The organism is Paraflavitalea pollutisoli (genome assembly GCF_029360705.1).
GTDB classification, from domain to species: domain Bacteria; phylum Bacteroidota; class Bacteroidia; order Chitinophagales; family Chitinophagaceae; genus Paraflavitalea; species Paraflavitalea pollutisoli.
Genome location: NZ_JARKMX010000002.1, coordinates 576,715 through 634,385, shown reverse-complemented (window position 1 = coordinate 634,385; position 57,671 = coordinate 576,715). Strand labels below are relative to the sequence as shown.

General features: G+C 49.7%; 50 protein-coding genes (2 of these 50 only partly in view). 34 read left to right on the top strand and 16 right to left on the bottom strand.

Annotated elements, in window-relative coordinates; genetic code table 11:
- The 10 genes from paaC to P2W70_RS07310 all read left to right on the top strand — a co-directional run.
- Window positions 1-189, top strand: the final stretch of a protein-coding gene (gene paaC / locus P2W70_RS07355) for a 1,2-phenylacetyl-CoA epoxidase subunit PaaC (protein ID WP_276480792.1). It extends 591 nt beyond the left edge of the window; only the last 189 of its 780 coding nucleotides appear in the window; the start codon falls outside the window, past its left edge; its stop codon occupies window positions 187-189.
- 14 nt (window positions 190-203) lie between these two features.
- A complete protein-coding gene (paaD, locus tag P2W70_RS07350; protein WP_276480791.1) occupies window positions 204-710 on the top strand; it encodes a 1,2-phenylacetyl-CoA epoxidase subunit PaaD in 507 nt (168 codons plus the stop codon).
- A gap of 9 nt (window positions 711-719) precedes the next feature.
- The gene (locus P2W70_RS07345) at window positions 720-1,496 is read left to right on the top strand and encodes an enoyl-CoA hydratase-related protein (protein ID WP_276480790.1); all 777 of its coding nucleotides are present in this window, start codon (window positions 720-722) and stop codon (window positions 1,494-1,496) included.
- Between the two features lie 89 nt (window positions 1,497-1,585).
- Window positions 1,586-2,044, top strand: coding sequence for a hydroxyphenylacetyl-CoA thioesterase PaaI (paaI, locus tag P2W70_RS07340; RefSeq protein ID WP_276480789.1), 459 nt, complete (start codon window positions 1,586-1,588; stop codon window positions 2,042-2,044).
- Window positions 2,045-2,054: 10 nt separating this feature from the next.
- Window positions 2,055-2,669, top strand: coding sequence for an acyltransferase (locus P2W70_RS07335; RefSeq protein ID WP_276480788.1), 615 nt, complete (start codon window positions 2,055-2,057; stop codon window positions 2,667-2,669).
- A 215-nt stretch (window positions 2,670-2,884) separates the two neighbouring features.
- Window positions 2,885-3,892, top strand: a complete 1,008-nt coding sequence (gene obgE / locus P2W70_RS07330) for a GTPase ObgE (protein WP_276480787.1) — start codon at window positions 2,885-2,887, stop codon at window positions 3,890-3,892.
- A gap of 193 nt (window positions 3,893-4,085) precedes the next feature.
- Window positions 4,086-6,494, top strand: a complete 2,409-nt coding sequence (locus P2W70_RS07325) for a hypothetical protein (RefSeq protein WP_276480786.1) — start codon at window positions 4,086-4,088, stop codon at window positions 6,492-6,494.
- A 201-nt stretch (window positions 6,495-6,695) separates the two neighbouring features.
- A complete protein-coding gene (locus P2W70_RS07320; protein WP_276480785.1) occupies window positions 6,696-7,115 on the top strand; it encodes a hypothetical protein in 420 nt (139 codons plus the stop codon).
- Between the two features lie 199 nt (window positions 7,116-7,314).
- Complete coding sequence (locus P2W70_RS07315; protein WP_276480784.1) at window positions 7,315-9,480, top strand: S46 family peptidase; 2,166 nt, start codon at window positions 7,315-7,317, stop codon at window positions 9,478-9,480.
- Window positions 9,481-9,659: 179 nt separating this feature from the next.
- A complete protein-coding gene (locus P2W70_RS07310; protein ID WP_276480783.1) occupies window positions 9,660-10,127 on the top strand; it encodes an RDD family protein in 468 nt (155 codons plus the stop codon).
- A gap of 98 nt (window positions 10,128-10,225) precedes the next feature.
- Here the strand turns inward: P2W70_RS07310 and P2W70_RS07305 are convergent, their stop codons facing one another.
- Window positions 10,226-10,834 carry a DNA-3-methyladenine glycosylase family protein gene (locus tag P2W70_RS07305; RefSeq protein ID WP_276480782.1) on the bottom strand — a complete coding sequence of 203 codons (609 nt, stop codon included), beginning with the start codon at window positions 10,832-10,834 and terminating at the stop codon, window positions 10,226-10,228.
- Between the two features lie 3 nt (window positions 10,835-10,837).
- The gene (locus P2W70_RS07300; protein ID WP_276480781.1) at window positions 10,838-11,800 is read right to left on the bottom strand and encodes a WD40/YVTN/BNR-like repeat-containing protein; all 963 of its coding nucleotides are present in this window, start codon (window positions 11,798-11,800) and stop codon (window positions 10,838-10,840) included.
- A gap of 77 nt (window positions 11,801-11,877) precedes the next feature.
- Between P2W70_RS07300 and mnmC2 the strand changes: the two genes are divergently transcribed.
- Window positions 11,878-12,558: a tRNA (5-methylaminomethyl-2-thiouridine)(34)-methyltransferase MnmC2 gene (gene mnmC2, locus P2W70_RS07295; protein ID WP_276480780.1), complete on the top strand. Its 681-nt coding sequence runs from the start codon at window positions 11,878-11,880 to the stop codon at window positions 12,556-12,558.
- A 45-nt stretch (window positions 12,559-12,603) separates the two neighbouring features.
- On the opposite strand, the gene cysS is transcribed toward mnmC2, so the two are convergent.
- From cysS to rlmD, 5 genes are all read right to left on the bottom strand, one after another.
- Window positions 12,604-14,112, bottom strand: a complete 1,509-nt coding sequence (cysS, locus tag P2W70_RS07290) for a cysteine--tRNA ligase (RefSeq protein WP_276480779.1) — start codon at window positions 14,110-14,112, stop codon at window positions 12,604-12,606.
- A 149-nt stretch (window positions 14,113-14,261) separates the two neighbouring features.
- Window positions 14,262-15,386, bottom strand: a complete 1,125-nt coding sequence (locus P2W70_RS07285; protein ID WP_276480778.1) for an endonuclease/exonuclease/phosphatase family protein — start codon at window positions 15,384-15,386, stop codon at window positions 14,262-14,264.
- A gap of 8 nt (window positions 15,387-15,394) precedes the next feature.
- Window positions 15,395-16,318 carry a rhomboid family protein gene (locus tag P2W70_RS07280; RefSeq protein ID WP_276480777.1) on the bottom strand — a complete coding sequence of 308 codons (924 nt, stop codon included), beginning with the start codon at window positions 16,316-16,318 and terminating at the stop codon, window positions 15,395-15,397.
- A gap of 104 nt (window positions 16,319-16,422) precedes the next feature.
- Entirely contained in the window at window positions 16,423-17,217 is a 795-nt protein-coding gene (locus P2W70_RS07275; RefSeq protein WP_276480776.1) for a rhomboid family intramembrane serine protease, read from the bottom strand.
- 53 nt (window positions 17,218-17,270) lie between these two features.
- Window positions 17,271-18,674 (bottom strand): 23S rRNA (uracil(1939)-C(5))-methyltransferase RlmD, encoded by a 1,404-nt coding sequence (rlmD, locus tag P2W70_RS07270; RefSeq protein WP_276480775.1) that lies wholly within the window; start codon window positions 18,672-18,674, stop codon window positions 17,271-17,273.
- A 175-nt stretch (window positions 18,675-18,849) separates the two neighbouring features.
- Between rlmD and ligA the strand changes: the two genes are divergently transcribed.
- The 3 genes from ligA to P2W70_RS07255 all read left to right on the top strand — a co-directional run bounded on the left by ligA (window position 18,850) and on the right by P2W70_RS07255 (window position 22,365).
- On the top strand, window positions 18,850-20,952 hold the full coding sequence (gene ligA, locus P2W70_RS07265; RefSeq protein ID WP_276480774.1) for an NAD-dependent DNA ligase LigA: 2,103 nt from the start codon (window positions 18,850-18,852) through the stop codon (window positions 20,950-20,952).
- Window positions 20,953-21,023: 71 nt separating this feature from the next.
- Entirely contained in the window at window positions 21,024-21,584 is a 561-nt protein-coding gene (locus P2W70_RS07260) for a helix-turn-helix domain-containing protein (RefSeq protein WP_275824491.1), read from the top strand.
- A 112-nt stretch (window positions 21,585-21,696) separates the two neighbouring features.
- On the top strand, window positions 21,697-22,365 hold the full coding sequence (locus P2W70_RS07255; RefSeq protein ID WP_276480773.1) for a DUF2461 domain-containing protein: 669 nt from the start codon (window positions 21,697-21,699) through the stop codon (window positions 22,363-22,365).
- A gap of 253 nt (window positions 22,366-22,618) precedes the next feature.
- Here P2W70_RS07255 and P2W70_RS07250 read toward each other — a convergent pair whose 3' ends face one another.
- On the bottom strand, window positions 22,619-23,626 hold the full coding sequence (locus P2W70_RS07250; protein ID WP_276480772.1) for an aspartate-semialdehyde dehydrogenase: 1,008 nt from the start codon (window positions 23,624-23,626) through the stop codon (window positions 22,619-22,621).
- A 431-nt stretch (window positions 23,627-24,057) separates the two neighbouring features.
- Here P2W70_RS07250 and P2W70_RS07245 point away from each other — a divergent pair, with 431 nt between their 5' ends.
- A complete protein-coding gene (locus P2W70_RS07245) occupies window positions 24,058-25,767 on the top strand; it encodes a lamin tail domain-containing protein (protein WP_276480771.1) in 1,710 nt (569 codons plus the stop codon).
- Window positions 25,768-25,797: 30 nt separating this feature from the next.
- The gene (locus P2W70_RS07240; RefSeq protein ID WP_276480770.1) at window positions 25,798-26,334 is read left to right on the top strand and encodes a hypothetical protein; all 537 of its coding nucleotides are present in this window, start codon (window positions 25,798-25,800) and stop codon (window positions 26,332-26,334) included.
- Window positions 26,335-26,445: 111 nt separating this feature from the next.
- Here P2W70_RS07240 and P2W70_RS07235 read toward each other — a convergent pair whose 3' ends face one another.
- Complete coding sequence (locus P2W70_RS07235) at window positions 26,446-27,375, bottom strand: PfkB family carbohydrate kinase (protein ID WP_276480769.1); 930 nt, start codon at window positions 27,373-27,375, stop codon at window positions 26,446-26,448.
- Window positions 27,376-27,704: 329 nt separating this feature from the next.
- Between P2W70_RS07235 and P2W70_RS07230 the strand changes: the two genes are divergently transcribed.
- The 3 genes from P2W70_RS07230 to P2W70_RS07220 all read left to right on the top strand — a co-directional run bounded on the left by P2W70_RS07230 (window position 27,705) and on the right by P2W70_RS07220 (window position 30,143).
- Window positions 27,705-28,295 (top strand): TetR/AcrR family transcriptional regulator, encoded by a 591-nt coding sequence (locus tag P2W70_RS07230; protein WP_276480768.1) that lies wholly within the window; start codon window positions 27,705-27,707, stop codon window positions 28,293-28,295.
- Between the two features lie 29 nt (window positions 28,296-28,324).
- Window positions 28,325-29,410 carry a 1,2-phenylacetyl-CoA epoxidase subunit PaaE gene (gene paaE / locus P2W70_RS07225; protein ID WP_276480767.1) on the top strand — a complete coding sequence of 362 codons (1,086 nt, stop codon included), beginning with the start codon at window positions 28,325-28,327 and terminating at the stop codon, window positions 29,408-29,410.
- Window positions 29,411-29,522: 112 nt separating this feature from the next.
- Window positions 29,523-30,143: an HAD family hydrolase gene (locus tag P2W70_RS07220; RefSeq protein ID WP_276480766.1), complete on the top strand. Its 621-nt coding sequence runs from the start codon at window positions 29,523-29,525 to the stop codon at window positions 30,141-30,143.
- A 685-nt stretch (window positions 30,144-30,828) separates the two neighbouring features.
- On the opposite strand, the gene P2W70_RS07215 is transcribed toward P2W70_RS07220, so the two are convergent.
- Window positions 30,829-31,077, bottom strand: a complete 249-nt coding sequence (locus P2W70_RS07215) for a DUF4834 family protein (RefSeq protein WP_276480765.1) — start codon at window positions 31,075-31,077, stop codon at window positions 30,829-30,831.
- A gap of 211 nt (window positions 31,078-31,288) precedes the next feature.
- Here P2W70_RS07215 and P2W70_RS07210 point away from each other — a divergent pair, with 211 nt between their 5' ends.
- From P2W70_RS07210 to P2W70_RS07165, 10 genes are all read left to right on the top strand, one after another.
- Window positions 31,289-31,759 (top strand): LSm family protein, encoded by a 471-nt coding sequence (locus P2W70_RS07210; RefSeq protein ID WP_276480764.1) that lies wholly within the window; start codon window positions 31,289-31,291, stop codon window positions 31,757-31,759.
- Between the two features lie 81 nt (window positions 31,760-31,840).
- Window positions 31,841-33,088, top strand: a complete 1,248-nt coding sequence (gene nusA / locus P2W70_RS07205; protein ID WP_276480763.1) for a transcription termination factor NusA — start codon at window positions 31,841-31,843, stop codon at window positions 33,086-33,088.
- Window positions 33,089-33,287: 199 nt separating this feature from the next.
- Window positions 33,288-36,362 carry a translation initiation factor IF-2 gene (gene infB / locus P2W70_RS07200; RefSeq protein WP_276480762.1) on the top strand — a complete coding sequence of 1,025 codons (3,075 nt, stop codon included), beginning with the start codon at window positions 33,288-33,290 and terminating at the stop codon, window positions 36,360-36,362.
- Window positions 36,363-36,509: 147 nt separating this feature from the next.
- Window positions 36,510-37,865 (top strand): peptidylprolyl isomerase, encoded by a 1,356-nt coding sequence (locus P2W70_RS07195; protein WP_276480761.1) that lies wholly within the window; start codon window positions 36,510-36,512, stop codon window positions 37,863-37,865.
- Between the two features lie 181 nt (window positions 37,866-38,046).
- Complete coding sequence (locus P2W70_RS07190; protein ID WP_276480760.1) at window positions 38,047-40,308, top strand: sensor histidine kinase; 2,262 nt, start codon at window positions 38,047-38,049, stop codon at window positions 40,306-40,308.
- 18 nt (window positions 40,309-40,326) lie between these two features.
- Window positions 40,327-40,968, top strand: a complete 642-nt coding sequence (locus tag P2W70_RS07185) for a response regulator (protein WP_276480759.1) — start codon at window positions 40,327-40,329, stop codon at window positions 40,966-40,968.
- A 561-nt stretch (window positions 40,969-41,529) separates the two neighbouring features.
- Window positions 41,530-43,377 carry an amidophosphoribosyltransferase gene (locus P2W70_RS07180; protein ID WP_276480758.1) on the top strand — a complete coding sequence of 616 codons (1,848 nt, stop codon included), beginning with the start codon at window positions 41,530-41,532 and terminating at the stop codon, window positions 43,375-43,377.
- Between the two features lie 290 nt (window positions 43,378-43,667).
- Window positions 43,668-44,303: a response regulator gene (locus tag P2W70_RS07175; RefSeq protein WP_276480757.1), complete on the top strand. Its 636-nt coding sequence runs from the start codon at window positions 43,668-43,670 to the stop codon at window positions 44,301-44,303.
- A gap of 285 nt (window positions 44,304-44,588) precedes the next feature.
- Window positions 44,589-45,086, top strand: a complete 498-nt coding sequence (locus tag P2W70_RS07170) for a SixA phosphatase family protein (RefSeq protein ID WP_276480756.1) — start codon at window positions 44,589-44,591, stop codon at window positions 45,084-45,086.
- Between the two features lie 167 nt (window positions 45,087-45,253).
- Window positions 45,254-46,729, top strand: a complete 1,476-nt coding sequence (locus P2W70_RS07165; protein WP_276480755.1) for a T9SS type A sorting domain-containing protein — start codon at window positions 45,254-45,256, stop codon at window positions 46,727-46,729.
- A 175-nt stretch (window positions 46,730-46,904) separates the two neighbouring features.
- Here P2W70_RS07165 and P2W70_RS07160 read toward each other — a convergent pair whose 3' ends face one another.
- Window positions 46,905-47,768 (bottom strand): glycosyltransferase, encoded by an 864-nt coding sequence (locus P2W70_RS07160; RefSeq protein ID WP_276480754.1) that lies wholly within the window; start codon window positions 47,766-47,768, stop codon window positions 46,905-46,907.
- Window positions 47,769-48,083: 315 nt separating this feature from the next.
- Here P2W70_RS07160 and P2W70_RS07155 point away from each other — a divergent pair, with 315 nt between their 5' ends.
- Together P2W70_RS07155 and P2W70_RS07150 are read left to right on the top strand one after the other, a co-directional pair.
- Window positions 48,084-48,224, top strand: a complete 141-nt coding sequence (locus P2W70_RS07155) for a hypothetical protein (RefSeq protein ID WP_276480753.1) — start codon at window positions 48,084-48,086, stop codon at window positions 48,222-48,224.
- Window positions 48,225-48,259: 35 nt separating this feature from the next.
- Window positions 48,260-48,487 (top strand): hypothetical protein, encoded by a 228-nt coding sequence (locus tag P2W70_RS07150; protein WP_276480752.1) that lies wholly within the window; start codon window positions 48,260-48,262, stop codon window positions 48,485-48,487.
- 134 nt (window positions 48,488-48,621) lie between these two features.
- Here the strand turns inward: P2W70_RS07150 and P2W70_RS07145 are convergent, their stop codons facing one another.
- From P2W70_RS07145 to P2W70_RS07130, 4 genes are all read right to left on the bottom strand, one after another.
- Complete coding sequence (locus P2W70_RS07145; RefSeq protein ID WP_276480751.1) at window positions 48,622-49,878, bottom strand: pyridoxal phosphate-dependent aminotransferase; 1,257 nt, start codon at window positions 49,876-49,878, stop codon at window positions 48,622-48,624.
- A 176-nt stretch (window positions 49,879-50,054) separates the two neighbouring features.
- Window positions 50,055-51,341: a hypothetical protein gene (locus P2W70_RS07140; RefSeq protein ID WP_276480750.1), complete on the bottom strand. Its 1,287-nt coding sequence runs from the start codon at window positions 51,339-51,341 to the stop codon at window positions 50,055-50,057.
- A 12-nt stretch (window positions 51,342-51,353) separates the two neighbouring features.
- Entirely contained in the window at window positions 51,354-52,097 is a 744-nt protein-coding gene (locus tag P2W70_RS07135) for a class I SAM-dependent methyltransferase (protein ID WP_276480749.1), read from the bottom strand.
- Window positions 52,094-52,837, bottom strand: coding sequence for a glycosyltransferase family 2 protein (locus tag P2W70_RS07130; RefSeq protein WP_276480748.1), 744 nt, complete (start codon window positions 52,835-52,837; stop codon window positions 52,094-52,096). The genes P2W70_RS07135 and P2W70_RS07130 overlap by 4 nt, the downstream gene beginning before the upstream one ends.
- Window positions 52,838-53,233: 396 nt before the next feature.
- Here P2W70_RS07130 and P2W70_RS07125 point away from each other — a divergent pair, with 396 nt between their 5' ends.
- The 3 genes from P2W70_RS07125 to P2W70_RS07115 all read left to right on the top strand — a co-directional run bounded on the left by P2W70_RS07125 (window position 53,234) and on the right by P2W70_RS07115 (window position 57,478).
- Window positions 53,234-53,878 (top strand): YceI family protein, encoded by a 645-nt coding sequence (locus tag P2W70_RS07125; RefSeq protein WP_276480747.1) that lies wholly within the window; start codon window positions 53,234-53,236, stop codon window positions 53,876-53,878.
- 206 nt (window positions 53,879-54,084) lie between these two features.
- On the top strand, window positions 54,085-55,524 hold the full coding sequence (locus P2W70_RS07120; RefSeq protein ID WP_276480746.1) for a DUF5106 domain-containing protein: 1,440 nt from the start codon (window positions 54,085-54,087) through the stop codon (window positions 55,522-55,524).
- Window positions 55,525-55,531: 7 nt separating this feature from the next.
- Window positions 55,532-57,478: a peptidylprolyl isomerase gene (locus tag P2W70_RS07115; RefSeq protein WP_276480745.1), complete on the top strand. Its 1,947-nt coding sequence runs from the start codon at window positions 55,532-55,534 to the stop codon at window positions 57,476-57,478.
- Window positions 57,479-57,535: 57 nt separating this feature from the next.
- Here the strand turns inward: P2W70_RS07115 and metF are convergent, their stop codons facing one another.
- On the bottom strand, window positions 57,536-57,671 hold the 3' end of the coding sequence (gene metF / locus P2W70_RS07110) for a methylenetetrahydrofolate reductase [NAD(P)H] (protein ID WP_276480744.1). 818 nt of this gene lie beyond the right edge of the window; only the last 136 of its 954 coding nucleotides appear in the window; its start codon lies off the right edge, out of view — the gene reads right to left on this strand; its stop codon occupies window positions 57,536-57,538.

Genomic DNA, 57,671 nt, shown 5'->3' with positions numbered 1-57,671 from the left:
GCCGCTCTGCAACCCGGCTGGTGGCAACAAGTGCAGGAAGTGCTTGCGGAAGCCACCTTGCAGGCACCCGAACAAGGCAAAACCTGGATGCAGACTGGTGGTAAAACAGGCCGGCATACTGAACACATGGGCTACCTGCTGGCAGAAATGCAATACCTGCAGCGCGCGTACCCGGGAGCAACCTGGTAAAGTAGAAAATGATCATGGCAATCCTTGCAAACATATCTGCTGCGGAAATAAAGACCTTGCTGGAACAGGTCAGTGATCCGGAAGTGCCCGTGTTGTCGGTCATCGATCTGGGCATTGTACGCGATGTATGGGTGAAAGACGAAAAGGAAGTACAGGTCACCATTACACCTACCTACAGTGGGTGCCCCGCGATGGATGTCATCAGCATGCAGATTCGTATGCTGCTGCTCGAAAAGGGGTTTGAACGAGTGGTGATCAACACCGTGCTCTCGCCCGCCTGGACTACCGACTGGATGAGCGACGCCGGCCGGCAGAAGTTGCAAGCCTATGGCATTGCCCCACCCAACCCGGTACCGCAGGTTTGTCACCAGGAGTTGTTTGCGCCACACGAAGCCGTGGCTTGCCCTCAGTGCGGTTCGTGGAATACACGGCTGGTGAGCGAGTTTGGCTCTACCGCCTGCAAGTCATTATACCAATGCAATGATTGCAAAGAACCCTTCGACTATTTCAAATGTCATTAATTAATAGCCATGTCATCTGTTCTTTTTCAACTCGACCATAATGTCGCCATCATCACCCTCAACCGGCCCGACAAGCTCAATGCCTTTAACCGCGAAATGGCCCTGCTGCTGCAACAGCAGCTCGACGAATGTGCCAACCTGCAGGAAGTACGGTGTGTACTTATAACCGGGGCGGGAAAAGGATTCAGTGCCGGGCAAGACCTGGCCGAGATCGTTGCCCCGGATGGACCCACGATGGCGCAGATACTCAGTGAGCATTACAATCCTATCATCGATAAGATACGCCGTATGCCCAAACCGGTCGTAGCCGCCGTCAATGGCGTTGCTGCCGGTGCGGGAGCCAATATCGCTTTGTGTTGCGATATTGTGGTGGCAGCTGAGACCGCTTCATTTATCCAGGCATTCTCCCGGCTGGGACTCATCCCCGATAGTGGCGGTACCTATTTCCTGCCAAGGCTTATTGGTTGGCAAAAAGCATCTGCACTAGCCATGCTGGGTGATAAGATCGGTGCCCCGGAGGCAGAGCGCATGGGGATGATCTACAAAGTGATCAGCGGCGATGGATTTGCTTCAGCGACCTTGCAGTTGGCGCAGCAATTGGCGCAAATGCCCACCCACGGCCTCGCGCTCATCAAACAGGCATTGAACCAGTCATTAACCAATACCTACGAGCAACAATTGGCACTTGAAGATAAACTGCAGCAGGAAGCTTCCGGCACCGACGACTTCAAGGAAGGAGTGAATGCTTTTCTCGAAAAGCGCGCGCCTGTGTTCTCCGGCCGCTAAGCCAGACCTGGTCAGGCAGATGTGCTATCCATGACGGGAAGCCAGTCGACGAGCAATTGTACAATATTCTCTTACTTTAAACAGGAACCATGGAGGCAGATCAATTAGCTGTACAGGTAGTCGACAAGATGATGGCCCATGATGCCTTCAGCCAATGGCTGGGCATCAAAATAGAAGAAGTGCGCGAAGGGTATAGCCGTATCCGCATGGAGCTACGTGCAGACATGCTCAACGGTTTTGGGGTAATCCATGGTGGCGTTACTTTTTCCCTGGCCGATAGTGCCTTTGCTTTTGCCTGCAACAACCGGAATAACCTGTCGCTGGCATTGGATGTATCCATCACCTTTACAAAGGCAGGGCAACCGGGTGATATCCTGACCGCCGAAGCCAAAGAGATCCACAACGGCCGCAGTACGGGGTTGTACCTGATCTCGGTGACCAACCAGCGGCAGCAACCGGTGGCTGTCTTCAAAGGCTCCTGTTTCAGAACGGGCAAGCACCTGGTCGATCCACCTCCTGATACCTTCCCACCTACAGCAGAAATATAATAACCGTATCATGATCTATTCCTTCAAAGGATTTATTCCCGTTGTACACGAGTCGTCATTCGTACATCCGCAGGCGTCGGTAACTGGTAACGTTATCATTGGTAAGCAGGTGTATGTTGGTCCAGGCGCTGCTATCCGTGGTGATTGGGGCGGCATTGTGATCGAAGACGGCTGCAACATACAGGAGAATTGCACGATACACATGTTTCCCGGCGTTACCGTGCTGCTGAAAGAAGGGGCGCATATCGGACATGGAGCCATCATACATGGCGCCAACATCGGTCGAAACTGTCTCATCGGTATGAACAGTGTGATCATGGACAATGTCGACCTCGGCGATGAATGTATTGTAGGCGCTTTGTCCTTCATCAAGGCCAATGAGCAGGTACCACCGCGTAGCTTGCTGATGGGTAACCCGGCCAGGATCGTCAAGGAAGTCAGCGATGACATGATAGCCTGGAAATCTTCCGGCACACGGCTGTACCAGGCTTTGCCGGGCGAAATGAAGGAGCATTGGGAACCCTGCGAACCGCTGCGCGAACTGCCGTCCAGTCGGCCCACACAGGAAACCCTCTACAAAACCTGGCAGGAGATAAAAGAGCAGGGGCTTGCGGGACACGAGTAAGTTGAACGGGTGCTGATGCTCTCCTTATTACCTGTCGGCATTTACTAACTGGCGCTCCACCGCCCTGTGCCGCAATCGATTATATCCTTTGCTGACTGTCGTGTTGATTATACTGATCGTATAAGGGTATTTTAACGAGCCAAATGCCCTCGTAGCGGCACCGCCTTCCGTCTCCGTTCCCTTAAAGGCGGAATAGTGTATCTTTGCACCTCGCAATGGAAAAGTCAAACTTTGTAGATCAGATCAGGATATTTTGCCGCAGTGGACATGGAGGTGCTGGTAGTAAGCACTTTATGCGTACTAAATTCAATGCTCAGGCCGGTCCCGATGGGGGCAATGGCGGGCGCGGCGGCCACATCATCCTGCGTGGTAATAAGAACCTCTGGACGTTATTACACCTTCGTTATTTTAAGAATGTACATGCCGAGAATGGTGAAAGCGGTAGCGGTAACAACTGTACCGGTCGTTACGGCAAAGACGTGATCATTGAAGTGCCACTGGGTACCGTCGCCAGGGACGAAGAGACGGAAGAGCAGGAGGTCGAGATCCTGGAAGACGGACAGGAAGTCGTTTGGATCAAAGGCGGTCGTGGTGGTTTGGGCAATGCAGAATTTGCCACCCCTACCAATCAGGCGCCGGAATATGCCCAACCCGGTGAGCCCGGCTCCGAAGGCTGGAAGGTGCTCGAGTTGAAGGTACTGGCTGATGTAGGATTGGTTGGGTTTCCCAATGCGGGCAAATCGACCCTGCTGTCGGTTATGACCGCTGCCAAACCCAAGATCGCCGATTATGCGTTTACCACCCTAACGCCTCAGTTGGGTATGGTCGAATATCGGGAAGGGCGTAGTTTCTGTATCGCGGATCTTCCTGGTATCATCGAAGGGGCCGCAGAGGGCCGTGGCCTTGGCCATCGATTCCTCCGGCATATCGAACGAAACTCCGTATTGCTTTTCCTGATTCCCGCCGATAGTAAAGATCACCGCAAGGAGTTCGAGATACTCGTGAATGAGCTCGAGCAATACAATCCCGAACTGTTGCACAAGCAGTTTATCATAGCGGTCAGCAAAAGCGATATGCTCGATGACGAGCTGAAAGAAGCCATCGCCAAAGAGCTGCCGGAAGGTATTCCGCATTTGTTTGTCGCTTCCGTGATACAAAAGAATATCCTGCAGCTGAAAGACTTGCTGTGGAAAGTACTGAACGAAGAAAACAGCCGCGCATAACAGCCGGGCTATTGCTCCGGCATCGGCCGTTTTGCCAGGTGCCCATCTGACTGCACTACACCACGCTCAAGCCGCAACCCCCGGCTCAACAGTCTCTACAACAGGCTCACGAGCCCCTACACCCCGCTCAACGGGCGTTCCGTCTATCGTTGATTTAGATTAGCTTTGGTAACAACTAACCAATGCCTGTCTTATGTCGATCTTTAGCCCGAAGGTGCGCAATACCATCTATTATCTGCTATACCAGTTGGTGCTGTTTATTGCTCGGTTACTCAAATCGATCTGGTTATTCTTTCCCGGAATATTGTTCCTCCTGCTGACCATGTGGTGCTTCTGGAGCCTCAACCAGGGCAAAGACATTGTGGTAGCCTTCACCGAAAACCACCGGGCAAAAGCTTACTTCTTTATCGCTATCGCCTTCTGGGTCTATGTAACCTGGTATTCGGCCAGGATCGTAGCCTACCTGAAAGAAGGCAAGCAAAAAGACAGGATCGTGGAAGTGTTGGGAGAATGCTCCCCTGAGGAGCTCGATGAAAAAGCACGTAACGCCAGGTATTTTGAATTGCCGCCGACGTGGCTGCGCCTGTTCCCCCATTTACTGGGTTTTGCCTGCCTGCTCTCTATTGAAATGGCCGTGTTACAATCGCCAGCGTTGGGTGAAGATGCCATACCGGCTGGCAAAGCGGCCTGGTTCTTTTTACTGGGCATGATCATTTCCTGGGGGCTCGACGGGATCGTTCAGGGTTTTGCAAACAGGCAGCTTAAATTGTCACGCATACTCTTTTATGTGTTTCTGGGCATCTTCCTGTTGGCTGCGATCCTTGTGGTGAGTAATCCTGGCGGCTCGATCCTTTCGCTCCTGTGGGTACTTTGCTTGCTGCATATTGTATTCCTCCTCTACATCAATCTTCGCAAGAAAAAGATAGACGGCGAACAAACGACCCGGCCTTACCTGGCGGCCCACCTGGTATTCGGTGTTATGCGTTTTCTGCGCATCCCTCCCTCGGAAACCGGTTACCTGCTTTGGTTCAATATCGTGAGCCTGGCCGGGTTGATCATTTACATTATGGCCATCCGCTCAATCGAGGTATCCTGGCAACTGGGACCATTCCCATTGGTGCTGCTGGCATTTGCCGTATTGCTCGGATTTGGCAATATACTGACTGCCTTATCGGTAAAGACCAATATCAACCTGCATTTCATTTTCGTGATCGCCGCCCTGATGCTGGGTTCGGTGGAAACGCATTACATACGTACCAAGCCGGTGGAGACAGCGGCGCACCGGGGGATCTTTGCCCAGCGGCAAGACATACAGACCTATGTTCGAAATTGGGTGACCGACCGCGGACCATCCATCGATAGCGCCGCCAATGCTTATCCTGTCTATTTCGTGCTGGCCAATGGCGGCGCATCCCGTTCCGGATATTGGACAGCCTCGGTGCTGGGCAAACTGGAAGATACCACGGCACACCAGGGAGATCCGTTCTCGCGTCACGTGTTCTGTTTGTCGGGCACTTCCGGTGGCGGTGTTGGGGTGGCTACTTTCTTTTCCCTATTGTATGAGAAGAGCAAGCAGCCGCAGGCAGCCAATGTGTCTTACCTCGATGCGGCACGAAAATTTCTCAAGCAGGATTATCTTACCCATACCCTCGCACACATGTTGGGGCCGGATTATTTCAAATACATCCTGCACATCAACAATGATGACCTGTCTGATAGAGCCGGGGCGTTGGAGGAGACATTCGAGAAAGGAGCACAGGTGGCTGGTAGCACGTTGAAAGCACCTATGGATGAAACCTTGTCGAAGATGGTGGCCCTGAACGGTAAGCCTTACGCACTGCCGGTGCTTTGTATCAACACGACCAGGATGCAGGATGGCAATCCAGGGGTCGTCACCAATATCCGCCTCAACAAAGAGATCTTCAACAACCGGGTGGATGTATTGGGCATCCTGAACGACTCACTCGATATGCGGCTGAGTACCGCCTCGATCATGGGCGCACGTTTCCCGTATATTAGTCCGGCAGGGCGCATCGACCAATGGCTGCAGCCAAAGAACAGGGTGCGGGAGAGCGATAGCATGTTGATCCACTATTTTGTAGATGGCGGCTATTTCGACAACTCTGGCGCAGGGGTAGTGCAGGAAATGATGCGTGCCATGCTGATCCAGGCCGATACTTCTACAGACCAGGTATTCAGGCAGCGGGTCGCGAAACTTCACCTGGTGGTATTGCACATCACCAATAGCCCGGTAGGTGTGGCGCCGTTGGTTCCGGTGGCGCCCATCAAGAACGACCTTTCGTCACCCATACTGACCGTACTGGGGGCTTACGATATGCAGACTACGGTAAATGATAAGCGCCTGCAGAATTACCTGCGTGACCTGAACAATGATCCTCACTACCATGGTGCAGAATATTTTCCCATACACCTCTACAAAGATCCCCAGGAAAAAGAAGCTATGCGGCAACGCGGCGAACCAACGAAGGAAACACCCTATGCCATGAACTGGTTTATTTCCGATACCACGCTTAAGCGAATGGACAATAGGTTGATGCTCCAACCCAGACTGGACAGCTTGATCAACCGTATGCTGCAGTAAGTAGCGGAATGTAATAATACCTTAACCTTTTGTGACGCGTAATATTTGCATTACGCCGCAAAAGGTAGTATCTTTATATTACTCACGACTGCTCCCCCTATTTTCAATGATTGTCTTTCCCTCCTGATTGTACTGCCCCCAATGATTGCTTTTCAAGCGGTTTGCTTGCATACCACCATTAATCATTCATAAATCTATTGTATGAAAAAGCAATCCGTGTACGTTATGTTGATCACCACATTATCTGTCATGGCTACAATCCGTGCAGGCGCACAAGCAGTAGCGGTAGCCGCTATCGCCCCGGCGGCTGCTAAGGGCGCTACTACCACTGCTGCTGTAAAACACCTGGGCAATCCGCCCGGTAGCGCAGTATTTCAGGTATTATACGATAACCCCTCCGGCGAAAAGTTTACGGTAACAATACGGGATATAGACGGGTCCACCCTTTATCAGGATAGTTATACCGATAGGAAGTTTGACAAGAAATACCAGCTGCCAAAGGAACAGGCAGAAAAGTTGAAGTTTATCATCAAAGGCACTAAAACCAACCAGGTACAAACCTTCGAGGTCAATTCAAGCACACGGGTAATTGAAGAACTGGTAGTGCGAAAGGTCGGTTGACCGTCTTCGGGCATCCACTTGCGATATACCCTAACTGCTTGCCGCAGATCTGTCTGCCGCTGCCCGCCAGGGCAGCGGCTTAGCCTATTTTATCCCTCTTTTTAGGTTGTAATTCAGCGCGCTAACCATCAACTAACGAACGGTATTTAGCAATTACAATTTTTTCAAGTACGTTTGCCCTCTAAAATAATATCTCTTTATGAAGAAGCTTTTTATAGCGATTGCTTTAATGGTTTCAGTATTCAGGTCAATGGCTGACGAGGGCATGTGGCTGCCGTTGCTGCTGGGGCAGCAAGTGTATAGTGATATGGTAAAGCGGGGTCTCAAGCTGACAAAAGACCAGCTGTACCACATCAACAAAGCATCGATAAAAGATGCCATCATCATATTCAATGGTGGATGTACCGGGGAGATCGTAAGCCAGGAAGGGCTCATCTTTACCAACCACCACTGTGGCTATGATGCGATTGCCAAGGCCAGCTCTGTTACCAACAACTACCTGAAGGATGGTTTCTATGCAAAGAGCAAAGACCAGGAAATACCTTCCCAGGGATTGTATGTAGAGTTTTTGCTGAAGATTGAAGATGTAACGAAAGAGGTGGAAGAAGCTGCAAAAGGCACTACCGGTAGCGAACGTGCTGCCAAAGTCAACGCCGCGATCGCAGCCGTGAACCAACGATATACCGACGTGTCTAAAAATATCACCGGTCGTGTAAGTCCGCTGTTCAAGGGCAACCAGTTCCTGGTGTTTGTATACCAGCGCTACAATGATATCCGCCTGGTAGGAGCACCTTCCGAAAGCATCGGTAAGTTCGGGGGCGATACCGATAACTGGGAGTGGCCCCGTCACACCGGCGACTTCTCCGTCTTCAGAGTGTATGCAGCTGCAGATGGCCAGCCTGCGGAATATGCGGCGGGCAACAAACCACTCAAGCCCAAATATTCGCTGCCCGTTTCCATAAAAGGGGTTAAAGACGGTGATTATGCCATGATCTATGGGTATCCCGGTGGTACCAACCGGTACGAGTCTTCTTACGGTGTGAAGCAAAAGATCGATATCAACAATCCGACACTGGTAAAGCTGCGGGACATGCGCCTCAAATACATGTTTGAGCAGATGAAGAACGACCCGGCCATCAAGCTGCAGCTGGCCTCCAGCTATGCTTCTATCGCCAACTACTGGAAGTTCTTTGATGGCGAAACCAAACAGCTGGTCAAATATGATATCTACGACAAGAAGAAGGAGTCAGAGGCTAAATTCCAGCAATGGGCCAACGGGAAAGCCGAGTATGAGCCAATTTTCAAGGATTGGGGTGCGGCCTACGACGTTTGGCGGCCGTATAGCAAACACCAGGTATACCTGAATGAGGGTATCTTCGGTTCACCGGTGCTGGCTTTTGCCGCCAGCTTGCAACAGATTGAGAACGCTATTGTGAGAAAGGGAAGTTCTGTCGATATCAAAAAGGCTGTAGATGCCGCCAAAGAAGCCAGGACGGCGTTCCTGAAAGAAGAGAACAAGGTTTCCGACCAGCAGATTCTGGGAACGGTACTGATGATGTATTACAACGAGATCGACAAGAACCAGCACCCTGCGGGTTTCTACGAAGGACTGCGTGGAAGTTTTGGCGACCTCAAAGACGAGAATACCTACAAGAAATACGCAGCCAATGTATTCAACAACACCATGATCTTCGATGAAGGTAAATGGAACGCCTTCACGGCCAATCCTGATGCGACTGTTTTACAGGCCGATCCGGCCTATGCAACGGCTACCGCTTTTGTAAAGAACTGGGTGGGCAAATTCCTGCCACAATCACAACAGTTCAATGCCAGGAATGCCGAATTGGGCCGTCTGTACTTGAAGGGCATCCTGAACATGGATACGGTCAAAGCGAAGAAGATGTACCCCGATGCAACCTTTACCATGCGGGTAAGCTATGGCAATGTAAAGAGCTATCAACCACGGGACGCGGTTAAATACGACTACGTAACTACCTTATCAGGGGTACTGGAAAAATACCAACCCGGTGATTATGAATTCGATCTGCCAGCCAATCTGCTCGAGGCCGCCAAAAAGAAAGATTATGGTCAGTATATCGACGCTGGTCGCAAAGACCTCGTAGTGGGCTTTATTACGACAAACGACATCACCGGCGGCAACTCTGGTTCGCCCGTAATCGACGGAAATGGTAACCTGATCGGCTTGGCGTTTGATGGTAATTATGAGGCACTTAGCCACAAGATCGCCTTTGATCCCGTTTATAATCGGACGATCTGCGTGGATGTGCGCTATGTACTGTGGTGTATCGACAAGTTGGGCGGGGCTTCGAACATCATCAACGAACTCAAATTAGTGAGGCAATAATACCCCGGAATTGATTCCGGTCAACCCTGCAACAGTGCCCGCCAGGCAACGGTTGCAGGGTTTTCTTATTGTCTGGCTAAGGGTATTTTGTTAATGACCAAAACAAAACAGTTTCATATTACAATATATCAGCTTTTTTACGTTATTTGGTAATAGCAAAGTCAACCCAACCCCCAATCATGAACCGCTTAGCAGCCAGTGAAAACCTGTTACAGGACATTGAACAGGAACTTGCGTCACAACAAGACGCCAAGGCGGAATTGCGCTTTGTCAACTACGTTATCGACCTCCTTAGTTATTACGCCATCGTCATCGTCTTTGTCATACTGGTAGCAGCAAGCGCTTATGGCACCAAAGTGTTTGAGGTGATCGAAAACATGTCTGATGTATCAGACTTCGTTTTGCTGCATGTATTCTATGGTCTTTATATCATGATCGTGGAAGGCGTGTTTAAAGGCAAGACACTGGGAAAGTTGATTACCGGAACAAGGGTTATTCACGAACGTACATCGTCCTTTAGCTGGCGCGATGCTGTTAGAAGAGGCATTATGCGTATGATCCCCCTCGAATATTTTACCGCTTGTGTAGGAAGCCCCTTTCACGACCAGTGGACCGCCACCAGGGTCATCAAAGAAAGAAGGAAATAGAACTTCGCGCCATCATTTTCATAACAGAAACAGGTAGAAGGCAGGCTGTATAGCATCAGTTCATGCTGGAGGTCTTTAAAGCAGTTTTTTTTGCTGGCTTATTTCGAAGGACTATTGTCTTTCCAATGCCATAAATGAATGCAGGCATAGGTCCGGTAAGGGCTCCATTTGCCAGAGATGCGCAGCAGGTCCGCTTTAAGTTGTTTCTTGTCTTCCCGCTGTAGTTTATAAATGGCGATCATGGCGTTCTGCAGGCCAAGATCATCGATGGAAAACACATCTTCACGCCCCAGGGCAAACATCAGCAGCATCTCGACTGTCCATTTACCCACGCCTTTTATTTGAGTGAGGTAAACGATGACTTCGTCATTGCTCATCTTAGCCAGCTTCTTATGGTCCATGCCCTGCTCGAGGGTAAAGCGGGCAACGTTCTGCACGTAATTGGTTTTGGCATTGGACAGGCCGATGCCCCGCAAGGTGTCGAAAGGCGTATCCAGGATCTGCTGGGGAGAGGGCTCTTTGCCTCCATATAGTTGTAGAAACCGCTGGTAGATCACCTCCGCCACTTTGGTAGAGAGCTGTTGGCTCATGATCGAAGCACAAAGATAGATACAAAGGTTTTTGCGCTTTTTCAGCGTAAAACCTTCGTGCTGTTCGATGAACTTCTTTAAGCGCCTATCCTTCAGTAAGTGTGCTTTGTATTGCATGGGCTATTGTTCAAGGTATCGATAAAGCGGCCCGGCAGCAGTGACAGCCCATCCGTGTTTTTTATCATTGAATTGAAGCTCGTACAACGTATGGTTGGGAGTCGAGAGCACCTTGCTGAAGGAGTTGCCGCCATCGGTAGTTTTGAGAATAGCCTTGGTCTGTAGCAGATAGCCCTCCTGCTGATCGAAGAAATGTACGTCTTTCCCATCACCAGGTACGGAAATGAACGTCCAGGTTTGTCCGCCATTCGTGGTTTTATAAACCCCGTTCAAACAAGGCACCCAGCCAATATTCCTGTCGATAAACTGGATGCCGAAGGGGGTGCTGGCTATATTAGCGGCCGGAAGATTTTGTACCATTTCAAAGCTACTACCACCATCACTGGTACGATAGATGTGACGATCGCTTACCACAATGCCGTTCATGGCATCAAAGAAGAATAACGTAAGGGCATTTCCCTGGAACAGTCCTCTCACGCTGGTCCAGGTCTTTCCACTGTCCACACTGGTATGAAAATCATTTCGGCCAACTATAAATCCTCGTCTTCTGTCTAAAAACTGAACATCGCCGAGTCCATACATATTGGCGAAGGTGATATAGGTAAAGCTGGCGCCACCGTTAGTTGTCCGGAAGAGATTCTCTTGCCCTTGGGAGCTTCTGCCGACCATCCACCCATGTGTAGCGTCTGTGAAATACATGTTTACAATGCCAGGGCTTTCGACGGTTAAAGACAAGGCTGTCCAGGTAATTCCGCCATCAGTCGTCTTGTGTAAGGGCCTGCCGGTGATAAAGCCCGATTGGTTGTCAACAAAGAACATTTCCATCGAACCGGGAACGCCCGTCAATTTACTCCACCCTTTGGTAAGTGTATCCTCTTTAACAGGGGGATTAGCAATTGGGTCATCTTTCCCGCAGCCGGCAAAACAATAAGACAGGATCAGCAGCATCAGAACAACGTAACGCAAAGAACGCATGTTAGGGAATTTACTACCCTAAGTTATAATCTTTTGGCTACACTTGGGCCGCGCAATAGCTTTGCAGGATGAACGAAAGGGAGCTATTGATCACCGGCGATGGATCGGCCACGATCGCCATACCTGATATGCAGGTGACGTATCATTCCAGGCATGGCGCTATACAGGAATCGATGCATGTGTTTATCGAGGCAGGCCTGCGCCCGTTGCTACACCAGCATCCTGTGCTGCGCGTCTTTGAAATGGGTTTCGGTACCGGGCTCAATGCCCTGCTCACCCTGCAGGTGGCCGCGCAGGCACAGCAACGGGTACAGTACGGCGCAGTAGAGGCATTCCCCCTGGAAGCCGGCATAACGAACCAGCTTAACTATGCCGCGCAATTGCAGCGGCCCGACTTGCAGCCGGTCTTTGAGCAGCTGCACGGCTCGGAATGGAACTCCTTAGTTGCAATCGATGATGTATTCACGTTGCAGAAATTTCAAACAACGCTGTTTAGTCTGCCGGCAATCGACCCCGTTCACCTGATCTACTACGATGCTTTTGCCCCCAATGCACAGCCCGAATTATGGACGACCGAAGCCTTCACGCTTTTGTACAACCTGCTGTTGCCCGGTGGCATATTGGTGACCTACTGTTCGAAGGGAAATGTACGGCGGGCCATGCAGGCTGCCGGCTTCACGGTAGAGAAGATTCCTGGCCCGCTGGGTAAGCGGGAGATGGTGCGGGCACACCGGCCTCCCGCCAAATAAAAACGGCGCGGAAACCGCGCCGTGTGAAATATAGGATCGACACATTTATTCAAGCGTATAGCTAACCCTGCCATCCTTCTCATCTTTTAGCAGGATACCCAGCTGCTGTAATTGGTTGCGGATCTTATCGGAGGTTGCGAAATCCTTCCGGCCTCTGGCATCTTTGCGGATATCGATCAACAGCTCCAACACACCATTCAGTTTACCATCTTCATTGGCCAATTCTCCTTTCAGGCCCAGGATGTCTTCCAGGTAAGCCTTGAAATATTGCTGTAACCGGCAAAAGGTTGTTTCGGAAATAGCCGTAATCGGGATCAGCTGGTCGCGCACCGAGTTGATGATGGGCAACAGTTCGTACAGGTTGGCCAATACCTTGGCTGTGCTGAAATCGTCATTCATAAATTCGTCCATCTCCGTTAGCAGGCGGTTGACTTTAGCGTCCAGCAATTCTCCGTCAGTACCTTTTTGTGCGGCGTACTGACCTGTACCATAGCTAAGCTTCTTCAGGTTCTCGTAACCTTCCCACAAGCGCTTCATGCCTTTTTCCGCTGCTTTTAGTGCCTCGTTGCTAAAGTCGAGTGTGCTGCGGTAGTGGGTCTGCAGGATCGAAAAGCGGATGGTCATGGGGCTATAAGCCTGTTCCAGCAGGGGATGGGTACCCGCAAACATTTCAGTGAGCCTGATCTGGTTGTTATAGGCTTTTCCCATTTTTTTGCCATTCACCGTGATCATGTTATTGTGCAGCCAGTAGCGCGCAGGGACGTGTTTATTGCAAATGGTGCTTTGGGCGATCTCGCTTTCATGGTGGGGAAACTGCAGGTCCATACCACCGCCGTGAATATCGAACTGCGTACCGAGGTATTTGGTACTCATGGCAGAGCATTCGATATGCCAGCCGGGGAACCCTTCACCCCAGGGGCTTACCCAGCGCATGATGTGCTTGGGGGGCGCCGACTTCCACAACGCAAAATCCTGTTTGTTTCGCTTCTCGTCCTGTCCTTCCAGGTCACGGGTTGTTTCGAGTTGATCATCCAGCACCCGGCCGCTGAGCTGTCCATAGGGATAGTGCTCGGCATATTTCTTGACGTCGAAGTAAACGGAACCATTGACTTCATAAGCATAGCCATCTTCCATGATCTTTTTGATCATCTCGATCTGCTCTACGATATGGCCCGTGGCGGTAGGTTCAATACTGGGCTCGATGTTGTTGAACTCGAGCATCGCCCAATGAAACAGGTTTGTGTACTTCTGAACCAGCTCCATGGGTTCCAGTTTTTCCAACACTGCCTTATTGGCGATCTTGTCTTCAGCCTCTCTGCCTTCTTCTTCAAAATGCCCGGCATCGGTAATATTGCGCACGTAGCGCACCTTATACCCAAGGTGCACGAGGTATCGGTTGATCACATCAAACGTAATATAAGGTCTCGCGTGGCCAAGGTGACTTTCTCCGCTCACCGTGGGGCCGCAAACATACATACCTACGTGGCCCGGTGTAAGCGGGGTAAAAACTTCTTTTTGCCTGGTGTAGGAATTAAACACTTTCAGCTCACTCATAATGAATCGTTGATATCGGTCTGCGAATTAAATTAAACAGGGAAAAATGCCATGCAGGCATCACAAAAATAGATTTATCCGGCCAGAACAGCGCAGGTAAAACAACACGAAAGAAAGAAATGGATGGCCATGGCTCAAATGTAGCAAATTTATTCAGGAGCTTTCAGCCGCAGGTCGGCCAATACGGGATAATGGTCCGAATACGGAACTGCAAATCGTTTGCATTGCAGCACATCAAACTGTTTGTCGGCCATGATGTAATCGATGCGCAAAGTGGGGGCTACATCCCGGTAGGTACGCCCGATACCATTACTGGCTTCGATAAATGCATCCTGGTGCCCGCCCCGGATCCTGAAATAAGTATAGGAATTGGGTACATCGTTGAAATCGCCGCATAACACGAAAGGGTGAGGGCTCTTATCGAGCTGTTCGCGTACAATATCGACCTGCGTGCCACGCGAAGAATAGCCCTGGCGCAATTTCTTCAGGATCGATTTAGACGCATCCAGCATACTGTCGTCGGCTGTTCTGATCATCTTTAGACGTGCGTAATCCTCTTTTTGAAAGAGCACGGACTGAAGATGTGTAGTGAAGACCCTGATCGTTTGAGTACCTGTCGAAATATCACAGTAGATAAGACTTTCTGCTGCGCGCAGGTGTACGGGACCGGGATAGCGGATCCGCACACTATCTACAATAGGAAACCGTGAAAAAATCGCCACTCCTACTTCCAACGGACCTCCTTTGCGGCCGTAATCGATCACGCGGTAGCAATAGGGGTAGTTCATTTTCTGAATATCCTTCATATTGCTATAGCTGACCTTATTGGTCTCGAAGTATTCCTGGAAGCACAATACGTCGGGATTTTGCTCCTGGATGAAGGCCAGCATTTGTTTTCGGCTGGGATAAGCGCCCTTGGTAATGCGTTTTTGTTCGTCGAACCAGCGTACGTTCCAGGTGAGGATCCGGATACTTTTTTCTTTTTTGTTGGGGGTGAATCCGCCTGGATGAATGCCGATCAGGGCGCGTATGTTGGAGTAGCCGAGTAGCAGCGCTGCCAAAGATAAAAATGCCCAGCGTGAGCGGAATAATGTCCAGAGCAGCAGGAAAAGGATCACCAGGATGAGCAAAAAGGGAAAAGCGAGTCCCAGTATGGCTATGAACCACCATTTTTCAGGATGCAGGAATACATTGGCACAAGCGAGCAGAAAAAGTGCTACAATGCCAATGTGAAAAATGATGAAAAATCGTTTCGCGATGGTTCGTATAGCCATGATGCTGTTTACAGGTCTTCATCTTCGGAGGCACGCTTCAGAATGTCTTTTTCCTCTTCGGTCAGATAGCGATAGCCTTGCTGGCTGATCTTGTCCAGGATCTCATCGATCCTTTTTTGCGTGATATTGGGAATCCTTTTATATGGCTGAGTGCCTTTGGCTTCGTAGTGTAATTCTTCCTTGGCCGTTTTCTTCCAGTTCTTCTTATCGGGGTTGAAGAGGTTACTGATCCAATCGAAGGAGCGGTTCATCCATTCGCCCCAATCCCTGCCGCGGCGAAGCTGCCATACGAAAATAAAGCCCATAGCCGCCCCTGCCAGGTGTGCCAGGTGCCCGCCGGTATTGTTACCTGTCACCATGGCAAAGTCAAGTACAACAAAGATTAGGGTGAGCACCCACAGTGGAATGCCGCCATTGATCATCGGAAATATCCGGTAACCGGGCGCGAGGGCGGTCGTTGCGATGGCTATCGACATCACACCCGCCGAAGCGCCGATCAGGGTACTGTATTTAGCTGCTTCCGACAAAACGGGTAGCAGGTTGAAGCTTAAAATATAGAAAAGACCGCCTGCCAGGCCTCCATAGATAAATAAAGGGATCAACTTGCGCGGGCCGGCCAGGTCTTGCAGAATATAGCCAAAAGCCCACAGCCACAACACATTTCCGATCAGGTGCATCGGATCTTCGTGCAGGAACATATACGTGAAAACAGTCCAGGGTCGGGTAGCGAGTACGCCCAGGTTCGATGGAAGGGTAAACCAGTTCAGGATTTCGCTATTGTATATATCGATCTTGGAGCCCGACATCCAGTAGATTGTCCACAAGAATTTGAAAAGACAGAAGGAGATGGCCAGAATGGCCAGCAACATAACCAGGGAGTTCCCATCCTGGCCGAGTAATATCCGTTTCTTGTATCGATCTTCCCGCAACACGAAAATAATTTTGGTGAATGTACAAAACCCCGCTCAGAACATCCCCTTTCGGGGCATTGCGATATTGGTAATAAATTAACGTTCGGATTACGTCTAATGTTGGATTAAAATAATCTACGTCGATTTCCCCGCCGGTAACTGAAGTAAACTATCAAAAAGCCTACCAGGGCACCACCCAGGTGCGCAACGTGTGCCACCTGGTCATTCGGGTCGTTCCGGTACGCCATGTAAAGCTCCAGGCCCGCGTAGATCACTACAAACCATTTCATCTTAATGGGTAAAACGAAGTAGATATTGACAATGTCGTTGGGGAAAAGGTAGCCTACACCGGCCAGTATCCCGAAAATGGCGCCAGATGCACCAACCGTGGAAGACTGGGTAGCAGCCTCTTTGAGGTGGTTGGCGATGGAGAAGATCTCCTTCTGCACCTCGACCGAATTAGGATCCACCACGGCATTGGGGTTGATTTGTACTAAATTATTGACCCAGGGATATTTGTTCAGCAGCATGTTCAGGTTCCGGATGGTGGGATGGTCTTGCAGAAAATTAAGGTCGCTGATCACCGGATAGGTCTCTATCAAGGTCGCCAGTCCGCTGATCACACCCGCACCGATACCGCAGATCAGGTAAAAGGTCAGGAAACGTTTGGCGCCCCAAACCATTTCCAGCTTGGTGCCAAACATAAACAGCGCCAGCATATTGAACAAAATATGCCCAAAACCCTGGGTACTGTGCATAAACATGTAAGTCAGCAACTGATGCGGCTTGAAGTCTTTGGACAAGAAATGGTGCATGGCAAACCAATCATACACCGGAAACTTGCTCTGGAAAGTGAGCTGTGCCAGGAAAACAAGGCCGGTGACGATCATCAGGTTCTTCACCACGGGTGTTAAGGGCATAAACATCCTGTTCGAATACACGCTAATTGCTTTTAGTTATAAAATCTAAAGTCTTATTTTCTCAATTTAAGTTGCACCACATTCTCGATGTGATGGGTATGGGGGAACATGTCAACGGGTTGTACCCGCGTCACGATGTACTTTTCATCGAGCCGGCTCAGGTCGCGTGCCTGCGTGGCAGGGTTACAACTTACATACACCACCAGCGGCGCCTCCATATCCAGTATCTTTTGTACCAGCTTTTCGTGCATACCGGCCCTCGGTGGATCGGTGATGATCACATCCGGTTTACCGTGGCTGGCAAAAAAAGCATCGTCACAAATATCTATAACGTCACCCGCAAAAAAGTCGGCATGCCCGATATTATTCAGGGTCGCATTTTCTTTAGCGTCTTCGATTGCTTCGGCAATCACTTCCACTCCGATAATCTTTTTGGCCTGGGCACTTACAAAAAGCCCGATACTGCCCGTTCCACAATAAAGATCATAAACTGTTTCCTTGCCCGTCAATTCTGCAAACTCACGCGTGATCTGGTATAAACGTTCTCCTTGTCGGGTATTCGTTTGGAAAAATGACTTCGGACCAATCTTAAATTCGAGCTCTTCGAGCTTTTCTATTATATATCCTTTTCCATAATATGCTTTAGGCTCCAGGTCGTAGATCGTATCGTTCTTCTTCGGATTGATGGTATACAGCAGGGTGGTGATACCAGGAACTTTTTCCAGTAAATGGTCAAATAGTTTTTTCATTGCCTCCTGGTCATTGTACCCGAAACAAACGTTGACCATCACTTCTCCTGTCGTACAGACCCGGATGATCAGCGTTCTCAACCAGCCGGTATGCATTCGTATATCATAAAACGCCAATTGATGATCGAGGGCATATTGACGGATCGTGTTTTTGATGGCATTGGTCGGTTCCTCCATCAGGTGACAGGTATTGATATCAATAACCTTGTCAAACAACCGGGGAACGTGAAACCCAAGCGCATTTTCCGGCTCGAAGGTCTCCTGACCCGCAATTTCGTGGGGTAGCAGGTACCGGCGGTTGCTAAAAGTAAACTCCAGTTTGTTGCGATAGCGAGCCGTTTTGTCGCATCCGGCGATCGGTGCGATCGGCGGTAGCGCTACTTTCCCAATCCGCCGCAGGTGCTGCTCTACCTCATGTTGCTTGTACACCAGTTGATTGTTGTAAGGCAGCATCTGCCATTTACAACCGCCACAAACCCCAAAATGTTCGCAGAACGGAGCTACCCGGTCCGGCGAAAAGGCATGAAAATGTATGGCCTTGCCTTCGGCCCATTCCTTTTTATTCTTCGACAGTCGCACATCCACGACGTCGCCAGGTACTGCCCCTTCTATAAAGATAACCTTGCCATCTACCTTGCTAAGCGCCTTTCCTTCCGCAGCATAATCCTGTACCGCCAGTTTTTGCAGTACCACGTTCTTTTTTCTCATGCCGCAAAGATAACGGATAGGGCGGGAGCTAGCTGTCTTTCCCTTTCGGGGAAGGCCACCTTTCGCCGGAAAGCCATTTTTGGTCGCAGAAACGCTATCAGGAAGCCGTTTTCGGCCCCTTGACCTTTTTCATAAAGCCTTAATTTTACAAACACAATCACATAACCAAGCTTTTATGTACTCCACCGGCCAAACCAAGTCATTGCAGCAGCTCAGTGTCGATTTACTCGAAAAGATCAATAAGGAAAAGATCGATCCTGCCAGAGATATACAGGATCTGCGCGAGGTGCTCCGGTTTCATGAGTACCGGTATTATGTGATCAACGATCCGCTGGTGGCCGATGTAGAGTATGACCAATTGTACAAAGGATTGGAGAAAATGGAGGCACAACACCCGGAACTGGTTACCAGCGATTCGCCCACGATGCGGGTAGCGAAAGGGCTGACCAAGGAGTTTCCGCCGGCCCCCCACTTGGTGCCCATGCTGTCGCTCGAGAACTCTTATAATGAACAGGACCTGGTAGATTGGGACCGCAAAGCACGCGAACTGGCAAAGGTGAACGAGATCGAGTATTGTGTAGAGCCCAAGTTCGACGGCGCCAGCATTTCGCTGATCTATGAAAATGACCTGCTGGCACGGGGCGCTACCCGCGGCGACGGCGTGCAGGGTGATGAGATCACCACCAATATTAAACAGATCCGTTCGGTGCCCCTCAGTGCCAAGATCTCCGCCTATGGACTGCAGCAGCTCGAGATCCGGGGCGAGGTATTACTGACCAAGGCCAATTTTAAGAAATACAACGATCAGCTGATCGAGCAAAGCCTGGCACCACTGGCAAACCCCCGCAACGCCGCGGCCGGTTCACTCCGCATCAAAGACCCCAAAGAGGTCAGCAAAAGGAATCTCGAAGCCTTCTTATATCATATTAGTTATTATGTAACCCTACCCGGTGCCGCCCTACACCCCTTGCTGGAGTCGCACAGTGGATCGCTGGAGTTACTGTGGCAATTGGGCTTCCGCAGCCCGATGAAAGAAAAGAAGATTTTTAAAGGGATCGATGCGGTGGTGAAATACTGCCACGAGTTCGAGGAGCACCGCGATGACCTGCCGTATGAGATCGATGGTATGGTGATCAAGGTCAATCAAACAGCCTTGCAGGATCAACTGGGTATGACCACCCACCACCCACGTTGGGCCATCGCCTACAAATTCAAAGCGCGACAGGCTACCAGTAAACTGCGGGCAGTTGAATTTCAGGTAGGCCGTACCGGTTCCATCACCCCCGTAGCCAAGATCGAGCCCGTACCCATTGGCGGGGTAACGGTAGGCAGTATTTCGCTTTTTAACGAAGAAGTGATCCGCGAAAAAGACCTGATGATCGGCGATACGGTACTGGTAGAGCGGGCAGGCGATGTGATACCATATATAGTAAAGTCGCTGGCAGACGTTAGAACAGGTAACGAACAACCGATTGTGTTTCCGGCCAATTGCCCGGTATGCCATGATAAACTGGTAAAAACAACCGAAGAGGCTGTTTGGCGGTGTGTGAACATCAATTGCGAAGCCCAGGTTTTACAACGCATATTCCATTTTACCAGCAAAGATGCCATGGATATCCGCGGTTTGGGGGAAGCCATCGTGCAGAAGTTCTATGATCTCGGATACCTGAAAACGATTCCTGGTATTTACACGATCCCCTTCGACAAGATCCAGGGCCTGGAAGGATTCGGGGCCAAGAGTATCACCAACCTGCAAACGGCCATCGCAGCCTCCAAAGCGCAACCGTTGCATCGACTCATCTTTGCCTTGGGTATACGTTATGTAGGAGAGTCAACCGCCAAGACCCTGGCCAACGCGGTAAAGCACCTGCTTGATTTCGCTCAATTTTCGGATGAAGAACTGAAGAACCTGGAAGATGTGGGCCCCAAAGTAGCTGGCAGCATATACCAGTTTTTCCATAATCCCGACAACATAGCCATGCTTCAGGAGCTGGAAGGACTGGGATTGAAGTTAAAAAATGATAAAAAGGATATCGTTACTGACGGCAACCTGACAGGACAAACGTTTTTGTTTACCGGTACCCTGCCTACGCTGAAACGCAGTGAGGCCGAGGCTTTGGTAGAAGCCAATGGGGGCAAGCTTCAGGGCTCTGTCAGCAGCAAGCTCAATTACCTGGTAGCGGGTGAAGAAGCAGGGTCCAAACTGGAGAAAGCAAAGAAGATTACATCTATAAAGATCATCAGCGAAGCCGAGTTCCTGACCTTGGTTAACCGCTAATTATATCTTTCTTACAAATGATTTGATTTTCGCATATCTTTTTTTGTAACTTTAGCCAAAAGGAAAAGGCGATGATCAAAAAACTCCCCAACGAGGTGTGGAAACCTTTGCAGTTTCCAGGCTGGAAACACCTCCGTAAAAAGTATGCACTGTCTTCGCACGGTCGCATAGCCAGCTACACAGAAGATGTTATTGAAGATGGTAAATTGTTGCAAGGTTCTTTGACTACCGGTTACCGGACGTTGAACCTGCACCGCCCCGGAAACAATGGCACCCTGTACATTCACCGTGAAATTGCCCGGTTATTCCTCGGTAAGCCCACGGCGAAAAACAAGTATGTGATCCACCTGAATCACAACAAGCTCGACAACACAGTGAAAAACCTGAAATGGGCTTCACTGGAAGAGATGATTAGCCACCAGCAAAACAGCCCGGCTAAGATCGCTTACAAGAAAGTGCAGGCAAACCGCACTGAAGGTCTGAAGCTGAATGCGAACCAGGTGAAGAGCATCAAAAAGGTCCTTTCAGACAAGAACCGGAAGATCACCATCAAAAAGTTAGCGGAAAAATATGGCGTCAGCGAGATGACCATGTACCGCATCAAGAGTGGTGAGAACTGGGGAAGGATCTAAACTCCTCCGCCGGTAAATTTGTTTAAGTGGTGTGTTGGGATGTTAGGGACATCCGCACACCACTTAACTTTTATAGGGCCCCCCTGCGGCCCGGCTTTTAAAAAATAAACGCATGTTGCAATCTGCCACGCTCAAGTTTCTGAAAGACCTTAAAAAGAACAATGACAAGTCCTGGTTCGATGCGCACCGCCCACAATACGAAGCGGCTAAAAAGGATTTCGGTCAATTCATCCAGGCCGTTATAGATAAGCAGGGAAAACAAGATCCCACGATCAAGGAGCTGACCGCCAAAGATTGTATGTTCCGCATCAACCGGGATGTACGATTTTCCAAAGATAAAAGCCCGTATAAGTCCAATTTCGGCGCCAGCATCAACCGGGGCGGAAAGAAATCGATCTACGCCGGGTATTATTTTCACTGCGAACCGGGACAAAGTTTTGTGGGTGGCGGTATCTGGATGCCCATGCCTGCCGAGGTGAAAAAGATCAGGCAGGAGATCGATTATTGCTTCGACGAGTTCAAAAAAATAGTCGGCAACAAGAAATTCCAGGCTGTATATGGAGATTTAGACCGGGGGGAAGAGTTTTCCCTGTCACGGGTGCCCCAGGGATTTGAGAAAGATAATCCGGCTGCCGAATACCTCCGCTTGAAAAGTTGGCTGGCGACCCAGGAATTGAAAGATGCTGATCTTACTTCTGGCGAATTGGTCAAGAAAACCGGCGCCGCTTTTGAAGCTTTGCAGCCATTATTGTTGTTCCTGAACCGGGCCATGGACGAATAGTGCCAGCCTCCCGGGATAAGTTTCCGGAACAAACTCAACCGTTAGTCGGCCCCGCTGGTCCTGGTCCGATTTGGGCAACTGGCCGGTAACGGGTTTCAGCCAAAGCTATCCGTCCTGCATTGATCGGCGAGGTGAAAAATGGTTCCCGCGTAATCGTTCCCAAATGGGATGAACCCACCGGGTTGATCCCATCCCCACATAAAAAGAAGTCCCGCCTTTTGGGCGGGACCGGGAAACAATGGCTATACTTCCCTTATAACAGGTTCTTGGATGTCAGGTATTCTGCAATCTGCACAGCATTGGTGGCGGCTCCCTTACGCAGGTTGTCGCTCACTACCCACAGGTTAAGTGTATTGGGCTGCGTATCATCACGACGAAGGCGGCCTACAAATACTTCATCACGGTCGTGTGCATCCATCGGCATGGGATATTGTTGCGTGCCGGGTTCATCAACCACGATTACACCGGGCGCGCTGCTCAGCAGCTCACGTACTTCTTCCAGCTTGAAGTCTTCGGCAAACTCGACGTTTACGCTTTCACTGTGGCCGCCCATTACCGGGATACGCACGGTGGTAGCTGTAACACGGATATTGTCATCGCGCATGATCTTCTTGGTCTCGTTCACCATCTTCATTTCCTCTTTGGTATATCCGTTGTCGAGGAATACATCGATCTGGGGAATTACATTGAGGTCAATGGGATATTTGTAGGCCATAGGATACTCTTCCTGTGAACCTTTTTCAGCTTTTGCACGCTCACCGAATAGCTGATCTACCGCTTTCTTACCGGTGCCGGTAACACTTTGATAGGTAGATACCACCACACGTTTGATATTGTACTTTTTGTGCAGGGGATTCAGCGCTACCACCATTTGGATAGTAGAACAGTTGGGGTTGGCGATGATCTTGTCGTCCTTGCCCAGTGCATCGGCATTTACTTCAGGAACTACCAGCTTCTTGGTAGGGTCCATACGCCAGGCCGAAGAGTTATCGATCACGGTAATGCCCGCTTCTGCAAATTTGGGAGCCCACTCCAGAGAAGTGCTGCCGCCGGCCGAAAAGATGGCTACAGCAGGCTTTGCAGCAATAGCGTCGGTCATGCTGACGATCTTGTACTTCTTACCCTTGAATTCAACTTCCTTGCCTACTGATCTTTCAGATGCTACGGGAATGAGTTCTGTAACGGGGAAACTGCGCTCGGCTAATACCTGCAACATTTTGGTGCCTACAAGGCCGGTAGCGCCTACTACTGCAACTTTCATGGTGTGTTGATTGGCTTGTTTATAGTTTATGAATATAGACTTGTTGATTCGCCAGCCGATGAAAACAAAACGGCCTTCCTGGTGGGGAAGGCCGTTTAAATATTTTGCTATACAAAGCAGTACTTAGCCTTCCCCATGTCTGGATTGCTTCTTCGTGCGCTTTGTATGTTTCATCATTTTTTGCATAGCGAGCAGCAAATGTAGTCCCCAAACATAGAATCCGCAAATTTTTGTTGGAAAATAAGCGAATGACTACTTAGCGCATTAACCATCACTAAGCGGAAGGTAGCCAGCCAAAGTCTGGTGTTCAGGCACCAGGGGTGTTGCTCGGTCCTTTGATGAATTATTTTAATGTTTAATATTAAGTAGCTATTTTCAAGGCTTGATACACCTGGTAATGACCTGCCAATCCTTTGAAAAACGGTTAACCAATGTCTATAAAACTGCTTGTCATTTTGCTGGCCCTGCCAGCCACTGTGTTGTTTGCGCAACCAGCCCAACGTTATGAAGTGCTTATCACCGAGCTCATGCCCGATCCCACTCCTCCTGTGGGGTTGCCCAACCACGAGTTTATCGAACTTACCAATGTATCAGCGAGGATCATCAACCTGAAAGGATGGAAACTCAGCGATGGCGCAGCGACGGCAACGATCAACCAGGCCATAGACCTGCAGTCCGGTGCCAGGCTCATCGTATGCCCCAATTCGGCGGTTATGCAATTCGAGCCATTGGGACCAGTGGCGGGTGTCAGTAATTTCCCTTCCCTCAACAACGATGCTGATGTGATCTCCTTATATGCACCGGATGGCAGCACGGTTCATACAGTTGCTTACACCGATGCCTGGTACCAGAATAGCATCAAGATCGGTGGAGGCTGGAGCCTCGAGATGATCGACCTCTCCAACCCTTGCGGCAACAACAACTGGAAAGCAGCCATACATGCCAGTGGTGGTACACCAGGCGCTGTCAACTCGGTACAGGCCAGCAATCCCGATGAAATGCCCCCGGCATTGATCAACACCTATTCGCCCGATAGTCTTACAGTCGTGGCTATCTTCGATGAGTCGCTCGACAGTCTTGTGGCCGCGCAGCCGGTCCATTATCAGTTGGATGGAGGCAAAGGCCAGCCGGTAGCAGCGCGTCCGCAGCCTCCCTTGTTCCGCGAAGTAGTGCTCGAATGGGCTACGCCTTTGCCGGCGACACAGGTATTGGGGCTCACCGTAAAAGACCTTACTGATTGCAGTAGCAATACGATCGGCATGATGAACCATGCCAGTGTAGGCTTACCCCAGGCAGTGGCAGCGGGCGACGTGGTCATTAACGAATTGTTATTTAACCCACCGCCTGATGGCGCAGACTATATTGAGTTGTACAATCGCAGCCGAAAGATCATAGATTGTAAACAGCTGTACATTGCCAATCGTTCCGCCACGGGAAAGTTTACGAATGTGCAGCAATTAACGTCTAATCCTCACCAGTTGTATCCGGGCGAATACAGGGTGCTGACAGAGAATGCGTCCTGGCTTCTGCAACATTACCCAAACGCCATAGGCACAACATTGCAACCTTCGTCAATACCTTCGCTGCCTGATGACAGAGGTGTAATAGTGGTGATGGATCAACAGGAAGTAGTCATCGACGAATTGCACTATGATAAAAACTGGCATTCACCGTTATTGGGTAATGAAGAAGGCGTAGCATTGGAAAGGATCGATTATAGTAAGCCTGGACAGCACGCTCAAAACTGGATGTCGGCAGCAGCAACAGCAGGGTTTGGTACGCCCGGTTTACGCAATTCGCAGTTCAGGGCCGATCTGCAGGCAAAAGGTGCGATCACCGTATCGCCCGCCGTGTTTTCGCCCGACAACGATGGCATCGATGATTATGTAACGGTGCAATACCAGGCGGCAGAGCCGGGATGTACCGGCAACATCATCCTGTTTACTGCCAATGGAGTACCAGTACGTCACCTGGCCCGGAATGCCTTACTGGGCAGGGAGGGAACCTTTCGCTGGGACGGGATGGATAATAACCGGCGTCAGCTGCCCTTAGGCACTTATATAATGTATACGGAAATATTTGATGGTCAGGGTAAAACAAAAAAGTTTCGGAATACTGTAACATTAGCACGACGCTTGTAACTAATCTTAAATATTAAAACCATCTTTTGCATGAAAAAAACGCTCTTAGCCATTGCAACAGTATCGACCCTTGCTTTATTCGCCTGTAAGGACAAGGCTAAAGAAGGTAATGCAGAAACAACTGCTACTACTGAGTCCACGAAGGCCAGTGAGGAAACCAGTGCTGCTACCAATGAGCCTAAAACGTATAAGGTGACCTTTACACCCGATACCCTCTACCTGGGCAAAAGCAAAGAACTGTTCGTAAAGATTAAGAATGCCAAAGCCGTGGCTTTGCAAGATCCAGACGGAAAGTCTGAAGGTATTGAATTTACGTATGATCTCGAGCTGACCAATAAGAACCAGGTTGGTGGTAACAGCGTGTTCTTCACGCCCAGCGAATCGAGACTCACCCTCGAAAATGGCAACAACATTACCCAGTATTCCGGTTCTGGAAATGGTGTAGATGCTGAGTCGACCAAGGACATCACAGGCATCACCTATAAGATCCCTGCCGGTAGCAAACCTAAGGGGCTTAACCTGTTCTTCGAAGGTACTCGTGTAACCGTAGCGGTAGCTGTTGAGTAAGCAGCGGCAATAGCTAACACAGGGGCAGGCAGTGAATGCCGGACCTGTACAAAAAAAGGATCGGGGCGCCATGGGCGCCCCGATCCTTTTTTTGTTACTCCTACCGTGAGGTTAGGAATGGGTAAGTTCGATATCGAAATTTACCAGGTTGACGAACTGTTGGATACGCTCGTCGATATCTTGCTGGGTGATCTCTTTCAAACGTTGCGGACCGAATTTTTCCACGCAGAAGGAAGCCATGGCCGAACCTACGATGATCGCCGTCTTCATATTCTCGAAAGAGATATCGCGGGTGCGGGCAATATGACCCATAAAACCTCCGGCAAATGTATCGCCGGCGCCTGTGGGATCGAATACTGCTTCGAGCGGGAGTGCCGGTGCAAAGAAGACCTGGTCGCCATGGAACAACAAAGCACCATGCTCCCCTTTCTTAATGATCAGGTATTTGGGCCCCATCTTCATGATCTCTTTGGCAGCTTTTACCAGCGAGTACTGAGCGCTCAGCTGGCGGGCTTCGCTATCGTTCACCATCAGTACGTCTACCAGTTTCAACGTTTCTTCCAGCTGCGGCATGGCCACTTCCATCCAGAAGTTCATGGTGTCCATTACGATCAGTTTGGGACGGGTTTTCAACTGTGTGATCACCTTCTTCTGAATTACCGGATCGAGGTTGCCCAGCATCAGAAACTCTGCTCCCTGGTAAGATTCAGGCAATTCCGGGTTGAAGTCGAGCAGTACATTGAGGTCGGTTACCAGTGTATCGCGCGAATTCATGTCCATATGGTAGCGGCCACTCCAGAAGAAAGACTTCTTGTCGGGAACAACTTCCACGCCATCCAGCTCAACGCCGCGGCTGCTCAGTTCCTCCATTTCTTCTTTGGGAAAATCGAAGCCTACGATCGACACCTGCTTGATGGGCTGTACGAACTTGCTGGCCGCATAAGCAACATAAGTGGCAGAGCCACCAATGATCTGGTCGGTTTTGCCAAACGGTGTTTCGATAGCGTCAAAGGCCATCGTTCCTACAGAGATCAGAGACATAAAGTATTTGAAATTTTAAGTTGATAATAAACAGCGCGCAAACCTACACGAATTTTGCCAGCTATGAAACCGGGAGCCGGTATTATCTTACCAATATTACCAACTAGCCACGGGCTTTTGCCGGTCACTGCGCTGGTTGTGCCCCTCTTTGCAGGGAGATGGGAAGTCTGGCGATGGGGTGATCGACCTATTCGGGGTTAGGTCGTGGTAGGCCTGCCGGCAACGGACTGTCAAGGGCCGTTAGCCAGAATCTTTTTCACTGTCGCGGATAATTTGGATATTTTCGCTAACAGCTGTTAGTGTTTTATTATCTTTGAACTTTACCGCTTATGGCAAAAATTAAAAGTAACCGTAACAGCACACGTAAAGAGGTCATCATTACCGAAGCTGCCAAACTATTCCGCGAAAAGGGATTCAGCGCTACCTCCATGCGCGATCTCGCTGAGCATGTGGGGGTGGAGGCGGCCAGCCTGTACAACCATATCAGCTCCAAAGCCGAGATCCTGCAGGAGATCTGTTTCAAGGTGGCTAACCTGTTTATGACCCATATAGAAGAGGTCGACAACAGTCCCGTATCGGCCATCGCCAAAATAGAAGCCATCCTGCGCTTCCATATCCGGCAGATGATCGAGCACTACGAAGAGGTATATGTCAGCGACCGGGAGTGGAAACACCTCACCGAGCCCTATATGCAGAATATGCAGAGCCAGCGCCGTGCCTATCGCCAGCGCATTGCTTCCATCATCGACGTAGGAATCCGTAAAGGAGAGATCAAGGATATCGATGCGCCTACGGCCGTGCTCATCATGCTGCATGCCGTAAGCGGTATCGAATCCTGGCACCGCAGCACGCGGAAGATCGAGGGGCATGTGCTCGAAGACAATATGGTCATGATTTTGGTTGAAGGGTTGAAGAAATAATCCCCGCCAGCTATCTAAAACATCGACGATTGGCTACCCATTTTCATACACTTACCATTGCTGCCATACAGAAAGAAACGCCGGAATGTATTTCCGTGCTATTTGAGGTACCGGAACACCTGCGCGAGATTTATCAGTTCAAGCAAGGACAAAACATTACCGTCAAGGCGGTGATTGATGGTGAAGAACTACGCCGTTCCTATTCGATCTGCGGAAACCCCGTCGACGGAGAGTTACGCGTGGCCATCAAAGCAGTAGAGGCAGGCCGCTTTTCACCCTGGGCCAATCGGCAGTGGCAAAAGGGTGATGCGATAGAGGTGCTCCCCCCAACGGGCCGCTTTTTTACCGAGCTTTCTCCAACACATCGGAAACACTACCTCGCCATTGCGGCAGGTAGCGGTATTACCCCTATTCTGTCTATCATCAAGGCTACGCTGGCCATTGAGCCCAATAGTAAGTTCACCCTCCTTTACGGAAACCGCAACCGCGCTTCCATCATCTTTCGCGAGCAACTGGAAGCGCTCAAGAACAGGTACATGGACCGGTTTGCCCTGCACCATATCCTCAGCCGGGAGAAGACCGATTCTGTGATCAACCATGGCCGTATCGATGCGGTGAAATGCGATCAGTTTCAACAACTCATCAACCTCGCGGGAATGGATGAAGTCTTCCTCTGCGGGCCAGAGGCCATGATCTTTTCCGTCAGGGATTGGTTCGAAGCGAAGGGTGTCGATAAAAAGAAAGTGCACTTTGAGTTGTTCACCACGCCCGGCGACGCCCGTGCGGGCAGCAAGGCTGCCGCCCACGCAGAGGAGGCCAGTAGCGCTGGCAAGACCAGCCGCGTGACTGTAAAGCTCGATGGCATTGCGGTCGATTTTAACCTGCCTTATGAAGGGGCATCTATTCTCGATGCGGCGATGTACGAAGGCGCTGATCTGCCTTATGCCTGCAAAGGTGGGGTATGTGCCACCTGCCGGGCCAGGCTGGTCGCTGGCGAAGTGGAGATGGACGTCAATTATGCCCTGGAGCCCGAAGAGATCGAACAAGGTTTTATCCTCACCTGTCAATCGCACCCCCGCAGCCCGGCGGTGATGATCGACTTCGACGTGCGGTAGCCGTTTCCTGCTTTTAAATGATGCCCCTTACGCCCAGCAGAGATTGGGATCTGCGGTCACCATTTTTTACGCCAGGATTTTGAGATTTCCATACCGCGCTTATTTTTGGTGCATGCAAAACATCCGCAACATCATTTTCGACCTGGGCGGCGTGCTGCTCAACCTCGATATGCAGCAAACCGAAGACGCTTTCACTTCCATGGGGGTGAAGAATTTCAAAAGCCTTTTTGCCTTAGGTCATGCTGCTTCCTTTTTCAAAGAATATGAAATTGGGGTCATTGACGACGATCAATTCATTACTTCGCTACAAAACCTGGCGGGAATCCAGGCTGAACGTGGGGAGGTGATTGCTGGCTGGAATGCCATGTTGCGAGATTTTCCGGCCGAAAGGGTAAAATTGTTACAACGGCTCAAATCCCAATACCGCCTGTTCTTGTTCAGTAATACCAACGCCATCCACCTGCAGTCTTTACAAGACTCCTACAGCAATAGCTACGCCGGCAGCCGGCTCGACGACCTGTTTGAGAAAACCTGGTATTCGCACCACATCAAACTGCGCAAACCCGAATTGAAGGCCTTTGAATATGTGCTGCAGGATGCAGGATTGCAGGCGGCTGAAACCCTGTTTGTCGACGATGCGCTCGCCAACGTGGAAGGCGCCAGGGCCGTCGGCTTGCAGGGGTACCACCTCGAACCCGGTAAAACAGTGCTGGACATCCCCTGGAAGTTCTAGTCCACTGCACTGGCAAAGCACAGGGGTTTAGAGCAGTGCCAGAACTGTGACAGAACTGTGCCAGAATAGTGCCGGAAGACCGGCTTGGGCATTCGCCTGGTTTTTATCCCAAAAAAGTCCGGAAAGCCATGAAATCTTATCAACTGGATCAGCTTAAACGGGGTTTTGGCTATATTTGATGGTAATGTTTTGCGTACCAATAAGTTGCTATTGGCCTGCGAATTGCCTATGGTATGCCTGAGGATTGCCTGGATACTGGGGAAAACCGGGTCTCTTTCATTGAGCGCGCAGGCATACCGTAGGCAATTAGAAGAAAATTCGTTGGCATCCCGGTGGCAAACCGGTGTTGCTGGCCCAGGACCAGCTCATCACTTCTACGAAACAGGCCGGAAACTCCTACCATACTGGTACTGCTCTATAGAGGATCCATACCAGTTCCATACCAGTAGTATACCAGTTGCATAGGAGTAGTACCGAATACCCGATACAGTCCCGGCTACAAGAAAGGCAGGCCGCACCCTTAAAACGGAGTTTGCAACCAATTACTGCCCCTTTCCCGTCTTACGGTGCAGTTTGATCTGAAATAGTAATTGTCGCCAGTGTCTTCGCGGCGATTTCTGGAAAAAACAGGAAGGCTCGACCCCTGGCGGGTGTTGGAAGGAATTCGTGCAGAAACGCCTGGAGGTTATTTAAGCTCTTCAAAATCGATATAATCGCCCGCCTTTTCTTTGGGGGAAGCTGCATGCTGCTGCGTTTGTGCGGATGAAGATGGCTGGTATTGCTGCTGTTGTTGTTGAGCCTGGTTCATGTGTTGGCGAAAATCTTTCACCTGGCGACGCATCTGGCGCGACACCTTGATAACAGGCCACAGGAAGTTGACTACAAACCTGTAGAGAAAATATCCAAGCAATATCCAGAGAATAACAGGTAACATAATGATGGCAAATGTACTATCGATAACGGTAGCCTGCACCGTTTTGTTATGTTAAAATGTAATTAGATCAGGCACCCGTTCAACGAAAACCCGCCCAACTGTCGTAAATACCGGATTTGGAGTGAATGTAACATTTACCTTACCTTTGCATCGGAAAAGAAGCAAAGAGAAGGGAACGGGGACGTTCCCTTCTTTATTTCCTACGCAGGTTATGAGTATAGATACACAGATTTCGACGATTGAAAAGATGTTACAGGAACTGCTGGCGGAAGATCCGGCGCACTTCCTGGTGGAAATTAAGATCAAGCCCACCAACAATGTAAAAGTGTACCTGGATGGAGACCAGGGTATTACTATTGAAAAATGCATCAGCATCAACAGGGCCTTGTATAAAAAGCTGGAAGAAACAGCCCTTTTCCCGGGTGACGATTTTTCGCTGGAAGTCTCCTCTCCCGGTCTGGATGAACCATTGAAGTCGTTTCGCCAGTATAAAAAGAACGCCGGCCGCCTTGTAGAGGTATTGCTGAAGGATGGTGTGAAGGTCGACGGCAAACTGCTGGAGGTGCTGGAAAATGAGATAGTGGTGGAAGAAACCAAGGGAAAAGGAAAGAAAATGGAAGTTATCCAGCATCGTTTCCCATTCGAATCAATAAAATCAACTAAAATTCAAATAGTGTTTTAAGCCCCGGACACCTGTCCCCGTTTTGCTGCTTTCAAACAGTAGAATGCCCCAGGCCGGTGAACAAGTTTAAAAATGTAGTATATGGCAAGTATTAACCTTATTGAGGCTTTTCAGGATTTTAAGGAAGCGGAAAATATTGACCGTCCCACGATGATGAAAGTGGTAGAAGACGTGTTTAAAACATTGCTCCGGAAGAAATTCGGCAGTGATGAAAATTTTGACGTTATCGTAAATGCTGAAAAGGGTGACCTGGAGATCATGCGTCGCCGTACTATCGTGGAAGATGGAGCTGTTCAGGACCCCCTGGCAGAAGTGCAGTATAGTGATGCCGTAAAAGTAGCCCCCGACTTTGAAGTGGGTGAAGAACTTTATGAGGAAATAAACATCCTTGACTTCGGTCGGCGCGCCATCCTCGCTGCCAAGCAAACCCTGGCCAGCCGGATCAGCGACCTGAAGAAAAACGTGCTTGTCAAGAAATATGGTGACCGTGTAGGCGATATCATCAGCGCTGAAGTGTACCAGGTTTGGAAAAAAGAGATCCTACTGCTCGATGAAGAGAGCAATGAGTTGATACTGCCAAAATCAGAACAAATTCCCCAGGACTATTTCAAGAAAGGTGAGAACACCCGTGCAGTGGTGAAGAAAGTAGAACTGAAGAATAACTCTCCCGTTATCATCCTGTCCCGCACTTCGCCTTCATTCCTGGCCAAACTGCTGGAAATTGAAGTACCTGAGATTTTCGACGGACTGATCGTCATCAAAAAGATCGTACGGGAACCCGGCGAAAGAGCCAAGGTAGCCGTAGAGTCTTATGACGACCGTATCGACCCCGTAGGTGCCTGCGTAGGCATGAAAGGTAGCCGTATCCACGGGATCGTTCGTGAGCTGAAGAACGAAAATATCGACGTGATCAACTGGACCAATAATATCCAGCTGCTCATCCAGCGTTCGCTGACTCCCGCCAAGATCACCAGCATGGAGCTGGACAACGATAAAAAACAGGCAAACGTTTACCTGAAGCCCGACCAGGTTTCTCTGGCCATTGGTAAGAAAGGTGTGAATATCAAGCTGGCACAGGAGTTAACTGGCTATAGCATAGACGTTTACCGTGATACTGAAGGTGAACCCCAGGAGTTCGATATCTCGCTCGAAGAGTTTAGCGATGAAATTGAAACCTGGATCATCGATGAATTTAAACGTATCGGTTGCGATACTGCCCGCAGCGTACTCGACCTCACACCCGAGGAGCTGGAGCGCCGTACTGACCTCGAAAGAGAGACAATCGACGAGGTACGGAAAGTATTGAAAGAAGAGTTTGACAAGGGATAATCGGCAAGTTGAGCACTTTAAATGAAAAATTAACCGTGCAGATGGCCTAATTTGTGGCAGATTTGCAGATCGGATGGCAAATAATGACTTTTATGACGCCCGCCGATTGGTGAAGTTTTAAGACCTTTACTGCCTGTTTGACTGATTATTTTTCAATGCCAGACAGCAAACAAAACAAAAAATTGTCTTACAATAACGAATGGCAGAAACATTAACACCCAGATTGATGGCCGCGGCCAAAGAGTTCAACATCGGTAAGGAAACACTGGTGGACTTTTTGGTTGGCAAGGGATTTGACAAAGACGATCTTAAACCTACGTCCAAGTTGTCGGAGGATATGTATCGTGCTTTGCAACAGGAGTTCCAGAGCGATAAGGTGGCAAAGCTGAAAAGCGATCAGATCGACCTTCCCAAAGGAAGCCTGGAAGCTAAGAAGAAGAAGGAAGAGGAAACTGTCGTATTCAAGAAGGATGCGACACCAACACCCGTTGTTCCCAAGAAAGAGGAAGAAAAGAAAGAGGAACAACCGCCTCAGCCTCCAGTTCAGCAGCAACCACCGGTCGTAGTGGAAGAACCCCAGGCCCCCGTCGTGGTGGCCGAGGAGCTCGCTCAGCCTGAGGTGACGAAAGTGGAAGCCCCCGAAATTGAAGGCCCCAAGGTTTTCGATAAGATCGACCTGGATGCGATCGATTCTTCTACCCGCCCCAAGAAGGTGGTCAAGAAGAAAGAGGAAGAGGTAAAGCCCGAGCTGCCCCAGCCCGAAGAAAAGGTGGCGGAGCCTGTAAAGGCCGAAGAGCCCAAACCAGAGCCCGTGGTAGAGCAGCCAGCGCCGGTGAAAGAGCCTGAGCCGGAACCCAAGCCGGTCGTGGAGAAAGAACCCGTGAAGGAAGTCGTGGCCGAAGCATCACCCGTTGTGGAGCAGAAAGAAGAGCCCCAAGCCCCTCTCGTCGTTCAGGAAACAAAAGAAGAAGAAGTAGGTCCCGTGATCTCAAATATTAAGGCAGAAAAACTCGAAGGTCCCAAGATCCTCGGAAAGATACAGTTGCCTGTTGCAGGTGACAGGAATAAGCCTACTGTGCAGCCGCAGCCCCAGAACCAGGGAGCAGCCGGTGCCAACAGCGAAGAAAAGCGCAAACGTAAGCGTATTCCGATCGAAAAGAAGGATCAGCAAACCCCGCAACAGCGTGCCCAGCACCTGTTCAAAAAGCCCGAAGGCAACCAACAGCAACGTCCGCATGGCGGCCAGCAAGGTGGTCATGGTGGTCAGCAAGGTGGTCAGTTCAGGGGCGGACAAAATCGTCCTGGTCAACATGGTAATCGCCCGGGTCGCCCGACGATCAGCCGTGAGCCGAAAGAGATCAACGAAAAGGAAATTCAGAATAAGATCCGCGAAACACAGGCTAAACTGGCCGGCACAAGTGGCCGCGGTAAGAGCCTGAAAGCGAAATACCGCCGTGAGAAACGCCAGGAAATGGCCGATCAGGACGGAGGCGATATGCAGGATAACAAGCTGCAAGTAACGGAATTCATCAGCGTAAGCGAACTGGCGACCCTGATGGATGTAAGTTTTGCAGAGGTGATCAGCAAGTGTATGAGCCTTGGTCTGATGGTGTCTATCAACCAGCGTCTCGACGCAGAGGTGATCGAGCTCGTGGCCAATGAGTTTGGTTATGAGGTCGAGTTCATCGACATGGAGAAGCAAATGCAGATGGAGGAAGAAGAAGAGGTGGATGATGAAGCAGACCTGAAGCCACGTGCACCGATCGTTACGATCATGGGTCACGTTGACCACGGTAAAACCTCCTTGCTTGACTATATCCGCAGTGCCAACGTAGTAGCTGGTGAGTCGGGTGGTATCACCCAGCACATCGGTGCCTATGAGGTAACGGTAGCCAACGGAAGAAAGATCGCCTTCCTAGATACGCCTGGTCACGAAGCGTTTACCGCGATGCGTGCGCGTGGTGCCAAGGTAACGGATATCGCCGTGATCGTGGTAGCTGCCGACGACGCTGTGATGCCGCAAACCCGTGAGGCTATCAGCCACGCACAGGCTGCCGGTGTACCGATGATCTTCGCCATCAACAAGATCGATAAAGACGGAGCGAATCCTAAAAAGATCTACGAACAACTGGCCGGCATGAACCTTCTTGTGGAAGAATGGGGTGGTAAATACCAAAGCCAGGAGCTCAGCGCCAAGAAAGGCCTGAACGTAGACCTCCTCCTCGAAAAAATATTGCTGGAAGCCGATTTGCTTGATCTGAAGGCTAATCCCGACAGAGCAGCTACCGGTACCATCATCGAAGCGACCCTCGACAAGGGCCGTGGTTATGTGGCCACCGTACTGGTACAGAACGGTACGCTGAAACAGGGTGATCTGGTAGTATCCGGACAACACTTCGGACGTGCAAAAGCCATGTTTAACGAACGGAACAAACGTGTTGACGACGCACCGCCTTCTACGCCTGTGCTGATCCTGGGTCTCAATGGTGCACCCCAGGCCGGTGAAACCTTCAAGGTTTATTCCGACGAGGCAGAAGCCAAAGAAGTGGCCAACCGTCGTGCACAGATCCTGCGTGAACAAGGTATCCGTACGAAGAAACATATTACCCTCGATGAGATCGGACGTCGTCTGGCATTGGGCAACTTCAAACAGTTGAACCTGATCATCAAGGGTGACGTGGACGGTTCGGTGGAAGCCCTGACCGACTCACTGCAGAAACTTTCTACGGAAGAGATCGTGGTGAGCGTGGTATTGAAAGGAGTGGGTGCCATCACCGAGAGCGATGTGCTCCTGGCAACCGCATCGGATGCGATCATCGTTGGTTTCAACGTACGTCCTTCTGCCCAGGCCAATCGCATCGCAGAGAACGAAGGCGTGGAAATCAAGCTGTACTCGATTATCTACAACGCGATCGACGAGATCAAGAGCGCGATGGAAGGTATGTTGGAGCCAAAGATCCAGGAAAAGGTCGTGGCCAACGTCGAGATACGCAACGTCTTCAAATTCGACAAAGCAACGGTGGCTGGTTGTTTCGTACTGGATGGAAAGATCCTGCGCAACTCCAAGATCCGCGTTATCCGCGACGGTATCGTGGCTTATCCCAAAGGCGAAGGACAAAGTGCCGAACTGCAATCGCTCAAGCGCTATAAAGATGACGTCAAGGAAGTTGTTTCCGGTATGGAATGCGGCCTGACCATCAAAGGCTTCAATGATATGCAGGTTGGTGACATTGTAGAAGCTTTTGAAATAGAAGAAGTAAAGAGAACATTGTAAAATAGTCGAAAGACCGGTAAGGGCATGCAGAGCCATTGGGTCTTATGCCTTACCGGTCTTTTTTTTCAAACTTTTGTTAATTAACAGAAAGCCTACCCCTTTTTGTGTTGTTCAAAAGGTACATTTGAGCTTATCATCCAGAAGAACATGAAGCATTTTTTTACCGTATTTGCTGCCCTCTTGTTGGTAACTGTCACTGTTGCCCAGGCACCCCGAAAAGTAGTTGCTGATAAAGTTGTTGGTATCGTAGGAGACAAGATCATTTTACGGTCTGACGTATACAACGAAATTCTCGATCGCCAACGCCGGCAGGAACCGGTACCTGAAAATGCTGAATGTCTCATCCTCGACCAGATCCTAGGCATGAAGGCTTTGGTGTTGCAGGCTGAAAAAGACTCCCTTCTGGTAACGGATGATGAACTGGAAGCCCTGCTCGACAACCGTATCCGCGCTTTCGTGCAGATGTATGGCGGTAAAACAAGGCTGGAAGAAATCGCAGGTCGTACCATTTACCAGATCAAAGAAGATTTCCGCCAATCCATCAAGGAAGGTAAATTGGCCGAGAACATGCGCGATAAGATCGTCGGCAACCTCAAGATCACCCCCAATGAAGTAAAAGACTATTTCGATAAAATCCCCAAAGACAGTTTGCTGTTCTACGAATCTGAAGTGGAAGTCGGTGAAATTGTGCTCTATCCCAAGGCCAGCCGCGAATTGGAAAAACTGGCGATGGATGAACTGGCTGAATGGAAGCAACAAGTGGAAGCGGGCAAACAGAAATTTGATGTACTCGCCCGCTTGTATACAGAAGATCCGGGCAGTAAAGAAACAGGCGGTCAATACTCCATCAACCGCACTGAAAAGAACTGGGACCCTGCTTTCATCAACAACGCTTTTCGCTTGAAAGACAAGCAGGTATCTCCTGTATTCAAATCCAAGTTTGGCTATCACATCATTTACATGGAAAGCCGCTCGGGCGATGATGCTCTGGTACGCCACATTCTCCGTGTACCCAAGATCACCGATGCAGAGATCAACGAAGCGGTAAACAGGCTCGACTCCGTTCGCGCAAGACTGATCGCTGGTACCATCATATTCGGTGAGGCGGTGAACAAATACAGTGAAGATGACAACTCCAAGTTTACTGGTGGCATGCACCCACCGGTGACCATCGACCAGCTCGATAAGGACCTGGTAGAAATGATGGCTAAAACAAACATGAAGGTGGGTGAGTTTTCCAAGCCAACCGCTTTTAAAGATGAGCGTGGCAAACAAGGCGTACGTATCGTATACCTCAAGTCCAGAACAGAACCCCACCGCGAAAACCTGAAAGATGACTACGATCGCGTTTCACAACGGGCCCTGGAAGTAAAAAAACAGCAGGCGTTGGAGAAATGGTTCGGCACCAAGATACCTTCCTATTATCTGATGATCGATAGCGACTTTACGCATTGCCCCAACCTGGGTACCTGGTACCAGTACGCCAATAAATCAGGTAAATAGGGGGAAACCCCTACATTGCGTAGAAAGTAGGATCACTTGTCGGTTAAGCAATCCCTTTCAAGTAATTTGTTCAGCATTTATTATTTGAGTTGCTAAGGGATTCTCAACTTTCATTCTATTTATCGCAGTGCCTGTGCCAGCACAATTAAATATAACTACACCTTATTCCGAAATGCCTGTCATGGTTCGTATTGCCGTAGGGCAATTACATTGCCTGCAAGCCAACGAAGCATGGTGCCATTTTACGGGATCAGTCGCAGACGAATTGTTTGCAGATGGCTGGTTGCAATGGGTACATGCTGATGATCGCCCGGTCATCACGACCCAATTCGAGCAACACGCATCCGATGGTTTACCTTATACGATAGAGTACCGCTTGCGTACACGGCAGGGAGAATACCGCTGGGTACGCGACAGCGCCGTTCCGAAATATACCGAGCAGGGCATATATGAAGGCTATGTCATTGCCACTGCCGATATACATGACTGGAAGAAAGCCATCGATGCGGCATTTGCACAGGCCCAAGCTGCGAATAGTGTATCTGACATCGTTATTGCCACCGACCTCGATTTCTGCGTAACGGTATTCAATAAGGTGGCCGAGCAGACCTATGGTGTCGATGCCGCCGAAGTGCTCGGAAAACCTATCCGCGAAAGTATTCAACACAAATACCCCGATTGTACGCGCGAAGAAGCGCTGTATGAATTATACCTGAACGGATCCTGGCAAGGGCCGGCCTTTTATGATCGTACTGATGGTAAAAGGATTTACATGGATTGCCACCTCGAGTTTATCAAAGACCGTGAAGGACGCAGAATAGGCGTGGTCGGCATCCATAGAGACATCAGCAAGTTGCGCGAAAGAGAAAACAGTCACTACCAGCAGGAGCAGTTGTTGCTGCTGGAGAAACACGTGCTGGAGTTGACGGCGCAGCCTGGCGTTTCACTGAAGACCATTGTCGATAATTTCCTCGAAGGCATCGAAGCATTTTTCCCGGGCATGATGTGTTCGGTGATCATCGTCGACCCGGACGATGGGCGGCTGACGCATCTGTCGGCCCCGAGCATCCCTACAGAGTTTACCAGCAAGGTGCGCGAATTGCGTCCCGGACCGGCGGTGGGCTCCTGTGGTACCGCCATCTACCGGAAAGAAATGGTCATCACGACTGATATCTACACCGATCCGCTATGGCATGGCAGCCATGAGGTGGCCGATATATTTGGCTTACGTTCCTGTTGGTCGTTGCCCATTATCAACGGACAGAACTTGGTACTGGCGACTATTGCAGCTTACCACAATGTGGTCAAAAGCCCTACCCGGGAGGAGCTCAATTTGCTGGAGCGTATCCGCAATCTCTTACTCATCATCATCGAAAATAAAAATGCTGAAACACGCATCAGCGCCAGCCATGAACGTTACCTGCTGATAACCCGTGTCACCAACGACGTTATCTGGGATTGGGATATTGTCAACAAAGATCACACCCATTGGGGAGATGGATTTTACTCCCTGTTTGGCTACCGTCCCAACAATGTACGAACGGCTGCCGGTTTTTGGGAGTCGTGTCTGCATCCCGACGATCAGGACCGTGTGTTGAAAAAGCTCGAGCAGTTTATCCTGGGTAATCGCTCGCGGGTGTGGGAAGATGAATACCGGTTCCGCAAGGCCAACGGCGACTATGCACTGGTACATGATCGGGGCTTTCTCATTTTCGATCATGAGGGCAAGATCAACCGGATGGTAGGTTCTATGCAAGACATTACCGAAAAGAGAGAATTGGAAAAGCAACTGCTCAAACAGGAGCTGGACAAGCAAAGCATGGTAGCGCAGGCGGTGGTGAATGCGCAGGAAAAGGAGCGGGCTGATATTGGTAAAGACCTGCACGATAATGTAAACCAGATATTGACCACTGCCAAGTTGTACCTCGAGATGATACAGCATGGTGATGTGGATGGCGCTCAACTCATCAACCGGGTATCCGATAGTATTGCCGAGGCGATCAACGAGATCCGCACGATATCGCGATCACTGGTGCCGGCCAGTATTGGCGACCTTGGCCTCGTGGTATCCATCCAGGATCTTGTCGAAAACATCAATGCGGCCCGTCAACTGAAAATGGAATTTGAATATCAGGGCGACGTAGATGCAACGATTGATGAAAAAAAGAAGCTGATGTTATTCCGCGTGATCCAGGAGCAGGTGAACAATGTAATCCGTCATGCCAATGCGTCGCTCACAGTCATTAACCTGTCGGTCGATGCAGAAGGGATCAACCTGTCGGTGAAGGATAATGGCGTTGGATTTGAGCCGGAACGCGTAAAGGTGAAGAAAGGCGTGGGCTTGTCGAATATCGTCAGCAGGGTACAGCTGTTCAACGGAACGGTAAAGATACAGACAGCCCCCGGACGAGGATGTACTATACTTATCAAAGTGCCGCTATAAAAAGCAAAAAACCTTACTATGGAAAAGATCAGTGTCTTAATTGCCGACGATCACAAGCTAATCAGGGAAACCTGGAGTTATATTCTGAACAATGACCCACGTTTCATGGTAGTGGCAGAATGCGGCGATTCGGAGGAAGCAGTAGAGCATGCCCGGAACAAGAAGCCACAGATCGTATTAATGGATATCAATATTGCCCCTATATCCGGTTTTGAAGCTACCGAAAGGATCCGGAAGCTCTCTCCCGGTTCCCGTGTAATAGGTATCTCGATGCACTCACAGCCAGCCTACGCCAAAAAAATGCTGCAGATCGGTGCGCGGGGGTATGTGACTAAAAACTCCTCGAAAGACGAAATGATCGAAGCCATTCTTGTGGTGCATGGGGGTAACAAATACATCTGCGATGAGATCAAGAACAATATCTCCGAGCTGGTGCTCGACGAAAAGCAGGAGGTGCCTAATGTAAATGCCCTGACCGGCCGCGAAATCGAGATTATCAACCTGATCAAAGAGGGGCAATCTTCAAAGGAAATCGCTACGCACCTCAAAATATCGTTGAAAACGGTGGAAGTACATCGCCACAACATTCTCAAGAAGCTCAAGTTAAAGAACGCCGCTTCACTGGTAAATTACATCAACAATCTCGCTACCAGCCTCTAACAGAGGCGAGCAAATGTCCACCCCTGCCGGTTCTACTTTACACTTACGCCAGCTAGGGGGATACCCTTAAATAATTCTGAAAAAATTGCATACATCATTGAAAAACGGTGTGGTGAAGCGTGCATAATTGACGAAAATCAAACAAATTGCACCCGAATCCAATACCTGTTATGACCGGGCCCTACTTTAGACCAGGAATTTTGAAACCGTATACTATGAAAAAAAGCTGATCCGCTGGTATTTGGATACCAGTCACGCAGCGTAAGATCCAATCCTGTTGAAGAAACCACCCCCAAGTTCCTATGAAAACTGGGGGCTTTTTTTAGCTACTGGTCTGGTTAACGTTCATCCCCCTTGGCTCCGAACCACCCGACTTCCTGCGGTTTAATGTCTTCTGATCCCCGGTTCCTCTAATCCAAAAAGGTTGCTCCTTCCTCCTGGCCGTTGTTACTGCTCCCTCTGAAATGTTAATGTTGTTACATTGAACTATGCCGTCTTCAACGCGTTATAGGAAAACCAGAAACTATTCCTAAATTTGCGCCCTTAACCAGGAGTTAATCCATGAGTGATGAAATAAAGCATGAATGCGGACTGGCATTCATTCGTTTACGCAAGCCGTTCTCCTATTATCAACAGCGTTACGGTACAGTAATGTGGGGCCTTAACAAGCTGTACCTGCTCATGGAAAAGCAGCACAACCGCGGCCAGGATGGCGCAGGAGTAGCAGCTGTAAAATTAAATGTTGAGCCAGGTTATCCCTTCCTCAACAGGATCCGTAGCAACGCCAATCAGCCCATCGCCGACATTTTCACCAAGATCAACAATGAAGTAAAGGAACTGGAGCAATACCAGCCCGACCTGATGAAGCACCCAGGCTTGATGAAGGGTAATATTTCTTTCGTTGGTGAGTTGCTGTTGGGGCATCTGCGCTATGGTACCCAGGGTAAGAACAATGTTGAATTCTGCCACCCTTTTATCAAACGCAATACGATTCCTTCACGCAACCTGGCGCTGGCCGGTAATTTCAACCTTGTCAATACCGACGAGTTGTTTAACCTCATCAATGTGGAGCCGGGCGATTTCCAGAAGCAGAGTGATCTGGCTGCCATGATGGAAGTGTTACACCACTTCACCGTCAAAGCCGATGAGGCCAGTCAGGAAAACCTTGATGTGCTGGATATCCTACGCAAATCGGTGCCCCTGTTTGATGGTGGATTCACTGTAGGTGGTTTGCTCGGCAACGGCGATTCCTTTGTATTCCGGGATGCACATGGTATACGTCCCGCTTATTATTATATAGATGAAGATGTGATCGTAGCTGCTTCTGAACGTTCACCTATCCGTACAGTATTTAACGTAGGGGAGAATGAAGTGCAGGAGCTGATGCCAGGTAAGGGGCTTATTGTAAAATCCAATGGCGATTACAGCATCGACACGGTAATAGAAGCCAAGGAGCGTCGTGCCTGTAGTTTCGAACGCATCTATTTCTCTCGTGGCAGTGACGAAAAGATCTACCGCGAAAGAAGTGCCCTCGGTTATAACCTTTCCGAGCAGGTACTGAATGCCGTGAACCACGATACCAAGAATACGATCTTATCTTTTATACCCAATACGGCTGAAGTGGCCTTCTTTGGTTTGCAAAAAGGGCTCAATGATTACCTGAACACGGTAAAAATGGAGCGTATCCTTTCCTGGGGAAAAGACATTACCGAAGATAAGTTGGCGGAAATGATCAACCGCAAGATCAGGGTAGAGAAGGTGGCGATTAAAGACGTGAAGATGCGCACCTTTATTACGGCCGATACAAGCCGCAATGAAATGGTGCAACACGTCTACGATATCACTTATGGTACCGTAGAAAAAGGGAAAGACACCCTGGTGGTGATCGATGATTCCATTGTACGTGGTACCACGTTGAAAGAATCGATCGTGCGGATGCTGGCGCGCCTCGAGCCCAAAAAGATCATTGTTGTTTCTTCAGCTCCGCAGATCCGTTATCCGGATTGTTATGGGATCGACATGAGTAAGCTGGGTGATTTCATCGCGTTCAGAGCGGCTATCGAGCTCATGAAGGACAAGGGGATGGAAAAGAACTTGCAGGACATCTATGACAAGTGCAAGGAGTTGCAGCGTCTCGACAAGCTGCACACGGAAAACCTCGTGCGCCTGGTCTATAAGCCGTTTAAAGCGGAGGAAATATCCGATAAGATCGCCCAGTTGATCACGCCCAAAGACCTGAAGATACCGGTACAGGTTATTTTCCAGACAGTCGAATCTTTGCACCGTGCCTGCCCTACTAATACGGGCGATTGGTATTTTACCGGCAACTACCCCACGCCGGGCGGTAATAAAGTCGTGAATAAAGCATTCATCAATTATATGGAAGGCAAAAATGTCAGGGGTTATTAATCCCTGGCATTTTCCTTTTAATCCACGCCCAACCTCCTGCTCCGTAGATTTGCGCCCGCAACGGGTCAAAAAAATCATAAACATACTATAGGCTGGGAACGAAAGTTTCAGAAAAAAATCATAATATCATGCACCAGATCGTGGCATGAGTTTTTATTCTGTAGCAGCGGCTGTTAAATGGTAAGGTAACGCATTAGTAGCACCCACAGTAAAGACATGATAGGTACCCTATCTCCCGGTCATCGTGTGCACTAGCTTACTCAATTATACCATTGTAAAAAGAATGTCTTATGAGCAGAATTACGATCATGATTGTTGACGATCATACGCTTATTCGTGAAACCTGGTCCTTCCTCCTGAGCCGGAATGAGAGCTTTGAAGTAATAGCAGAAGTGGGCGACGGTCAGCAGGCCATTGAACTGGCGCGTGACAAACGCCCCAATATCATCCTCCTGGACATCAATATGGCGCCCCTCAATGGGTTCGATATCCTCAAAATGATCCGTAAGCTGTCACCCGGGTCCAAAGTGATCGCGGTGTCCATGCACTCCCAGCCATCTTACGCCAAAAAAATGCTGCGCCTAGGCGCCCGCGGGTATGTGACGAAAAACTCACCCCGCCAGGAAATGCTGGATGCCATCAACGAAGTATTCAGTGGTCAGATCTATATATGCCAGGAGGTGAAGAACATCATCTCGGTGCAGATGCTGGGTGATGATGAGAACACGCCGGGCCTCAATCAGTTATCCGAACGCGAGATCGAAGTGATCAACCTTATTCGCGACGGGCTTTCCTCTAAGGAGATCGCTACCAAATTAAATATCGCCATCAAAACGGTGGAAGTACACCGCCACAATATTCTTAAAAAACTCAAGGTGAAGAATACTGCGTCATTGATCAACTACATCAATGCCAGCGGACTGTGATATGCAAGCGGGTGGTTTAGGCACGCTGCCGACTCCTGCGCTGCGCTGATCCCCGGGAACGCCATATTGGTGAAGCGGCGGAAAAAGCAAAAAAAAATGGCGGAAATTGGTTTTTTGCGCGAAAAATACCCACTTCTGGCAAAGATTTTGCTAAATAATTAATGCCGACCGTTTAGCTTCCTATGGGGAACCACCACTAAAACAGGCCTGTTTATTATTGTCTGATTCCTTTGATTGAAACTTATTAAGTACTTTAAGGGGGAGTATTCCCCCTTAAATTTTTTTATGAAGCATATCCTGATAATCCGTCACGCCAAAAGCAGTTGGGACGATCCCGGCCAGCCAGATTTTGAACGGCCGCTCAACGACCGTGGCAAGCGTGATGCTCCTCAGATGGCCCAACGGCTGATAGCCCGCTCCATCACCATCGATGCTTTCATATCCAGCACGGCCAAAAGAGCCCGCAAAACAGCTACTTTATTTGCAGAAGAATTCAAGGTCGATAAAGATTCGGTCATCCTGGTGCGCGAGTTGTATCATGCAGCTCCACAGCAGTTTTTTGACGCCATCAGCCAGGCGCCTGACAAGGCCGATACGATCGCGTTATTTTCTCATAACCCAGGCATCACCGAATTTGTCAATATGCTCACAGAAGTGAGGATTGATGACATGCCTACCTGTGCTATCTTTGGAGTACAGGTCGATACGGCCCACTGGGCGCAATTCCGGGAGGCGGCCAAAACCTTCTGGTTCTTCGACTATCCCAAGTCGTTTACGTTATAGGCAACCGGGTAAGGTTTTTGCATAGCTTTACATCGTATATCAATCCTCCACCCTTTTGAAGGCAGTTACCGGCTTACCGCCACAACTTTTCCATCTTCCTTTGAAGGCTATATTGCCAATCCACCATCTTTGATAGCCGTCATTATTTACTGCTAAAATCTATGTCTATGCCTACACGGCTACCCGCCTGCTTGCAAAAAGCACTGTGCTTTTTTGTGTTATTTAGTATTGCCCGGCTCAGCCAGGCACAATGTCCTGCAACCCTTAACAGATTAGAGCCCGTGTCACTCGCCCCCGCCCAGTGGGTTGCCGGCGGCTTCATCAAAGGATATTACCGCATGATGCCGACAGACTACAGCACCAACACTATCCAAAAGTATCCGCTCATTATTTATTATCATGGATCGCAGGCTGGAGGCAGCGGATCTGCCACGGATCTTTGCAAACTCATTTCCGATCAACCTTCTTCCCTGCCGGGACGTATCCAGGACGGCAGTTTCCCCGGCTCAATGACCATCAATGGCGTGGCCCAGCAGATCCTTGTGCTGATGCCACAGTATACCTCCTATTCCGAAACGGGATATGGTGGTAATATGGAAGCTTTTATTGACTATGCTGTAGCCAACTACCGGGTTGACCCTACCCGCATTTATATGACAGGCATGAGCAGTGGCGCTAATTTGGTTATGGACTACGCCTCCAGTAGCGTGGCGCGTGCGCAGCGCCTGGCTGGTATTGCCCTCAGTTCACTGTGCTGGAACCCCAGCTTTGCCCCCAATGGGCCTGCCAACATCGCCGCGGGCGGACTGCCCGTATGGATGGTACATTGCGAATCCGACAACCCTTGCGTGGTAGGATGGCCGGATACCTGGAATGCCAATCTGCTGGCTGCCGGAGCTCAAAACATTCGGTACTCTCGCCTCGGCCAAACACCCAACCCGTTGCCCCATTGGCCCTGGCTGGAAAAGGATGAGGTCATGTATTGCCGCCCCTTTCCGCATCTTACCTGGTATGCGCTGTATAGCCAGGAGTTTACCCATGCCGGTGGGCCCAATATGTTGAACTGGTTTGCCCAGAATGCCCGGACCACACTTCCGCTGCACTTAAAGCAATTTATGGCGAAACTGGTCGACCAGCACGTACAATTAAACTGGACGACCTTCCAGGAAGTTGGCAACGCGTCATTTACCATCGAGCGTGCAGGTGCAGATGGCCGCTATACCGCCATCGCTAATATTCCCGCGGCGACGAAGGATGCAATGGAGCACGATTACCAGTATATCGATGTGAAGCCGCTGGCGCAGTTGAGCTACTACCGGTTGTCGCAAACAGATATAGACGGCAGAAAGGCCATACTGGGTACCAAAACAATCCTCAACCGGGAAGGCAACGCCCAGCTGCTTATGTTGGGGGCCAATCCGTTTACCACACAACTGACTGCCTTCATCAATACGACCAGGGCACAACGGATCACCCTGGAATTGGTGGACCATAACGGCAGAAAATTATCCGGTACCACCGCCCTGTATCCATCTGGCGTTACGGAAGCCAATATTCCAACGGTTCATTTACCGGCTGGTGTATATTTCATCCGGGTTCGTAGCGACCTGAAGACGGAGACCCACAAGGTGATCAAACAGTAAAATAGAAGGATCTATCCGGCTTGATCCGGGATGTCCTTGATAGATATTGAAGCGCGTACCGGTGAGCTGATCGCCGGTACGCGTTTTTTTTGTAAAAGCATAGTCGGAGCGATGCTGGCGAGAACCAACTATGATAAAGGCAGTCTTGCCGATGGGGCAGTTGATGTACCTGGTGTTAGGATCGTGTTCTTTGCGGTAGCGACGCGATCATATTCGCTACCACCGGCCTGAACTGTTGGTGGTCAAGCGCGGGAAACCGATAGTTGAACCGGGAAGCCATTTCCAATACACTGTGCAACTGAAACTGCTGTTGGGGTACGGTACATGACCAACCCTGGCTATGGAGGTGCGTAGCCAGGTATTCCTGTTCGGACTGGCCAGGTGTGGGCACCAATACGGTCTTTTTTTGCGAAACCAGCAGGTCCATGACGGAGGTGTAGCCACAACGACTGATGACGAGACCGGCTTCGCCAATCAGTTGTTGCAACTGATTGGCTGGTGCATGGTTCAGTACCTGGCAATTGGCTGGCACCACGGGCAGGGCGGTTGACTGGGGCAGGCCTCTTATTAAGACAACATCTCCTTTATAGTCTGTCAGTTGTTCGATTAGTAACTGTTCAAACAAGCTACGTTGCGGCTCGGGGCCAGACAGGATGATCAACAGGTAACCCTCCGGCGCCGACGGGCAATTCGTAAAGCGGGTCAGGGGGCCAAGGTAGCTTACCGGTATCGGTGGTTGCCGTTTGGGGTGCGACAACTCTCCGGCCAGCGAAGTGGTTCCGGGTTCGTCGGGAATCCAGCAGGCGGCAAAACGCCGGATAAGCCGGTAATTCCATTTCTGCAGCCAGTTGTCAGCTATGTGCCCAAGGCCAGTTTTGATGCGCAGTTGATGGGTGATAAAAACAGCGGGTACAGCGTTGGTATACAATCCATACCGGTTGTCTGAAATGACCAGATCTATAGGGTATTGTGTGAAAAGGGTGTCCAACCACCGTTTTTCAGCCTTGATGCGGATCAAAATTTTGGCGCTCTGCTGCATAATACGCGCAATGGTATGGCGCTTGCTCTTTCCATAGCGGATATCGTATCCCTGTAGGCGAGTATACGCGACAGTATCACCGAACTCTTTCCATAATAATTCCTTTTGTATTGAGTTACAACCGATAAGAACTTCGCAGCCAAGTTGATGGAGATAATGGATGATGGGAATGCAGCGGGTGGTGTGCCCTAGTCCCCAATCGAGCGGGCAAATCAGTACTAAGGGTTTACGCGTAGAACTGTTAAAATTTACCGATACCACCAGTGTTAAATAATAATTTTGTGTGTAAAATAGTTTAATTTAGTAAAGAACGGTATGAAGAAGATTAAATATCAATTGGTTTTGGTGGCCCTGGTTTTGAGCGTGTTAATGACAGCTTGTGCTTCCGGACGTGGCGCAGGTGGATCATCCAAAAAGTGTGGTTGCGGGCTCAACAAGGGATTCGTAGGTTATTAATATCCTGATAGATAATGAAAACGCCCAATCGCGATTTGCTTGTCCTGATGAAAGACGAAGGTCTTGATAAGGATGCTATGGAGAATGAGCTTGCCCAGCTCAACGAGTTACTGGTCTACTTCGAGACCATGGATAACTTCTGTGCAGCGCACGAAGTGTTTGATCTTAACAAGTATAAGATCATTCGCAAGGCTGAGAAGATTCAGCAGATCATAAATCTGCCGGAGTTGCGATCATTCGTTTTCATCTGTAATAAAAACTAAGTACTTTTTGCTGTAAATAGAAAAAGACGACTCTTGTAGTCGTCTTTTTTTGTGGCTACCGGTGTTCAGCTTGCTGTCTTGACCGGGTAGCGTTATAATGTAAACCGCTCAAAAGCGGTCGGATTGCCGGATGGTTACACGAGCTTTTGCAGCGCCAGCTTCAACTGTCCGATCATAGCCGGGATCTCTTCTACTTTGCAAGTACCTACACTCAACCTATACCAGGGTGAACTCTTTGGGGCGCCAAACGCATAAAAAGGAACGATGGCCAGTTTGGCCTCATTCAACAGGTAGGCCGTTACCGCTGCCTGGTCTTTCAGTACCACACCCTCGGCGGTTTGCATGCCGGCCAGGTCGATCTTGATCGTCAGGTAAATAGCGGCTTGCGGTGTGATGGCATCTACCGAAAAGCCTTCGGATTTCAACTGCTGCAGTCCATCGTAAATGCCGCGCAGACGGGCTTCCACAGCCGTTTTGAATGTCGACAGGTAGGCATCGATGTCGTCATTCATATAAAGGTACTTCGCCACGGCCTTTTGCTCGGGATTGGGAGCCCAGGCACCTACGTGGCTGAGGATTGCTTTCATCTTGTCCATGATCAGTTTGGGACCAAATGCCCAGCCTACCCTTACGCCAGTGGCAGCAAACACCTTACTGATAGCATCGATATAAACGGTATAGTCGCGCATGGCCGGACGCAGGTTCACCGGATCGTAGTGACGAATGTTTCCAAAGGTCAGCTGCCAGTACATCTGATCATACATCACATACAGCTTCTTTTCGCCCTCACCGCGGGTCGCATTTTCGGCAATCACCATATCACAGATCGCTTCGAGGTCCTCTTTGGTAAAGGTGGTACCCGTGGGGTTTTGTGGCGAACAAAGTGCCAGTAACGAAGCGCCTTTCAGGTGTGGCCGAATGCTGTCTACCCGGGGCATAAAGTTATTTTCGGGCGTTGCTTCTACCACAACATGTTCTGCCCCCACAAAATGGGTATAGTGATTGTTGTTCCAGGAGGGGACGGCGTAGATTACTTTATCACCTGCATCGCAAATGGCGCGGAATAAGGAGTAGATCAGGGGGCGGCCGCCGGAGGCCACCAGGATCTCGGCAATGCTGTACTCGAGGTTTTCGCGGTGCTTCAGAAAAGCGGCGATAGCCTGGCGTAGGTCGGTATTGCCATCTCCCAGCGGGTAATTGGTAAAATGATTTCGATAGGCTGCAACAATTTCATCTTCAAGGGCCTGGGGTATGGGAAAGATCGATGGATCGAAGTCCCCTACCGTAAAATTGTAGATCTTTTCACCCTGGCTAATCTTCTCGCGGATCTCGCCGCCGAGTTTTACGATTTCCGAACCGATGAGCGTTTCGGACAAATGGCTAAGTTTCATAGACCAAAAATACAGAAACATGCCGAAGTGGTGTTACAAAGGTCTCACCCGATATCAGCCATGGCCCTTTTGCCACCATTATTGCCTGAGGTTGGCAAATTACACCGGTGCAGGCAAAACAAAAAAGGATGACCCGTCCGGATCATCCTTTTTATCAGGAGTTGAAAAGTAGGCGCTTAATTGTATTTCTTCAGGATCTTCAATACATCCTGGTCGATATGTGTGGCTGTGTCGTTTTGTGGCTTGCCAAAGAATTCGGTCTCATACTCATTGCGGTAGACACCACTGGCCTGCTTCTGGGCAAAGCGATTCTTATCCAATCCTATATACAAAGAATAAGCAGCAGCAAACAGGCCCAGGGCCAGGTATACACCCAGGTACAGGCGGCTAACACCTTTCAGCCAGGAGCGGCTGTTAAAAGGTGTTTGCAGTACTACCACCACCAGCAAAGGCAATACAGGAACCCAAAAACGGGGGTCATAATAGGGCCAGTTGAGGAGAATGATCGAGTAAAACAACAGGTACATCCGGATGTAAAAAGGGATCTTACTGTTCTTCTTAAACAGGTTGTACATGATCCATCCGAGCAGCGCTACGCCCAGGGTGATAAACAAGGCTGGTCCCAGTTTGCCGGGTAAAAAGCCCATCAGTTTACTGGCGGGCATATTGAAAAATACCTCTGTCAGTTCGGAGAAGTGGTTGCTCAGGTTTTCAGCAAAGAAATGACCAGCTCCTTTGTCGAAAGCTTCCTTCAGCAGACCGCTGTAGTCGGTGATCTTGAGTTTACTGGCAGAAAACACGGCGCCGGCGATACCCAATACGACAATGACCAACAACATCAGTTTATGCTTTTGCACCACACGCTTCAACTCATTCCGGTATTCGTACGCGATGCCCAGTACCAGGGCGGGCATCAGCGCTACGCCGATGGTTCGTGTCAATACGGTCAGGATAGCAAATACAAAGGCGAGTAAGAGGTAAAGCCAGCTCTTCTTCCTGGTAAACTGGAAGAAGCAGAACAAACTGACACTGGAAACAAATATGTACTGCATTTCCGACAGGGGGTGCGTTACAAATTTGATCACCGTCCAGTTGAACAAGGCCAGTACGGCAAACAGGAAAGGATGCACCTGGCCGGCAAAGATCTTGTATACCAGGTAAAGACCAGCGAACAGGTATAGGCAATTGACGAAGGTGATCATGAAGGCATTCAGGATGCCCAGCTTCGACAAAGCGATGAGCAAGCCCGTATACCCATAGGGCAGGTAGTCGGTGGCAGCAAAGGAGTTGGGGTCGCAACCAAACTCGATACAATCTTTTATATTATAATAGCGAATACTGTCGAAGTGAATGTGCAGGGGGGTAAAGCAGCTTACCAGGTACACCAGGGCCATGCCCAGCATCGCCAGCCGGAACAAATTGGATACCGTTGTGTTGAGCGGAGCGTAAGTAGGTTGAACCATACAAAGGATTGTTTAAAGGGGTTTGCGTCCGATGGCGATCGTTGACAGACCAAAGGCGCGGAACGACAATATATCAGCCAGCCTGATTACAGGCATCAATTTATCGAACAACATCAACTGCTTACGGGGTATCAGCCTTTTCTTCAGCAGTTGACCGTTTACCATCCAGCCGAAAATACCTGCCAGGTTGAAATACTGCTGATGAGCGACTTCATAACCGGACTGCCGCAGCAGCAGGCGTTGAGTCCTGGCTGAGTAACGCCTGAAGTGGCCCAGCTCTTCATCAAACTTGTTGTACAAGGCCTGGTAGGCGGGCACGAGCATCACCAGGTTGCCACCGGGTTTCAGCAGTTGCCAGCAATTGGCCAGCGCCAGCCCATCGTTTTCGATATGCTCGATGACGTTGAGCGCTACTACCGTATCGAACTGGCCCAGCAGCTGTGGACATTGCGTGGTAATATAGGGGGCTTCCAGATCGACAGATATGACATCCTTCAATCCGGGCAGCTGCCCCAGCCGCTTTCTCAGGTATTCACAATACGTATCCCGAAGGTCGCTGGCCGTTAGCGAAAAGCCGTGTTCCAGGAATAACTCAGAGATATTGCCGATACCGCTGCCCACTTCCAGCACATGACCTTTGCAGTACGGACGGATGGTATTAAACATCCACCGGTTAAAGCGGGTAGCTGCTGCAAAGCGTTCAAGTGTTATAAAACCAGTTGGATCGGATTCATGGAAGCGGTCAGTAGCTGTCATCGACTGAAGATATTGTATTTTATAATACAATATAAGGCTCTGAAAGCGTCTTTCATGTTGATCTTTTTACCCTCGGCATAGGTCCGGCCATAGTAGGAGATACCTACTTCATAGATACGGACGTCCTTTACGCGCGATACCTTGGCCGTTACTTCCGGCTCGAAACCAAACCGCTTTTCTTTCAGTTGAATGCCCTGAATGATATCTGTACGGAACAATTTGTAGCAGGTCTCCATATCGGTCAGGTTCAGGTTGGTGAACATGTTGGAGGCCATTGTCAGCATCTTGTTGCCTATCGAGTGCCAGAAGAACAGGATGCGGTGAGCGTTGCCACCGAGGAAACGGGATCCGAAAACCACGTCGGCAGAACCGCGCAGCACGGGCTTAATGAGGTCGTTGAACTCTTCAGGGTCATACTCAAGGTCAGCGTCCTGGATGACGGTATAGTCGCCGGTCGCCTTCGCAATACCTGTATGCAGGGCAGCACCCTTACCCTGGTTTACTTCATGCTTGAAGTACTGGATGTTCATGTCTGGATTGGCTGCCTTGTACTGCAGAATGGCCTCTTCGGTATTGTCTTTCGAGAAGTCATTGACGATGATGATCTCTTTCTCGATGTTGTTGATCAGCTTGACTTCCTTGATCCGGTTCAGAATGAGGTGAATGGTACGTCCTTCATTGTAAGCGGGAACTACGATCGACAGCTTGTTGAATGGATGCATGTTGGTTGAAACTTTCATTTTTTGGTTTATACAGATACAATAAGCCCAATACGAGTTTGAGTTAAGTTATCGATATGGCAATGGGAATTTCAAGGGCATTGGGACGGAAGGGAGAATATCAGACAATTATACTGTGGGTGTCAGGCTATTAGGCGGGCCATTGTTGCCGGGAAGGCCCCCAACCAGGTGCATTTAATGGCTCTTCATTTTCCGAATTAGGGCGCAAACTAATAATAAACCCCGGTTGATGCAAGCGTTTGATTTTAATTATTCCCTATATGACGGTAAATCAATGGTTTTGGGTAAAAAAAGCCGCCCTCCCATCAACCTCCAGCTTATTTTCTGCGTACTTCACGACAGACTGTTATAATAACTATCTTTATTAGCGTTCGAACATTAAAACAACCTGCAATCATGAAGAAATTTATCCTTGCCACTGCCGTAGTGGCGTCGTCAGCCATCGCCCTGCAAGCCTTTCGCTCTGCTCCTGTATTACCTGGTACCTCCTCCACTGCCACCCCACCACTGTGGGCCGACCAGTGGAAGCTCGACAAGTCACACTCCAACGTGCGTTTTACCATTACCCACAATGTAGTATCGCAAATGGATGGAGCATTTACCGGTTTTGACGGTACTTTCGAGAACACCAAACCCGATTATTCCGACGCAAAAATCACCTTCACCATCGAAACGGGTTCTATCAATACCTTCAATGAGAACCGCGACAAGCATTTGAAGAGTGCTGATTTCTTCGACGCTGAAAAATACCCCCAGATCAAGTTTGAGAGCACAGCTTTTAAACCATTGGGTGGCAACAAATACAAGCTGGAAGGAAATATGACCGTCAAAGACATCACCAAAGCCGTCAGCTTCGATGTTACCTACGGTGGAGCTACCAACGGTCAACGGGGTGCGAGAGCCGGTTTTGTGGCGCATACCGTGATCAACCGCTTCGACTACAACCTGAAATGGGACCGCGCTACAGAAGCTGGTGGTCTCGTAGTAGGAAAAGAAGTAAGTGTTACCATCAATGCCGAGTTGATGAAGCCCAATAATTAATTCTGTCAGGCGGGCTCCCGCGTGCCCGCCTGTTTTTTCCCCCCCGCAGGGCCAGCCTGGCCATCTCCCTTTTCTGTACGATCCCTCCTGTTGCAGACTATCCCGTATCGATATTCGTTCTAATAGGGTATTCCGGATTAACCCGTGCCATAACCTTGAATTAACAAGTTTTGCCTTTATTTTGAGTAAATTTTGCGTTCCAGATCATGAAGAAAACCATTTCTGTGCTCTGCCTGCTCCTGATGGCCCTGTTGGCCCAATCGCAAACAGGCTATAACATCAATATCACGCTGAAGCCGTACAAGAACACCTATGTTTACCTGGGCTACCACTATGGGAAAATGAAAGCATTGGCCGATTCTGCACTGCTCGATGAGAACAGTGCCGGCGTATTCAAAGGCAAAGAGGCCCTGCCCGGCGGGATCTACTTTGTGGTATCTCCGCGAAAGGAGATCCTGTTCGAACTGCTCATCGACAAACAACAAAACTTCTCCATCAAGGCCGATAGTGCCACCCTGCCGACGGGGGTGGTATTTACAGGCTCAGCTGATAATACCTCTTTCCAGGGTTATACCAAATTTGCCAATACGGCTGGTCAGGCTATTGCGCAGGCTACGGGACAACTGGCGGGTGTCGCCAACGGCAAAGATTCAGCGGCCGTGAAGGCCAGGCTGAAAACAATGACCGATAAAATGCAGTTTCATCGCGATAGTCTGATCAAACAGCACCCCGATGCCATTCTTTCGGCCCTCCTGTTGGCCATGAAAGAACCGGTAGTGCCCCCGGCTGCAAAACATCCCAAAGGCAAATATGATACTGTTTATGCCTTCAATTATTACAAAGAGCATTTCTGGGATGGGGTAGAGTTTACCGATGAACGATTAATCAGAACACCCTTCTTTGAGCTCAAGCTCGACAAATATTACAAAGACCTGGTATCACCCAATCCCGATTCGATCAAAAAAGAAGTAGACCATATGCTGCTCTTTTCCCGCAGCAATAAGGAGATGTACAAATACCTGCTGGTACACTTCGTGCAGAAATACATCAATCCCGAGTATATGGGGCAGGATGCCGTTTTTGTACACCTCTTTGAAAAATACATCAATACCGGACAGGCCGACTTCTTTACCGAACAATACAAAGAGCACATGACCAAGCGGGCTTATAGCCTGATGGCCAACCTGATCGGTCAGCCCGCTGCCAACCTGATCATGGTCGATACGCTCGATAAGCCCCTCCCACTGTACAATGTGAAAAGCGATATGGTGGTGGTGGTATTCTGGGATCCTACTTGTAGCCATTGTAAGGAGGTGGTGCCCAAGGTCGATTCGATCTACAATGCCAAATGGAAAAACCTTGGTATAAAACTATACGGTGTGATGGTGGATGGTGGCAAAGAACTGTGGACGCAGTTCATTCGTGAAAAAGGGTTGAAGAATTGGATGCACGTTTACCAAACGGCAGCCCAGCAAAAAGCAGAATCCGATGCCGGCAAGCCCGGTTTCCGGCAGTTGTATGATATCTATCAGACGCCCGTCATTTACCTGCTGGACAAAGACAAAAGGATCATGGCCAAAAAACTTACCTACCAGCAATTGGATGAAGTAATAAACCTTAAACTAAAAACCGCAAAATCCAACTGATCAGCTTATGACTTTCCTGCGAAAAATTGTGGTGGCAGCGGTCTGCGCCACCAGCTTGACGACAGCCCAGGCACAAACCCTTTTTACCTACGGTGCAAAGTCGGTGTCGAAAGAAGAGTTCCTGAAAGCCTTCAGTAAGAACAACGCCGAAGCTGCCAGTTCCGAACAAGCTTACCGCGAATACCTGGATCTATATACCCGTTTCAAGATCAAAGTGCAGGCTGCACTCGATGCACGCCTCGATACCTTGGATACACAGAAGTCTGAACTGGCCGTATTTAGAAGCCAGGTGGTGGAAAGTTATCTCAACGATGAAGCCAGTGTACAGGTATTGCGCGACGAAGCCATTCGTCGCAGTGCAAAAGACCTCCATATCGCGCACATCTTTGTAGCGGCCGATATCAATGTGAGCGCACAAAAAGACCAGGAAGCCAGTAAGAAGATCAAAGCAGCCTATGCACGCCTGCAGGCAGGAGATGATTTTAGTAAAACAGCCCTGGCTTATTCTGAAGACCCCGGCGTTCAACTCAATAAAGGCGATCTCGGATTCATCACCGTATTCGTGCTGCCTTACGAAATGGAGAACCTGGTGTACAATACGCCGTTAGGGAAATTCACGGCCCCCTTGCGGAGCAAAACAGGGTATCACCTTTTTAAGGTCATAGAAGAACGAAAAGCATATGGCAAACTAAGAGCAGCCCAGATCCTGCTGGCCTTCCCGCCCGAAGTGACCGACGCACAAAGGCAGGCCCTGGGGCGTCGGGCAGACTCTCTCTACCAGGCCCTGCAAAAGGGCGCTGACTTTGGTCAGCTGGTGACAGCCTACAGCAATGATAACCTTACCTATAGTACCGGTGGCGAAATGATGGCCTTTGGCGTTGGTCGCTATACCCCGGCATTCGAAGCTGCGGCTTTCTCCCTGGAAAAGGATGGCGAAATCTCCAGACCCGTGCTGACGGAATATGGCTATCATATCATCAAACGTATCCAACACCTGAACATTCCCGCCGACGCCCAGGACAAGGGCTACCAGGAAGAGATGAAACAGCAGGTATTGCAGAGTGATCGGATGCTGGTGGCGCGAAAAGCGTTGAACCAAAAAATACTACAAGCCACGGGGTATAAAAAGCTGCCGGTCAATGAAAAGCTGTTAAGCCAGTTTACCAGCAATGTGCTCAACCACAAAGAAGGCGTGGTGCCGGCGGGGCTCAACCTCACTACGCCGATGTTTACCATCGGCAAACAAACTTTCCGGGTAAAAGATTGGCGCACCTACCTCGAATCGATCCGTGAACTGGAAGGATTGCGGGCTGGTAAAACGCAGACCCAGTTGTATGATCAATATGTGGAGACCGCTGCGCTCGATTATTACCGGGAGCACCTGGAAACCTATAATAAAGATTTCGCCTGGCAGCTCAATGAATTCAAAGAAGGCAACCTGTTGTTCGAGATCATGCAACAGCGTATCTGGAACAAAGCGGCGGCTGATAGTGTAGGTCTGCAGCAGTACTACGATGCCCACAAGAGCAGTTATTGGTGGGAAGCCAGTGCCGATGCTGTCATCTTTACGGCCGTCAACGAGGCTGCCGCAGAGGCTGCCAAAAAGAAGCTGGATGCCAATCCGGATAGCTGGAAAAAAGTACGCGACGAAAGTGAGATGGCCATCCAGGCCGATTCGGGCCGCTTCGAACTGGGGCAGATCCCCGTGGCGGAGCGAACCAATTTCCAACCAGGATTGATCACCGCGTCCGTGAAGAATGAAACCGACAACAGTGTAACCTTTGCTTACATCATCAAAGTATACCGTGATCGCTCTCCACGCAATTTCGCCGACGCGCGTGGCTTTGTGATCAACGATTACCAGACGGCGCTGGAAGAAAAATGGATTGCCGAATTGAAGAAGAAATATCCGGTAAAGATCAATGAACAGGTGGTCAAAAGCCTGCCGAAATAAACAAGAAGGCCCGTGCAGATCGCACGGGCCTTCTTGTTATATCTCTTTGTTGAAAACTTATACGATCTCTTTTACGACATTCCAGATCACCTTGGGCTTTCCCAGGGTATAATAATGCAGCACGGGCACGTTGGCCGCCTGCAATTCTCTGGATTGCTGTAACAGCCATTCGGTACCGATCTGCTCTACGTCG

What these genes read in the sequence shown, in the direction of transcription:
- paaD (WP_276480791.1), top strand. Translation starts at nt 204, where the DNA reads ATGGCAATCCTTGCAAACATATCTGCTGCGGAAATAAAGACCTTGCTG.
- P2W70_RS07345 (WP_276480790.1), top strand. Translation starts at nt 720, where the DNA reads ATGTCATCTGTTCTTTTTCAACTCGACCATAATGTCGCCATCATCACC.
- paaI (WP_276480789.1), top strand. Translation starts at nt 1,586, where the DNA reads ATGGAGGCAGATCAATTAGCTGTACAGGTAGTCGACAAGATGATGGCC.
- P2W70_RS07335 (WP_276480788.1), top strand. Translation starts at nt 2,055, where the DNA reads ATGATCTATTCCTTCAAAGGATTTATTCCCGTTGTACACGAGTCGTCA.
- obgE (WP_276480787.1), top strand. Translation starts at nt 2,885, where the DNA reads ATGGAAAAGTCAAACTTTGTAGATCAGATCAGGATATTTTGCCGCAGT.
- P2W70_RS07325 (WP_276480786.1), top strand. Translation starts at nt 4,086, where the DNA reads ATGTCGATCTTTAGCCCGAAGGTGCGCAATACCATCTATTATCTGCTA.
- P2W70_RS07320 (WP_276480785.1), top strand. Translation starts at nt 6,696, where the DNA reads ATGAAAAAGCAATCCGTGTACGTTATGTTGATCACCACATTATCTGTC.
- P2W70_RS07315 (WP_276480784.1), top strand. Translation starts at nt 7,315, where the DNA reads ATGAAGAAGCTTTTTATAGCGATTGCTTTAATGGTTTCAGTATTCAGG.
- P2W70_RS07310 (WP_276480783.1), top strand. Translation starts at nt 9,660, where the DNA reads ATGAACCGCTTAGCAGCCAGTGAAAACCTGTTACAGGACATTGAACAG.
- P2W70_RS07305 (WP_276480782.1), bottom strand. Translation starts at nt 10,834, where the DNA reads ATGCAATACAAAGCACACTTACTGAAGGATAGGCGCTTAAAGAAGTTC.
- mnmC2 (WP_276480780.1), top strand. Translation starts at nt 11,878, where the DNA reads ATGAACGAAAGGGAGCTATTGATCACCGGCGATGGATCGGCCACGATC.
- cysS (WP_276480779.1), bottom strand. Translation starts at nt 14,112, where the DNA reads ATGAGTGAGCTGAAAGTGTTTAATTCCTACACCAGGCAAAAAGAAGTT.
- P2W70_RS07285 (WP_276480778.1), bottom strand. Translation starts at nt 15,386, where the DNA reads ATGGCTATACGAACCATCGCGAAACGATTTTTCATCATTTTTCACATT.
- P2W70_RS07275 (WP_276480776.1), bottom strand. Translation starts at nt 17,217, where the DNA reads ATGCCCTTAACACCCGTGGTGAAGAACCTGATGATCGTCACCGGCCTT.
- rlmD (WP_276480775.1), bottom strand. Translation starts at nt 18,674, where the DNA reads ATGAGAAAAAAGAACGTGGTACTGCAAAAACTGGCGGTACAGGATTAT.
- ligA (WP_276480774.1), top strand. Translation starts at nt 18,850, where the DNA reads ATGTACTCCACCGGCCAAACCAAGTCATTGCAGCAGCTCAGTGTCGAT.
- P2W70_RS07260 (WP_275824491.1), top strand. Translation starts at nt 21,024, where the DNA reads ATGATCAAAAAACTCCCCAACGAGGTGTGGAAACCTTTGCAGTTTCCA.
- P2W70_RS07255 (WP_276480773.1), top strand. Translation starts at nt 21,697, where the DNA reads ATGTTGCAATCTGCCACGCTCAAGTTTCTGAAAGACCTTAAAAAGAAC.
- P2W70_RS07250 (WP_276480772.1), bottom strand. Translation starts at nt 23,626, where the DNA reads ATGAAAGTTGCAGTAGTAGGCGCTACCGGCCTTGTAGGCACCAAAATG.
- P2W70_RS07245 (WP_276480771.1), top strand. Translation starts at nt 24,058, where the DNA reads ATGTCTATAAAACTGCTTGTCATTTTGCTGGCCCTGCCAGCCACTGTG.
- P2W70_RS07240 (WP_276480770.1), top strand. Translation starts at nt 25,798, where the DNA reads ATGAAAAAAACGCTCTTAGCCATTGCAACAGTATCGACCCTTGCTTTA.
- P2W70_RS07235 (WP_276480769.1), bottom strand. Translation starts at nt 27,375, where the DNA reads ATGTCTCTGATCTCTGTAGGAACGATGGCCTTTGACGCTATCGAAACA.
- P2W70_RS07230 (WP_276480768.1), top strand. Translation starts at nt 27,705, where the DNA reads ATGGCAAAAATTAAAAGTAACCGTAACAGCACACGTAAAGAGGTCATC.
- P2W70_RS07220 (WP_276480766.1), top strand. Translation starts at nt 29,523, where the DNA reads ATGCAAAACATCCGCAACATCATTTTCGACCTGGGCGGCGTGCTGCTC.
- P2W70_RS07215 (WP_276480765.1), bottom strand. Translation starts at nt 31,077, where the DNA reads ATGTTACCTGTTATTCTCTGGATATTGCTTGGATATTTTCTCTACAGG.
- P2W70_RS07210 (WP_276480764.1), top strand. Translation starts at nt 31,289, where the DNA reads ATGAGTATAGATACACAGATTTCGACGATTGAAAAGATGTTACAGGAA.
- nusA (WP_276480763.1), top strand. Translation starts at nt 31,841, where the DNA reads ATGGCAAGTATTAACCTTATTGAGGCTTTTCAGGATTTTAAGGAAGCG.
- infB (WP_276480762.1), top strand. Translation starts at nt 33,288, where the DNA reads ATGGCAGAAACATTAACACCCAGATTGATGGCCGCGGCCAAAGAGTTC.
- P2W70_RS07195 (WP_276480761.1), top strand. Translation starts at nt 36,510, where the DNA reads ATGAAGCATTTTTTTACCGTATTTGCTGCCCTCTTGTTGGTAACTGTC.
- P2W70_RS07190 (WP_276480760.1), top strand. Translation starts at nt 38,047, where the DNA reads ATGGTTCGTATTGCCGTAGGGCAATTACATTGCCTGCAAGCCAACGAA.
- P2W70_RS07185 (WP_276480759.1), top strand. Translation starts at nt 40,327, where the DNA reads ATGGAAAAGATCAGTGTCTTAATTGCCGACGATCACAAGCTAATCAGG.
- P2W70_RS07180 (WP_276480758.1), top strand. Translation starts at nt 41,530, where the DNA reads ATGAGTGATGAAATAAAGCATGAATGCGGACTGGCATTCATTCGTTTA.
- P2W70_RS07175 (WP_276480757.1), top strand. Translation starts at nt 43,668, where the DNA reads ATGAGCAGAATTACGATCATGATTGTTGACGATCATACGCTTATTCGT.
- P2W70_RS07170 (WP_276480756.1), top strand. Translation starts at nt 44,589, where the DNA reads ATGAAGCATATCCTGATAATCCGTCACGCCAAAAGCAGTTGGGACGAT.
- P2W70_RS07165 (WP_276480755.1), top strand. Translation starts at nt 45,254, where the DNA reads ATGCCTACACGGCTACCCGCCTGCTTGCAAAAAGCACTGTGCTTTTTT.
- P2W70_RS07160 (WP_276480754.1), bottom strand. Translation starts at nt 47,768, where the DNA reads ATGCAGCAGAGCGCCAAAATTTTGATCCGCATCAAGGCTGAAAAACGG.
- P2W70_RS07155 (WP_276480753.1), top strand. Translation starts at nt 48,084, where the DNA reads ATGAAGAAGATTAAATATCAATTGGTTTTGGTGGCCCTGGTTTTGAGC.
- P2W70_RS07145 (WP_276480751.1), bottom strand. Translation starts at nt 49,878, where the DNA reads ATGAAACTTAGCCATTTGTCCGAAACGCTCATCGGTTCGGAAATCGTA.
- P2W70_RS07140 (WP_276480750.1), bottom strand. Translation starts at nt 51,341, where the DNA reads ATGGTTCAACCTACTTACGCTCCGCTCAACACAACGGTATCCAATTTG.
- P2W70_RS07135 (WP_276480749.1), bottom strand. Translation starts at nt 52,097, where the DNA reads ATGACAGCTACTGACCGCTTCCATGAATCCGATCCAACTGGTTTTATA.
- P2W70_RS07130 (WP_276480748.1), bottom strand. Translation starts at nt 52,837, where the DNA reads ATGAAAGTTTCAACCAACATGCATCCATTCAACAAGCTGTCGATCGTA.
- P2W70_RS07125 (WP_276480747.1), top strand. Translation starts at nt 53,234, where the DNA reads ATGAAGAAATTTATCCTTGCCACTGCCGTAGTGGCGTCGTCAGCCATC.
- P2W70_RS07120 (WP_276480746.1), top strand. Translation starts at nt 54,085, where the DNA reads ATGAAGAAAACCATTTCTGTGCTCTGCCTGCTCCTGATGGCCCTGTTG.
- P2W70_RS07115 (WP_276480745.1), top strand. Translation starts at nt 55,532, where the DNA reads ATGACTTTCCTGCGAAAAATTGTGGTGGCAGCGGTCTGCGCCACCAGC.